The organism is Geovibrio sp. ADMFC3, assembly GCF_054687035.1.
In genome coordinates, this window is the sequence record NZ_BAAFZG010000002.1 from 2875236 (window position 1) to 2931215 (window position 55980).

The window sequence follows — 55980 nt, forward strand, 5'->3', positions numbered from 1 at the left end:
ATATTATTATCAGTATTGATTTTTATCTGAAAAAACACTTGCGTAAAAACAAGAGCAGTGGTATTGTCTCCATAGAATATGTCTAAGAGCATATGCGATGTTTCACAATTGAATATATCTCATCATGTAGCGGTTTAACAGTCTCGCCGTTTAATGGTCACGGTCGGCAGAGTGCTTATTTCTCCTTGTTGCGAGAAGTGGAGGCTTGAGCGAAGGTAGACTTAGCTAGATAAGATGCAGTAAGCTGTAATGCTGTGGAGGCTACACTTTATTATGTGAACCTTGGTAGTCAAAGCGCATTCAAATAAATGACCATCCCCCCTTTTTTTTAAAAAAAGCGGGTCAGATAAGTTTAAATAGTTTTAAAACAAAGAACAAAGAACGCTTAAACGCGGTCTAGTATTACACCCACTGTTTCTTTAGGCAGTGTATAAAAATATATGATGGGGGTATCCTTCCCTCGAGAATAAAGGCTATGTATAATAGCGTCCTAAAACATCTCTTCTCCCTTTCTATGCAAGTTTCTTGCACAAACAATCAAATCTATGAGTTGAAGTCAAAGATAAGCATCAGTCATTATTAATGTTTGATTAAATATTTTGCAGGATATTTGCATATAAAGGTTTTTGGCATGTATCCACTTTTGGGTATTTGTCAGGTGTTGCATCAGGAACTCGAAAGGGTGAACTTGATGATAATACCAAAGTCTCACAAGAACTTGTTAGCGCAGGTGAACTTCGTGAGACAGGGGGTTCTTTTAGAACTGAAAGAGATAAGAAAAACACACCCATGAGGGTAGATTTATCCTCATGGAGGGTGGTCTGCCTTCTGGGAAAGAAATAGGAGGCAGAAATGTTTGAATTTCTCAAAAAACTTGCTGGTGTAAAAAACGACACCAAAGAAGATGATCGTGTTCTTTACGTAAAGCTGCTTCAAGCTTTCCGTAAAAGATATTCGCCTGACACTGGCTGGGATATCTCTTTCTCGTCGAAAGACAGGAAGGACGAATTTGGCAGCGATGTGATTACGGCAACGATCAGTAAAGGCGGCAAACCTCTCGCTACAGCTTCGGTCGAAAAAGGCAACAGAAGCCTTGTCGATGTTGAGCGGGAGGCGGCAATTGAAGTATTGCTGCGTTTCGGGATTTTTCTCGAAGCGGAAGAAGAGCCGAAAAAAGTTGAACTAAAAGAAGCTGCATAAAGCAGTTTCGCAGTACACACCCGGGTGGGGATGCGTTGTTCCCCTCCCGGGGAGCATTGTGTCTTCACCTGAAGGAGAGGACGCAATGAGTAAAGGTCTTGTTATGGGCAAAGAGACGACTCACTTCTGTGAGCGTCTTGCTCAGAGATTTGAGAAAGCGGATTATCCGCTTCTCAAGAAAACAGTCAAGAAGGCACTGGAAAAGTGCCGTATTGGTCAGACAATACGCTACACTCACCCTGTTTATGGGGTAACAGTGGTTGTTGAGAAGCTCAACAACTTGGGCGGTCACGAACTTGTGACTGCATGGAAAAACTGATGAAATATCTTATTATTGCTGTCGTTATGTATCTCTTAACGGCAGTCGTACTGACAATCTTCTCCGTAAAGAAATCGGAGACTTTCAAAAGCATGCCGACAGTAGCTAAGGGACTATTTATAGTCTTACTGCCGGTTTTGGCTATAAGGGAGTATATAAACTCTCTTAGTAACCGATAGCGATAAAGTATCGCTATGTACCCTTGCGGGGCGATTTCCCCGCAAGGGGAGAACTGCCTCCGCTTAACATCTCATAGGAGGCGGTCATGAAACACATATTAATTGCGTTTCTTGAGACTGTACGCAAAACTCTTGAGAACCTTACTTTTGCCGGAGCAATAGCAATATTGCTAGACGGCGAATTTACGTTCTTTAAAGTGGGGATAACCTTCACTCTCTTCCTCTTGACAATTCTCGTCAGGGTTATTATCTTGAAAAAAGAGAAGAAAGTTGAGAAATCAACTGAAAACAAGGAAGGAGGAGAATGATGTCCGCAGGTTTTGCATTTATAGGCATATTCGGGGTGGCGATTACCATCTTGGCACTCCTTGCCTCTTACGGTCTCGACAGAATTGAAAGGAACGAAAAGAGCCGTAGTTCTTAATCTACGGCTCTACGATAAGCGAAGCGATTCGCGCTGTATCCCGTCAGTTGGAAAAACGGGCGATCTGCAAGCATAAAGCTTGGCAGATTTTTTTTTTCAAAAATAACCCACCCAGTCGGGGGCAGTTCCCCTCGCTGGGGTTCTGTCCCCGGTTTTATCCGGAGGCAGTCATGGGCTTTGTCATCAAAACAGCGGTGTATGCCGCTCCTGTCATAGTCCCCCTTATGGGACTTTTCTACGCGGCCTCAACCTTTATCAAGTAGGCCGTTTTTCCCCAACGGGGGGCAGCTCCCGTGAGGGGTAGCCTGTCTCCTGTTCTTTTTTTGTCAGGGTGAGTCCGCACCCAAGAAAGAAATCAAAATAATCTCAAAGAGCTTTTGAAAGCTATCCCATATCGGGCTGTAATGGGTCGGTGAGAATCCGAATACGAGTATATAAGGAGACAGACATGGAAATAAATAAGGTAATCCTTTCAGGGTATCTCACAAGAAACCCTGAAGTAAAAACAGTCGAGAACGAAAGTAAAGAATTTGCCGTTGCATCTTTTGGTATGGCGGTAAATGAAAAAAGAGGGAACAAAGATGTTGTTTCTTTCTTTGAAGTTAAAACATTTGGCCGCTCTGCTGAAATATGCGGAGAGTTTCTGTCCAAGGGTTCTCCGGCCATCATAGAAGGTCGGCTCAAACAGGACCGCTTCGAGATCGAGGGTCAGAAAAGGCAACGTGTTTTTATCGTTGCAGAGAAAGTTAAGTTTATAGGCGGTATCAATAACGAAAAAGGTTTTGATGCTGAAAACGGCGACTCATCATTTAATGATGCCGATATCCCGTTTTAAAAGAACCCAAGAAAAAAGCCGTGATATTTAATCACGGCTTTTTCCAGATTCAGTAAGTTGGCACATTTCATCTGTCCAATAAGGAGGTGATGCCACTTGATGTTCAAGATTATTGTAGCAGTTGTTCTGGTCTTAGTGTTTTGCGGTAACGCATACTAAGCTAGAACGACAGGGCGTGTGACAGCACGCCCGCTACAATTAATCTAACATTTTTACTGGATTTGTCAATAAGTCTACCCGCTAAAGAAAGCGGGGCAAATATGTTATCCCGCTGCGGGGTTGCTCAGTCTTCCCCGTAGGGGATAACTGCCTCTTTTTGGAGAGTACCCTCGTGTCGGGTAAGCAAACCTTCCCGGTGGGGCGAAATTAAGGAGGCGTTTATGGCCGATGTAATTCAGATTGCTGACGTAAAATCTATGTCAGTTAACGATGTCAAAGCAAGAATTGACATCGTAAAAAAACTCAAAACTATAATGGAAGACGGTGTCCATTATGGAAGCATTGCCGGTTCCAAGCCTTGCTTATTCAAGGCGGGTGCAGAATATTTGCTCGTATTGTTCAGGCTTTGCCCTTTATACGAGCTGGTCGATGTCAAGAAAGACATTGAAAATAATTTCATTTCTTATGTGACAAGATGCTCTCTTGTTTATATGGGAGATGAAAAAAAGGTTGCAACGGGCATGGGCTCTTGCAACAACTTTGAAAAGAAATACCGGTATAAATGGATTAAGGATGATAAGCCATCTGAAAAAGATTTGCTTCGGATGAAAGCTGAAGGAACCGGAAAGTTTCTTGAAGTATGGGAAAACAACAAAAAGGTAAAAAGATGGCATAAAAGAGTTGTCAGTAACGAAAGTTGTTTCGAGCTTGACAATACGTTGCTTAAAATGAGCAACAAAAGGGCCCTGGTTGCAGCTGTATTGAATGCAACAGGTGCCAGTGCTGTCTTCACGCAGGATCTAGAAGATATGGAAGATCCTGTTGTCTTCGATACTAGAGAGACTGAGAAGTCTACTCCGAGTGGACAAGAACCGGCTACACCCACCAGCGATATTACTCCAGAAGCGTTAAGAAAGACCTTGGGGTCTCTGGAAGGCATAGACGTTGAAGAAAGGGACGGCTATATGCGCGTCTCAGGAAAGACGTGGCCAAGCAAAAGTATTCTTCTCGGACTGGGATTTAAGTACCGGGCAGACAAAAAAGACTATCTGAAGAAGATAGCATAACAACCCTTGTGGGGGTGGACAACTCCCACAAGGGGGATAAGTCCGCCTCCGCTTAATCAACTCTTAATGAGGCGGTTATGAGACTAATCGCAGATAAATTGTTGGATCTTGCCAACTTGCTAGTGACAGGTTATCTTGTTGCACGCCTTTTCAAGCCTGATTTTCAAGTTTTTTGGATGGTAGTAATGCCTATAAGTTTGATGCTGTACCTTATGGTAATCGGTTATCTTTTACTTGAAAAAAAATCCAAAAAGACTAAGTTAAAAGGAGAAAAGGACGATGGAGAATAGCATGATACCTCTTGTTGTTACTGTAGGCTTAATTATGATTGCATTTGTTTTTGGAGTCATTATTGAGCGTAAGATTGAAAATCATAAATAACTTGCTTTAGTCTTAAAGTAAGTTCAACTATCTCACCCTGCGGGGGACACTGTTCCCTCGCACAGGAGCAGTCCGTCCTCCGCTATTAATTGGAGGATTTCATGGACAAAGAATCAATCGAAAAATCATACGATGTGTCAGAAAGGAAGCTTTCTTTTAAAGAGGAAGTTCTGAGGACGGCTCGTGACCCCAAAAGGAGCATTTTCCCTAAATTCGTCGGCGAGCTTGAACGTTTGATCGACGCCATGGGGGAAAAGCAAATAAAAAACATGCCCCTTCTTTTTGGAGTGGCACTTGAAAATCTTGCAGAGTCTTTTATCTCTGAAAAGGGAAAAGACTACAGACTGCTGAAACACTTATAATTTCACCCCACGGGGGATAGCTCCTCCGTTAGGGGAAGTCTATCCTCCATTATTCAGGAGGAAACATGAAAAAAATTGAAGAAATTTTATCTTTGTGTAAAGCAAAGGGAGTTGAACTCTTAGCATTTCATCATGACTTAGAGTCTGGAGTAATAATCGTGCTTTGCCGTAGAATATCCGATTCGACATACATATCATGGAATGTCTTTGAGACTGCTCAGACTCCACAGGGAGTCTGCTTTGAGCATGGTCACTACCTTACGGATATGAAGCGTGCGTTCTCTGACTTCTACAAACGCGTGGAAGAGCAGTCAAACGGCATCTTATCTCACTATGAGACATCTGTTCTTGCAGAAAACCTTGAAAAAAGGGTTTCATCACTTAAACACGACAATGTGAGGTTCTTCTCTGCTTTTCAGTCATATGGCTGGACAGAAGAGGAACTGGAAGAGCTTGATGAGAAGATGATCGGAGAAACAGTAAGCTACGATGGCTTCATACAATGTGTTGTTGTTAATGTTTCTTTTCTTGAGGAGACTGATGAACAGCTTCTTGATGATGACATCCGCTCAAAAGTGGATGAAACGCTGAAATTGGCCAAGGAAATAGGCTTCCCACGTGTGGAACTTATACTTGGCTAAATAAAACCACCCTTGCGGGGGTAGACGCCCCTGCAAGGGGGAGAGGTCTGCCTCCGCTTAAAAATTACCCGCGAAAGAAAGCGGGGCGGAGGACAAAATGGTAGTTAAAGAAAAAAAAGATTTCATGGAGTATTTCTCTGAAAAACTCTCAGAAGTAGCAAAGCAGCAGACATTCGAAACACTCGGCGACAGGCGCACATATATTGGCGCTTCTGACATCGCAGGGTGTTTAAGGAAAGCTTATCTCGATAAGTTTTCCGATGTTGAGTACCCCGTTAAGAAGTTGATCCAGTTTTCTCGAGGCCATATGGCTGAGAGGATCGTCGAATCAACTCTCATCTCATTAAAGTACGAAAGTCAGTGCGAGATAGAGTCAACAACCGAGACAGGTTTTCCTGTCAAGGCACACCTCGACTTTCTGGTGTTCGGAAAAGATGAACTTGTTGTTCTTGAAACGAAAACAACGAGTACAGACGTAACCGAACCCTATGAAAGCTGGGTCAATCAGATTCAGTACCAGATGGGGAAAGTAAAAGAAAAATACCCTGATAAAACAGTCAGGGGATATGTAATTGCTATCAATTTAAATAGCGGTTACGTGAAAACATTTAAATTCGAGTTCGAAGAAGCTCGTTACTTTGTGTCAGCTAAGCGGGCAGACAAACTTGCGCTCGCTATTCAGAATAACGAAGAGCCCGAAGGCGAAGAAGAGTTTTATTGCTCTTCATGCCCTCATAAAGAAGGCTGCCCTGCTCTACAGAAAGGAGAGGTCATAGAACTCCCTCGGTCTTTGACAGAGAAGGTTATTCTGCTGGCAAAATTTAAGGACGCAGAACAAAAGGCCAAGCGCGTAAAGACAGAGCTTCAGGAATTCATGCAGTCTGCAAACGCCAGAACCGGCATTGCCGGTGAACACACTTTGAAGTATGTGAAGAAAAAAGGTGTAAAGAAGCTTAATATCTCTGCGCTGGCAAATTATATCAAGAGAGAAAATATAGACATCTCCCTTGATGACTTCAAGGATATAGGGGACTCGTACTCTTATGTGCAGGTGATATGATGCAAACATATACACTCTGCGACTCAACGGGTAAACCTCTGGTTGTAATTCAGTGTGAACCCGAGAAAAAGAAAGATGTTGTTAAAGGATTCCGCGCATTTTACGGCGCGGCGTTAGTTGTAAAGCCGGGGAACCATCTGCCGGAAAGCTGCAACTAAATAGACCCTGCGGGGGTGGACGCTCCCGCAGGGGGAGAAGTCTGCCTCCGTTTAAAAAATTACCCGCAAAAGAAAGCGGGACGGAGGATAAGATGAAATCAACAAAAGAAAAAGAACCGAAAAAGAATACCAATGAAATCATAAGAGAGATTGCTTATGATTTCATAAGTTCGGTGGCAAAGGGAGAACCTCAATTCCTGAAAGGACACCAGAACGCCTCTACTGGCGGGGTATACCAAGGTTATAACCAATTATCCTTGGCTATGGCAGCTAAGGATCGTTATTTAAATAACCGATGGTTGACCTACAAACAGGCTGAGGCGCTTAATGGCTTCGTTAATGAAGGGGAGACCGGCACACATTGCTTTAAATTCAGCGTTTCTTATAAGTACAAAGGGAATGGCGGAGAATTCAAAGTATATTGCGACTCTCGTAAGGAAGCGGATCTGAAAGCCAAAGAGAAAGACCCTACTGCGATTTTTCTCAAAAAAGATACACCTATCACGAGATTTGTCTGCTTTAATGTTGAGCAGACATCTTTTGCCGATACCGGTGAATTTCCGCCAATAATCAAAAACATGATCGATCTCCCCGCTGTTGAGGTCAGGAGACTGATTGAAAAAGATCTCTCAAGCGAACGAGATTATTTCGACAGAAAATTAATCTCACTTCTGGGAGCATCTTTTTTGACTCAGACAATTCCGGCCAAGGAGGATATTGAGCTCACTGAAAAGTGGCTTGAACGGCTCGAGGAAAAACCAACGTATCTTTATGCGTTGGCAAATGAAGCCGGCAAACTCTCGCGGGGTTTTGCTGAAAAGGCAAAATTACTGGCGGCAGCATAATGAGTGAAGAAATAACTCAAACAATTTCATACTGGGTTCAGAAAAAAGAAGAGATCATTAAACGTGCAGGTTTCCCTGTTGATGATGGGGAAATCGTAAAAGCTGTCCTTGAACTTCTAGGTGATGGCTATCAGGTTGATGAACTCACTTTAGAGCTTGTGTCTATTTATACCCAAGCGTAGTTAAAAAAAAAACATAACCCTGTGGGGCACTTCTCCCACAGGGAGATAAGTGTCCCCATGAATAATTTATGGAGGCTAAAATGGCTATTAACACAACAACCATTTTTTCCTGTGACATTTGCGGGAAAAACATAACAGGAGCTAATAGAGAAAATATGTTCTCAAAAATAACAGTGGAGATTCCGTTTCAGATGCTTGATAAACCGTCCAATTTCGGAGAACAGTATCCTGAACTTCTCGCTGGCAGAGAGCTAACATTAGGTATCGGTGAAGATGAATTCTTTAATGAATTTATGGTTTGCAAAGATTGCCTGACTAAAATAACCGGACTTCCTATTCCACTTCTCATAGAAGCCAGAAGAGATGAATCTCTTGTGGAAGGTTTCTGGGGGTGCTCATGCGCAGATGTCTATGTGCATTCGCATTATGAGGACGAGTGCCATGAATGCGGAACCATGAAAAATGACACCGCTGAATTCGGCACCAACGAAACGGAAGTTGTGAAGGGAGAATTACTCCTCAACGATAAGTTAGAAGAAGAAACTTACGGCTGGGTTAACTTTAATGATCTGACCAATATCGCAAGAAGCTTAAGGCAGCCCTATGACAAAGTGGCACTTTTTGCTTATGCGTGGGCTGTCCTCGAAGGACAGGTTGAGTATCAGAAAACCAACCCTGATGATGATTGGTCACTGATGGTCCAATATTTCATCAATAAGGTTGCTGACACAGAGATCTGCTCTACTGAAAAACAGTTATTTGAGAAAACTCAGCTCAAACTGGGGGATCTTAAAAAAGTAATTAAAGCACTAGGAAAAGAAAACTCAACTGAGTTTCTTTTGACTGTTGCCAAGCATGTCATAGCTGGTTTTGATGGCTATTACAGTAACTATCCGGATGATGATTGGACGGCAATGGTAGAAAACATGATCGATGAGATCGCAAATTAAATAACTAAGATATCCCGGAAGGGGGCTTTCACCCCTTTCCGGGGGATGAGTCCGTTTTCCGGTAAGGAGCAATAATGGACTCAAAGAAAAATAGAACCCCTCACGACATCAATGTTGCTGAGATGGTCGAATCACTTGAACGTCTCGGGGTTAAACTCAAAATCAGCCATCAGGCGCATGCGCTGCACACCACCTACCTGCTTGCAAGAGCAGGGGAGAGGGTCTTCGTAGGTAACTATGAGAATTTTCTCAAGTTCATCGCAGGCTTTTCTATCATCTGGGAAGCAATCGTATCGCTTAACAGGAAAGAGCTTGTAACGAAAGAGAACGAAGTCGGTGGTGCGGCATGATAAAAATCATAGGAGAATTTTCCGGTTCTCATGACGAAGCAGCGGAGTTTATTTTAACCCTTTCTGATGAGGCATGCTCACATATTGCAGCAGTTCGTGATTTTGTTGCAAAGAATAAATACGCAGTCTCTGCTGAAACAGTTATTCCTGTTTCTGATGTCGTATTTAATACGGAGTATGTGTATGCCAGCGAGATAGGCGAAGTCATCCTTAACGTGGATGATGCCAGTATAGAGATGACTGCTGTCATTCATGACGACGGTCACTATGTGAGTGTAGACACTCTGCCTTTTTTCTTCAAGGAGGCTTTTGATGAGTGAGGCAGAAATAAGAAATCGTATTGCAGAACTGGAACAAGAGCTTGAAAGCGTTAAAGGCACAACTTGCGATGTTTACAGCAGGGTTGTCGGCTATCACAGCCCAGTAAGCCATTGGAATGAGGGTAAAAAGGAAGAATTTGATAACAGAAATGTTTACGAATTTCATCCAGGCCGTTAACAGCCGTTAATACATGACCCACCCGGCAGGGGGAACCTATCCCTGTCGGGGGATAATTGTTCCTCCTGTCTGTTTTTGGTGGGCAAGCCAAAAAAAAGAACAGAAAAAAGCCATTCGTGGCACAGGAGGAATAAAATGAGTAGAATAATGGTTATGACCGTGACAGGTAAGGCATTTGTTTACCCTTCAATGGACGTTGCAAAACAGCTTCTGAAAAAAGTGGCTGAAAACTTCGGCCCAATCAAAGAAATCAAAAAAATAACCGTAACACATGGAGCACAGGGCGCTTGCCCCGAATGCGGCGCATCCCTTGCAATAGAAGAGGGGTGCCGCAAGTGCCACAGTTGTGGTTATGCAGCTTGCGGCTAGGCGGTGTTTTATGACTCGTCATAGCCGTACAGAGACGGCTATAAGGCATTTGATTAATGCCAAAAAAAGAGGTAAACCCCTGGATTTAGATTTGGTTATTAAAGTAGCCGAATCTAAGCGTGCTTCAGAGGCTCTTATTAAAGAGCTTGTTGATGAGGCGTGTGAACAACTTGAAATCAGAGAGTTTATCACACAGGGCAGGTACGTGGGTAACTCTTTATACCAGGTGGAGTGTGTGAGTTTTCGAACGCAAGTCTTTCAGGACTGCGGCTCACATACTGAAATTAAACAATGCTTCTGTGATGAATGCCCAATCGCAGAAAGCGGAATGAAAGGGCTTAAAAAGTGTTTCGGCATCGTGACCCAGAAAGATTTAATTGCTTACTGGGAAATAGGAAAAACTCCTGAAGGAGTGGCACTGAAACATAAATCTCCTGTATCTCAATACCTCTCAAAAGAAGAAGAGGCCAATAAGCTCTATGGGTTTATTGGAGATGAGAAAGAGAGAAAAGCCTTTTTGAAAACTCAGAAAACGCTGAAAAAAACAGCGTAAAGAACCCGGAAGGGAGACTATCTCCCTTCCGGGGAGAAGTCTGCCCTTCGTTAAGAATTCCTGCAAAAAAAAACAGGACGGAGGACATGATGAAAATAACAGATGTGATGCTCAAAACTCTTTGGGCAAAAACAAAAAATAAAGAAAACCGTAAAGAAGAGTTTGTAAAGCTCTTTAAAGTGGAAATTGCCACGATCAGCGGCAAGGAGGCGGCATGAATTCACCGCTGACTGAAGAAAAATTATTCGAATTATGGAAAGAGGCAAAGTCCAGAATGGCGTCTGCTCGCAGGTATAGGTATTGCCCAGCAGATTGCAGGGAAGCAGAGATCCTACCCCTGGAAAACGGTGGATTTGGTCTCGCTTATGTGCGACGCTTCGCTAGGAATAATTGTTGGTATTTCACAGCAATTGTTTTTGATGGAAGCCTTTTTTGGCTTATATCGGATCATGAAATGCTGAAGCTGAATAAAAAGCAAATTCAGCACTACGCCGAAAGCAAAGCGATTGAATGGCCCTCAAAAGGGTCCGCCTCCGATTTTGAAAATCTGCTTATCCGCACTGGAGAGTGGCTGAATGACTCTGAATATCCTACTCTTCCTGGGAAGAGTACGGATAGGCTAAGGACAATAGCGAGTTTGTTTATGGAGGATATAGTCCGTCTCAAGGAACAGTATTTTTGTCTAATCGCCACCAAGAATGTGGAAAGCGATACCGAATCACCCTTCCTGCTTAAAATCAAGAAATATGCTTTCCGTAAGCATGTGCTTGTTGAGGGCGAGAAGGGGAGCGGTAAAACCTATGAGATTGACAAATATGTCAAATCACAAGGGATTGCTTGCGAATTCATCGGTGGTCATGAAGGGGTCGAAAGCATTGACCTCCTCGGACACCTCGTAAAGTTTCAGGATAACTTAATTTGGAAAGATGGTCCTCTGGCGTCAGCTTTTCGTAAAGCAACCGCTGGAACAAAAACCGCTCTCTTTATTGATGAGATGCTTCGCATTCCTTCAAGAGAGCTGAACATCCTTGTTGCTGCTCTCACGCCAAATTCCGAAAATCAGTACGTTCTACGTACTGGTAACATTGTCGGGATCGAAAATGGCGTGGCTGTTGAGGAAACTCTTACAGTGAGTTGCGAAAACCTGTGGGCTGTCGGCACGACTAATGTCGGCGTCGGTTACCAAGTCGACGAGCTTGATGAGGCTCTTGCAGATCGTTTCAGGATTATCCGTAAGGATAATAACAGAGATGAAATCAAGAAAATCCTTATCAATGCTGCCGGAAAGACCAAAAAGGAATTAGTAAAGGGGCTGATGTCCTTTTACGATGTTTTCCAGAGGTTGCGTAAACAAGGACAGATATCCAAGGTGCTCAATCTTAGGCATCTGAAAGAAGTTCTTGAACTGTCCATGAACGAAGAAGAGTTGGTCGAAAACCTGTTTGATATGGCTCTTGTTTGGGTCGAGAGAACTCCCGAAGGGTATCCCGAACCCGAACAGATGCACATTATTGAAAAGGCGATCGGAGACACATTCCCATCTTTTGTATCCTGAGGCGCTTCGATGATTAATATTGTCAAAAGTATATGGCGTGAGATCCTCTTCGAGGACATGCTCGCCTTAGAGAAGTATAGTGTGGGAGTGCATCCCAGCCACAAAACAGCTTTCTGGAGCTGGGCTTTCAAGCCCGCTCCTGGGGAGCATAAAATATTCGTTGGAGCCAATGTTTCTCGGTTAGCCCTTTTTGCAAAGCAGGAACAGCTTGTCAGAGCCATGTTGTATCACGAAATATCTCACAGTCTTTGGACAGAGAAGGATATCGAAGGTACAGATAAATGGTGCAAGACAAATGATGTTCCCTTCCGGCTTTACAATCTTTTTGAGGACGTACGGATAGAAGAAAAGTTTCGCCGTATTTTCAACAAGGATTTTGAGTGGGAGTGTTGTTTGCAAAAGGGTGATCTGCATGTTTCTCCAGAAAACATTCTTTATCTCCTCAAATATTATGGTGGAGACAGGGGAAAGTTAGTAGAGCTCCGAAAAGGAACACTGGTAGAACTGGATCTGGAGGAAGATGTTTCGGGTTATTTCGCGCGCATAATAGCGTGTAAGACATCCGAGGAACTCAGACCCGTCCTCTTGGACTGGTGTAAAGAGTTTCCGGATTCCAGAGACCATTTTCAGCCGGACGAGCAACAGTCAGAAGATATCCTCTCTTCGAAAGAAGCAGAAAGGATGGAGCAGGAATCTCAAAACATATTCGAGGCTCCTGAATCGGATGACATAGGAGATGATATTGCTCTAACGTCATTCTCCGTTGGTAAAATCATGAGTGACAGAAACAGGGGCGGTGCAGCAGACGGTTATGAAAAGTATGTGCCACTTATTGCAAAACTTTTTCAGGAACGTAAAGGCTATCTGTCAACTGAATCGTCACAAAAACGATTAAGTCTGCGGGGATTAAACGGAACATCCGATAAACTCTACCGTAAGAAAATTATCAAGAAACCAGACAAAAAAACAATCAATCTGATTGTTGATACTTCTGGTTCAATGGGAGGTACGCCTATTGCGAATGCACGCGCATTTGCTCTCATTTTGAATGCCTTGGCAAACTCTGGAAAGATCGAAGGTCAATTGATCCTTACTCAGGTGCAGGGCACAAAAGGGGTAACGGAAACAGTTAAGTTTCCTGTCTCTGAAGAAAAAATCCTTTCTATTCCTGCAAACGGCAGCGCCGAGAACATTGCCGGAACAATCAATCTAACTAAACCATTGTTAAAGCGTGCCGATTACAATTTCTTTTTCACCGATGGGGATATCTGTGATGAACCAGTGGATAAGAAACGTCTGGCAAGCGAAGGGATCTATACGTTCGGACTCTATGTCGGAACAAAAAATGTCAATCTGGAACGATGGTTTGATAGAACGATTATTAAGAGCTCTCTCAAAGAACTTATTGATGAGCTTTTAAGAAGGATTAGATAGAGGCAGAAATGAAAACATTAATTTTCCCAACTCTTTTGGTCATTCTGATGGCTCTCTCGGCTATTATGTGTGGCATAGAGGGTAACATAAAGCAATGCCTATATTGGGCATTTGCTTGTGCCCTCAACGCTGTTGTAACTTATATGTAATACACACCCTTGCGGGGGTAGACGCCCCTGCAAGGGGGAGAGGTCTGCCTCCGCTTAAAAATTACCCGCCAAAGAAAGCGGGGCGGAGGATAAGATGGAAACAGTAAAATATACATACGATGTTAACTCCATTGTGGACGCAGAAGTTGAGTACCGCATTTCTGAAGGAGAAGAGGTGGAGCGAGATTCTCTATATGAGGATTTTTACCTCTTTGAACTCGCTATTGATGACTTAGAGGACTCAATTGCTTATGAGCTCAACCAGCGATTCCCTGGCTGGAGATACGGGATGTTTGTATCTCTTGCCAGTAATACCGACTGGCGCGGAAGAAGCGGCTTTAAATTAGTCGATCTTCGTGACAGCAGTGTCAGAGAGCTTCTTGAAAAGGCATCTGGTGGTTTGATCCACCATGCTGACCTTCACTGGTCTGTTGAATTTCATGAAGAAGGCTATTTTGACCTTCATGTGCCTCATCACGATGCAGATACTTGGTGTGAGGTGTGGTTCCTGCCGAAATGGATTGAGTGCGAATCATATTCTAAGCTCTTGTTCTACAGACGGGAGCTGAAAAAAGAAGGGTATGAGGTCGGCAGCAAGAGAGACAAAGCCTCTCTTGCGGAAATGCTCACCAAGGCCATTGAGGACGACTTCGCTTACGTCGGGTACGATAAGTACGGGAATGTTTCGTATCATGTTTATTGATGAAATCTAAATAACCCCTTCCGATGGAGGACGCTCAGTTCTCCGTCAGGAGGTAGTTGCGTCTTCTGTGGAATAGATTATCTAAGGAGATATTATGTATGACGCTATAGAACACAACTGCAACTCTTACGATGAATTTAAGACAGTAAATAAATTTCTTGACCATGAAATAGGCACGGAATACGAGACAGATTTAGAAAATCTTACAATAGTAGTATTCGATCTAACTCCCAAAGAGCTTCAGCAGTTTAATGACTTTTTGAAAAAGCAGGGTTATTTACCTTCAGGGAGAAGATTTCATGCCTAAATTTATTGTAAAGTTAATCCTAGAAGTTAGTGAAGGAGACCTTGAAGCAAAACAAGAACTTCCACCATTTTGGGAATACTGCTCTAATTGTAGTTCAGAAGTTGAAATGAACAGTACGCATGCAGTATGTCCTCATTGTCAAAGCGAACTAATAGGTTGCGCCATTTGTACAAAGGAAAATTGTGGAAAGTGTAGTGACAAAGGAAGTGGTCTTCGCATCGATATTGAAAATTTCGTTTGCTATCACATAATGAGGATCAGAGATTCATTTAAGAAACTAGAAATTGATGAAATAGAAACAACTATATAACCATACCCATCTGCGGGGAAGCAAAAAGCCCCGCATGCGGGCTTATGGTTCCTCCTGAATCAAACGGAGGATAATAATATGTCAATGTCATGGGAAGAAATAGCTGAAGAACGCATGAAAGAGATCCGGAGGCTAAGAGGTGTTGTAAGAGAACTTGAGGAAGAGATTAATAATCTCAAAGTTTCCACTTCTTCTCTTGAAAGCTCCTTCACCCTAATGGATATTGCCGATCGTTTAAACGTCCTGGGGTACGAGCCTTCTGATGGAAAATGCCGCATTGTGGATAAGTATATTACTGAAAACTTTGATGCAGACATAGGCGTTAACTGGAGCGCGATAGACAAGGCTATCATTCAATGTAAAGACAAACTTTAAAATAACCCTGCTGGGGATATTTCCCCGGCAGGGGCGATATCTCCGGTTATGGAAAGGAGGTATCTGTAATGGCTAGACTTCGGTCAGAATTAAAAATGGGGCACTACCCTACGCCCCTAAACATAATAAAACACTTGAAGGCTTTTCGATTTGAACCCACTGCAAAAATTTATGACCCATGCTGCGGTGACGGAAGCGCACTGGCAGCGCTCGCTCCTTCAACGACCATCACATACGGTGTTGAACTGGACTATGAGCGCTTTAGCTCAGCTTCAAAAAAACTTGATGTTGTGTTGAATTGCGACTCTGTCAATGAGGTTCACCTCAAAGGTAATTTCGATTTGCTTTTTCTCAATCCCCCTTACGATTATGATATAAGGGAGAGTGATGAGAGAGTAACACGCACTGAAACAAGATTTTTAAAAAAGAATCTGTCTGCGGTGAGGAAAAACGGGTGGTTGGTTCTGATCATCCCCATATATTCCTTGCAGTGGATGTACAAGCTCCTCTCTCAAAGGATCGAGGAACCTAGGGTTTTCCTTTTCCCTGAAGAAGACTTTCTGTATAAGCAGATAGTTGTTATCGGAAAGGTAGTCTCTGGAGAGGGAAATAATAAGCATTTTGATAGACTCAGAAAAAATATGAGTTTTCTTGAGTCTATAATAAAAAGGGCCAGAGATGATTACGGTTCTTTAAAAAACTTTATCCCTACAACAGAAGAGATAAACGAAATCTTTACTGTTGAAGCAAAAGCGGCTGTAAGTATTTTTGAATCGTTACACATAGATCCTGAAGAGGCTCTTGTGAGCGTTAAAAAATCAAGCTTGTATAACCTTCTTGACAAAATTGACAGTCAGTTCAATCCCCATTCTCGGGGCGCTATAACCCCTTTATCTAACCTTTCTGAAGGTCATCTTGCTATGCTGCTTGCAAGCGGTGTCATGAATGACCGGATTGAGAATCTTGTTCTGAAGGGCAGGGTAAACTCATATCAAAAAACAACGGATGAAGGGGACAAGAGAAGAAGCATTAAGCAATATCAAGTCATTATCAATGCTTTTGATCTTGAAACAGGTGAACTTGTCAAAATTGCTTAGGAGGCAGGGATGAAAAATTATAAGAACGTTAAGTTTGGTGGCACAAACTGCTTTTGCGATGCCTTTATTATGGATGAGCACACCCATTTTATCTCTCTTTACGGCTCGCAAGAGTCTGTAAAAGCCATTACAGCAGGCTTTCTCATCGAAAAAAATGTTATTACATGCGATGAGATACCGTTGAAAAGAGATGATGGAGCAAGCTATTTCCGTAGGCAAGTGCAGTTATCAAGGGCATTGTCGCACACTATCATCTTCAGTTCAGAGATTATCAGTTCAGCTGCAAAGTACCCTATTATTATGGGTTCTTACGATGAGGCTGTACAGAAGTCGTTCACTGTGCTCGACAGGATAACAGATATACCGTTGTTGCCCGGATGGATCAATGACCTCTCGACACTTTTTACAGTCAAAGAGTGTCAGGTTTTTGGTATTGAGAAGGCATTCAGGTTTGTTTTTCCTGAAGATGATGAACTGGTCGCTTTTTTAAAAGAAAACAGACATAGGCTCGCTTTAGCAGCGTAGTTTATGAAGATAACCCTTGCGGGGGTAGACGCCCCCGCAAGGGGAGAAGTCTGCCTCCGTTTAAGATTACCTGCGAAAAAAAGCGGGGCGGAGGATACAATGGCTCTTGTTTTCGACAAAGAAATCAAAATAAGTAATTTTCTCTCTCAGCATGGAGAGAAAATTAAAGCGACTGCATTAAGCAAAATGAAGCCGCTTTATGATAACAGCAATGAAGACCCTCAGGACTTTATGGCTAGAGACAGTCTCAAGAGGCTTAATAGGCTCTCTTATGAACCTCAAAACAAGGCCTCACTGGCTATGCTTAAAGGTTTTAAGCATCATAAAGCTCTTTTTATGGTGGGAGAAATGGGAACAGGTAAAACCCAGATCTCTGCGGCCGTAATTTATGGGCTCATTCAAAAAAATAAGCACAAAAAAGGGTTCAGGACGCTGGTAATGTGCCCCTCTCATCTTGTTGAAAAATGGAAAAGAGAGGTCATGCAGGTCGTACCAGGCGTAAAAGCAAAAATCCTCTCTTCTGTAAATGATATCGCAACAGGAAAGCCAAAAGGTAATGAAGTATGGATACTGTCTAAGGAGACAGCCAAACTTCATTATACTCAGAAGCTGTCCCTTGCAGAGTATGTTACCAACTCCGGTAGATATACAGGTTGCCCGCATTGCGGAGAACCTGTCTCGCTGGATGATGCGAAGGAGGAGCCTTTTTGCAAAGGAAAAATAAAAGTCTCTTCAGGTAAGCATAGAACATGCGGAACCACCTTTTATGCTCCGGCGGACTACCGCAGGTATGCTATAGCGAAGTTCCTTAATAAGAAGAAGGTCAAGCTCGACTTGGCCATATTCGATGAGGTGCATGAGCTGAAGGGGGGTGACACGGCTCAGGGAGAAGCGATGGCTCTGATTACAGGCCTTTCAAGAAAGGTACTGTGCCTAACCGGTACATTAAGTGGCGGTTATGCGAGTAATCTCTTTTACCTTTTATATCGTCTATTCCCTGAAAAAATGGAAAAGAAAGGATATAGAAGGAACTCCGTTTCTGAATTTATTAAGGACTACGGAGTTCTTGAGACGATTGAGACTTTTGTTGATGCGGGACCTGTTGCATCCATAAGAAAACGTAAAGGGGTGCGAACAGAAGAGAGACCGGGGATATCTCCTTCTCTCATTCCGGATTTTCTTCTTGAGGTAACATATTTTTTGAAACTTGAGGAGATGTCAGAGGAATTGCCACCGTTTACTGAAATGGTAAATATCGTGAACATGGATGCGGAGCAGGCTGGCATCTATAGAAAATTTGAAGACCAAATGCTATCACTTGTCAATGGTGGTTTTGGGCGCTCAAGATTTCTTGGTTCTATGATTAACTCACTCCTCTCACTTCCCGACAGAATGAGAGAGGGCGAAAAAATTACAGATCCAGATGATAGAGGCTATGTCGCCGCATCAACCGAAGAATATCATCCTGGAGGTGATGGACTTTTGCCCAAAGAGCGGGAGCTGCTAAACATCATCAATGCTGAAAAAGCAGAAGGACGAAAGGTCTTGATATACCTTGAGAACACAGGGAAACGAGATATACAGCCCTTGCTGTCTGGTATCTTATCATCTCACGGTATAGAAAACATCATACTTAAATCATCTGTTCCTGCGAGAAAAAGAGAAGGGTGGGTGAAGTCACAATTAAGGACTAATCCGAAAATTGATGCAATGATTTGTAACCCAAATCTCGTTAAAACTGGTCTGGATTTGCTGGAATTTCCAACAATTATATATTACCAGACTGGTTATTCGATTTACACTCTTCGCCAGTCGTCTCGCAGATCCTGGAGACTGGGACAAACAAGAGAAGTTCGAGTTATTTATATGGCATATAAAGACACGATGCAGGAAAGAGCATTGAGTCTGACTGCACAAAAGCTTGAAACTTCTCTTGTGTTGGAAGGAGATTTGTCCGATGACGGATTAGTCTCATTGAGCTCAAATAATCAGTCCATGGCCATTTCTCTTGCGAGAGAGCTCCTTGAGCATAGCGATACAGACCTTAGCCAGTATCGCAAATACAAGTATGCCGAGAACAAGAAGCAACCAGTTCCGCTTGAGGACGTTTCGTCGAAAATACCTATGACGGAAGTCAAATCAAAAGGTCAGGTTGTGTCATTCTATAGTGTATTTGATCTTCTGGAGGCCGCAGTATGAGACTCGATGTAATTAAAGAGCTTAAAGTGGAGAAAGAGTATGTGGAAAGTTGAGTTGTTTTATAGAAGCGGTAAGCATATCGTCAAATATTTCGAAAGTATGGAAAGGGCGCAAGCTTATTTCGATATGAAAGAAAAATGCTTAATCGTTTCAACCATAACGATTAATAGACTCTAAAAAACTGGTCAGCACTCATCTGGGTGCTGACCTTTAAACCTCCTATTTGTCGTGGGTACCCCATAGAGGGCGTGAACTTGAAAAGGTGATGGTCTGCCTCCAGCCTTTTCTCATGCCTTCTATGGGTTGCCCACCAAAAACAGATAGGAGGAATATATGGGACACGCAATCATTTCTGAAATGATGAAAAAAATATGGGCTGAGACGGCCGGCATTAAAAACCAAGAACAACGCAAACAAATTTATGCCAGAAAACTGTTTCAGTCTGTTGTCCGGACAAAATCCGGACTTTCGGTGTGAAAGTGGAATCTATGTATAAATACATGGACACAATCCATTTGAACGCCTTTCTTCTGAAAGACCCCGAACCCCTCTTACTGCTTTGCGGTAGGAGGGGTTTTTTTATTGATACCGCAGTATTTCCGTAGTATCTGTTTAACCGTATAATATTGAAACTTCTTGCCTGTAATGGTTTTATAGCCATCATTATTAATCGTTTTCGCTATTTCGGTCAATGAGCTGCCATTTTCATACATCTTACGAATTTGATATATAAGCGGTTTAGGATACTCTCTGCGCTTTTTGCCCAGTATGCGGTAAACGGTGGACGACTGGAATTCAGAGCCCAGTACAGTTTTATGCCCGGTATCATTGAGGAACAATGCAATTTCTTTGTAAGTCATTCCATTCTGCCTGAATTTCGAAGCCAGTTTTTTTATATTCTGGTAATATTCAACACTTTTTTTCTTCATTGCCTCATTTCCGCTTTTTCTGACAGGTTCAGGGACAGGAATTGAAGCACCTATCTTCTTTCCTTTAGCTCTGGCCACAGCGAGTCCTTCTTTGGTTCTTTTACTGATGAGTTCTCGTTCATGCTGCGCCATAGTTGCAAAGATACCAAGTGTTAGTGTATTGAGATCCGGCAGATCGCAACAGACGATACCAACACCAGCTCTATCGAGTTCTGCTTTTAAGTTAAATAGAAACGCTACTTCACGGCTAAGCCTGTCGAGTTTGGCGATAATCAAGTTTGCGCCAGTCTTTTTGCATTGTTCTATCGCTTTTTTAAGCTCAGGACGTTCCGCATTTTTACCTGACTCTTTCTCAGAAAAGACAGATACAATTTCACCACCTTTGGATTGAATAAAATTTTCAACGGCGGCTCTCTGAGCGTCAAGTCCATAATCCTGTTTTTTAGTTGAGACTCGGAAATATCCGACATATTTATTCATTTTTCACCATGAACGAGTCCGCAATTAACATATATTCACAGTCGTCAAAATCTGACCTGAAAGTTTTTAGATTGTAGTTTTTATTCTTTTCTACTACAGCTTTATAAAAGCATTTAATATCTTCGGTTTGTATATCCTCATCCCCGCTGTCTTTGCTCTCGACTTCTGATTCCGTGAGTGGACAGGGTTTTAAAATTATCTGAGGATTATCTTCAAGAATACGCTCCATCAGTAGAGTAGCTACTCCCTCTTTACGATATTTTTTGGACACTTCTAAGCGAGTTAAAAGGAATATTTCTCTATGTCTATTAATTAAATCAAGTGGAATAGCTACAGCTAATTCGTATTCAGACTGTCCAGTTTCCCCGTCTTCCCCGTCAAAGAAATATACAACTTGTTTTTTTAAGACTTCATCAAACATATAATCTGTAGCGACCTTGTATCCAGTCGCCTTTGCAACTATTCCAAGTTTTGCATTAAAGAGCGTGAATTTCTTTCTCAAAACAAAAAAGTAATCTTTTTCGAAAGTTTCGTTAACTGTTTTTAACCATAATACGTTATGGCTAAATTTATTTCTTTTTGCTCCTAACTGATAATCAGGGATACTATCAATGGTGATATTGACAGGATTGCCTGGAGACATTTCATCATCAATATTTAAAATATCTAAAATATCCTCGTTACGCTCTATTGAACCCGAAAGAAAAAAGTTCTTAGCTTCTCTTCTTAATTTTCTAAATTTCATATTAGCCTCCGTCTAACCATAAAATAATCTATAAATATAATATTTCAATACAAAAACGACCATTTCTGAATTGAAATATTACTTGGAAAATGATTACGATCTGACATTGTTAACCTATATTTTGCGTTCTAAGAGGATATGTTATGATTTAAAGGGGTAGAGTTGCGAGATGCGTTTCCCTTCGCTCTCAAGTATAATAAAAAGCCCATCTAAGATGACAGGCTATAGAGGGATATTTTTTATTTAATCAGAGAAATTGCGTATATCTTTATTCATCTTCTCTCTACCCAGAAGGATAACTTAATTATTGCAAACGCTGCAGCCAATGCAATGATTATCAGGCCATTAAAGAATAAGAAAATAGGTGCACTCCTCAGCACTGCTTCTTTAAATGAATTCGAGGCTGCGTATGTTCCTACAAATCTCATGAGAGTAGTGCCAAGGCAGGCACCCCATAGAATTAATGCCACATTAGTCAATAATGTTTTGATTAATTCCTTATTTGCAACAACCTCTCCTGACTCAAGTTCGATTGAATCAGTATCTCCATTGAGAGTGACAGATATTTTACCAATAACAGAATCTTGCTTAATACCATCAATAATAACTTCTCCGTCACCAGAGATAGATACACTATTTCCTCTGTACGATTTACCATTAATAACGATCGTGTTATTAGAGCCTTTCATATTACTCGTTAAAACATTAGAATTAATATTAAATTGTTTGCCTATCATCAGTTCAACTCCTGCAATTCAATTATGTGTTAATTGTTCAAATTTGCTCATTCATTCTCATTAATACTGTAGTTTTCTGAGTCTTTAGGAAACGGTGTCCAACGTACTACAGGATTATTCTCTGGGTGGTCAAAGAAAATCCACTGTTCTACCTCTTTGCAGTATCGTCTTTTGACTATATCTCCATTCTTATGTTCGACAATAACCTGTTCCCTTTCTGTCGGAATTCTTTCTGGATATTTGTGCCAACAAACAGCTTCTTGCAGAGCAATCTTCAGTTCTTCCACTTGTTTTTCAAGTAGGGTGTTTTTTAGACAAAGAGCATCATATGAGCAAGGATCAAGAAACCGCAGATTGATAGAAAAAGCCCAATATCCGAAATCCTCAGAGTCGTCTATCTCACCAATGCATGCAACATCGGGGTCATTGCCAATACGAATACTCATTCCATCGTCTTCATTGTGATTAACAATTATGCCGCCCAAATGGTTCTTATCTGACCACGTCATATCACACAGAGCAAGGATGTTGATATCTTCCCATAGGACTTGTCCGTCATGTTCTTTTATAAACTCCCCGATCATCTCCCATAATCTCTTATAATCCGTACTCCACGGATAATGGCCAAAATCTTTCATTATTTCTCTCCTTTATAGTCCGCAATTTGCCTTACCAAACGTTTTATGCGGGGTTCAAAGCTTACGGCTCCGGAATTCATTTCCTGCTGAAGCTCCTGCAAAACGCTGAGTTTGATTTTCAGAGCACTGATTTCGTCTTCTCTGAGATTACGCCCTTTTCGCTCCGTATCTCCGGTTCCCCAGCACTCATCGCAAACATCTGTGGTCATGGCACAACCGGCAATCGTTCCCGGGCGGCTTCTCCATGTAGACGTATTTGAATAAAGAAAAACGCCTGAGCCGCTGCACTTAGAGCATAAGGTATGCTTTGTGACAGCCTTGAAATGCTCTTCCAATCTTTTAAGATTCTCTATACCACCGGCATCAAGAAAAGCCTTGATATCCGGACGAAACTCCAATGTGTATGCTTCGGGATCACAAGCGTTTTGATGCAGAGTCACATATCCGAGGAACAAGAGATCAAATGTCCGCTCATGCTTCGACCAGTTTTTTCTGAACCACTTTATGAACCCTTTTACCCTTTCTTCATAGTCATAAGATTTGTTTTCAAAGGCATTTACCCATTTTGCAAACTTACGGATAAAATTATCAGCAGCAGTCAGTTTTTCATAATTCTTAATTGCAGGCATTTTCATGTCAATCCTCCAATGTCTCAAAGTGTAGCTACTCCCGTCTTTTTTGAGCTTCTTTATTAAGCTCTTCCAGCCGTCTATTGTATTTTTCTTCAATCATTTTGAACAAATCATCAGCCCCGTGCTTGTGTAAATGGTCTTTGAGCCAAAGCAAGCTTTCAACCGTATCGTGAGCGTTAACATCAAGGATATTTCTTATTTTCCATGTAATTCTCGCTGCTTTGAACAGAAGAATTGTGTCTTTAAATATATTAAACTGGAATCTATAAAAAAAATAGACTATGGATAAGGCTGCTACGCTTGAAAAAACAAACATAATACCTGTGCTTGTAAACATGAAATAAAGATCAAAAACAAACATGATTAACGGAAAATAACCCAACAAAATAGTTAACAAAAGTGTATTAAAAAAGCGCTTCGTTTCAGGTAGTCTAAAAAAAACGATCACTTTATTCTCTTTTAAACGCATTCTTCATTCTCCAGTTCATTGATAAAGTCTTCGATTGTAAGCCCTTTAGGACGTAAGTGTGGCTTTTCGCCTTTGAGACTCGCAACAATTTTTTCGCACTGCTCTGTGCTTTTCTCCACTATGACGGCTTTTCTGCCTGTATTACGGGCGGCCTTAGCCACATTACCTGAGCCGGCATATCCATCATAAACAGTGTCGCCTAATTTGGTGTGTGTGAGTATTAGATACTCGTACAACTCTATCGGTTTCTGGTTTGTGTGTATCCTATCTGAGCTGTCGTTGTTAACGACGGGGCAACTAATAAGGAGCTCCGGAAAGTCCTCAATAACATTGAAGGGGAAACGATCTTTAGCTCCAGTCCTGCTTTCTACCGGAACTGTTCTGTTGAAGATGTTACTTTCCCTTGAAACAGCAAAATTCTGAGGGAGACCCTCTGACATTTGAGGATAGTAGGGGGGCGTTGTGTTGCAAAAAACAGGAAAATGCTCTATCACCCTGAGAGGTTGGTTCTTTTTGTTCAGGTGGTTTGTTCCTTTGTTTTTCCGCCAATGCCACGCAAAACGGAAAGGCACTGTTGATGTAGCCATAGCTTCAGCGCAGCCGACAAGGTTTATACTGAATGTGATAACGGCTGTCTTTTTTGAACAATTGCGAATCATTTGCCAAAATTCATGCCAGCTTATCCCAATATCCCATTTTTGCTCAGTACACCCATACGGAGGATCAGTGAGAACCATATTGGCCTGCAAACCAAGCTCTTTAGCAATCTCAAAACAGTCGGCATTGTAGAGCGTAACGAAATCGTCTTGATAGAAGGGAACCGGCTGCCTCATGCTTTTACCCTGCAATCGAGAGTACGAAACGAATTCGTTTCAGGGCACCAATATTCACTACGGCCGGAAACAAGGTCTTCACCGCTTAAAAGAATAGGAGCCCATTCGAGATATTTCTCTCTCGTCCTGGGATCTCTGAAGAATTTCAGGAAGTCGCCTTTTTTATAGTTGGACAGGTTGTAAATTCTGTACGGCTCTGATTCATTTAAAGGGATTTCTATAGTCGCTCTTTTATCCGGTTCGCTCGTGTCCCACCAGCCACGGCAGTTCAACTTTCTCAGCCATGAAAAAACAATGGTCCTCCCGTTTTTACCGTTCCGCACTTTTTCGCAGGCTGACAGTACAGAAGGGCCGGGATTTCCCCTGTTTTTAAGCATACTGACGACCCACCTGTCTGTTCTTCTGTTATTAAAGTCCCATGCGCTTCCGGTCCTGTTAAGATATTTCTCGTATTCCTTCTCGACCCACATTTCGTACTGGCCGTAAAAAACATCTCCTGCCTTGACTGTGGAGTTGAGCCCTCTCAGATACTCTTTGATTGAAGGCGGCTCTGCACCGTTGTAAATAGCTCCGTGAGAGGTTATAAGATTGATATGCTCAAAGGCCTTAAGGCGTTTGAGGGAAATGCGGGGAATAGGCTGGAGCACTGCGGAGCGGTCAAGCAAACCCTGAAGGATTACAAAAAATGTATTTTCCTTTGAGAGTTCGTTAAACACGTAATCTGAAACCTCGTCGAAGTACAGATAGTCCGCATCGAACCTCTCATAAGTATCAGGACTGTAGTGGCCTTCTTCATAAAGACTTACCGTCCTCAGGTTTCCTCCATAATCATAAAAGAACTCAATTACTGCCTCTTCGTTCCAGCTTCTGTTCATCGCCGGACCTTCAGGCTCGTAACTGCCAAAAAGCTCTTTCTGGCGGTATACGGTCTTTTTACCTTCCCATGTTTCCCAAAGGTTACGGAGAGTTGTTTCATCTTTGAATTCAGCCTTCTTGACACTGCGCATCCACAACTCTGCCTTTACAAAAAGCTGAGAGTTTACATCCCAAGGGATCGTTCTCTTTTCATAGAGGAATTCACCGAATTCGAAATCAGTGCTCAACAGCCAGAGATTCTCACCGTTTCGGACATAAAGGAAGGTCAACTTATCCTGCTCTTCAAGTTCGATGCGCACCCAGAGGTCTAATTTGTATTTTCTTTCTTTAGTTTTTCTTCTTACCTGAAACGCAACTATAGTTTTCGGAAACGGTAGAATTCTTTCAAAGTTTTCCGGTTTGCAGAGCCACTTATTAAAAGCATGTATGTCTTTGAATTCCATGCCGCCGTCGCTGTAACTAAGCAGGGATTCCTCATCCATGTAAAGGAGCTGCTGAAAGATGTTGATTTTTTCGTCTATGTTGGCAGGCTTTCCTTTTCTGACATGGAGAAGCTCTTCTGTAAGCCCCGCATAAAGAGAGATTGTCTCCAGCTTGCCCTGTATTTTCTTTATCGACTCTCCCACAGGTTCTAACGATGCTTCAAGACCTATCATATTCGCAGACATCCATGCCGAAAGAATGGATATTTCTTTATGAATCAGTTCTTTCGTTGCAGGATATGTTTTATCCCTGAACTCAAGAAGTCCTTCTTTATACTCTTCAAGAACGGTATCAGTGGAATGTATGGCCAGCTCAGTTGATGCAGAATCGGACTGTTCCTGTTGACTGTCGAGCTTCATAAGCCCGAGCCCGGCACTTTTAAGCTGGAGCTTGCCTAAAGCTGTCTGTATCATTTCCTGCTTCCTTCCTACAAACTTCTGAATTATCTTTGCGCTATCTAGCTCTATGAAGCACCGCATATCAACTTCGGCAGTCATAAGGCGAAGGCTTGATCTTGAAGAAGTTGTGCGTGGGGCCTCAAAGTCCACCGCATTGCTGTTGATGTTCGTCACGGTGAACAGGGAATATATCTTTCCATCGATTACCTTGGTTACATGAGCATTGTATTTCGAGAGTTCTTTGGCGTTGCCTTCTGTGGGCAACCAGTACCAGTCGCCTACTTTGAACGGCGCCGGCTCTTCTGTGCCTATATCGAACTTTTCATCATGGGAAACTGTAATGTTTTGCTTTTCCATAACATACTCCTTACTGAGCAGTGTTTATAAAATCTTCCACAGTTAAGCTGTGAGAAGGCTGGTAATTCATTATTAAAAGCTCCGTCTGGCAGGGTGCTCATTAAATGGATATTTTCAAATTCCACGCTCTGCCTCCAATTTTATTTATAAGCTCATTAATTGCCCTTCTGAGGGCATCTTAATTCGCCACTGTCTGCCAGTAAGTCTGGTTAACCCGTTTGCTGTTTCTGTGAGAAACCTATGGTATTCAGTCGATTGAGGGATGCTTCCTTTAACCACAACACAAACAGTATTGTTTTCGTTATCTAGAATGATCGATACTTCACTCATGCGTATTTCCCTCCTTTGACTTTTCAGGCTTAAAATTCTCACAAGGCTTTTCATCATACCTAACCAAGAAGCCCTTATTGACTCCACTCCAACACTCTCCGCAAGATGATAAACGCTGCCCACGGAAGAGCATTGGATAGTAGTTTTCACAGTCGCAGCATGTCTCATTCATTGGCTTCTGTCGCAACTTCTGATATGTGGCCATAGTCGCCGGATTCCCCTACTTTAAAACCTTTTCCGCATCCAAAACACTCAACGAAATACGTTATGCTTGAATCTTCTATTGAATATGTATTAAAATCACCGTTATCGTCTAAGTCTCCGAAGGCTGAAATTATCTGCGGAGAGGAAATTTCACCGCCGCATTTTTTACATTTAAAACGACTCATGAGTGCTGCTCCTTGACGTTGTTTTTAAGCCATTCATTAAACTTAGCTTTATCAAGGTATCCTTTGTCGATATACCATTGACGGGCTTTGGGAATATTTCTTATAAGCCATCTCGCAACTGCGAGGTGAACTGTCGCTTTATTGCCATGTTTTCTGTATGCAACGCTCAAAACACGGTGACACTGAAAAAGATTGTATACTCCAATCCCTTGACCATCTTCGTATAATGAAATTTTTTTACCTTCCAGTACCTCTCCAAACGGTAGCGGTACTTCTTCAACTGTTGGAGCAGGGATAAGAGACTTTTCATTACCGAACAGATTTTTCCCACGCTCAATAATTTTCGGAGTTTCCTCTTTTTCAAAAGTGTCGGCGTTATTCCACTCCTGTGCCCAGTTGAATACACTCTCTATTCTCAACCCTATATCGTAGGCTTTCTTTGAGATTTCGTTGTTTGCAACTATCCTTTCAATCAACTCCACAGTGACCTCCGCTTATGTTTCTTAATTTCGTTTGATGTTCATTAAGAGTCCTAAGGCGGTCATCACAAACTCTGAACTCGTCCTTGAGTTCAAGGATTCTTCTTTCAGTGGACGTTATTCCTATTTCCACATCCTCTTGAGCCCACTTGATGACCAAATCCCTGTTTGTTGAATACATATTGTCGTACATCAAACAACCGTCGTGAGTTATGTTCGGCCAGCCGAGCGTTTCACACCTTTTTTCGATAATCTCACTCCCCTTATATGTGAAAACGGTAATAGAGTCCTCAAAGCTGTCGGAAACCTTAATAAGATCAAAAATTTCATCTTTGCTAGTGAGAAGCAGCGCAGGATAAAACCTCTCTAAAAACTCAGGAAAAGTTTTATGCACTACTATATTACCGATTTCCACATTGATGACTGCAAGTTCATGTACATATGGAGAACCGATACATATGCCTTTTGATGTTACCTGAACGATATGTTCTATTTTGAATTTCTCTTTTAATGCTTTCCACCCCATCATGTACCGTCCTGTGTTCACGAGGCTCATTGAACCAGAGCCCCGTTTTGCTTATCAACTTTACACTTGATTTTACTAGGTCAAACTTTTTGATTCTTCATCAGTTTTTACATTCTTATCCTCTGTTATCGCTTGTCCAATCCATTCGGGAAGACCCATTCCGGCAGACTTAAAAACTTCGTTCAGAGGGGGAACGCTCTTCATTAGACCACTGAGAAAATCAGGAACCGCGCCGTTTCCATTTGCTCCAGTACCGCCGTCCCACACGACAACTTTGTCGATTTTGATACCTTTTATAGCTTCAACCTGTATCTTTGTGAGTTCAGGCAGCTTATCGACCATCATAAGCATAAATGCCGCTTTAGGATCTCCGCCTGCCGCTTCAACTATCTTCTTCAACCCTTCAGCCTGTTTTTCAAGCATGGCTTTTACGCCATCAGCTTTTAATTCCAGTTCTTTCTTTGCAGCTTCTCCTTTACCTTGTCCGTCCAGAGCCATAGCTTCCGCCGCCGCTGTTGCATCAATGACTGTTTTTTGTTTGTCTGTCTCTGCCGGAATAATAGTTTCTGCTTTCAGACGAGCTTCTTCTTTGAGCGCACGTGCTTCTTCCGCTTGCTGTTCAGCTGCATATGCTTCTTCAAGAGCTTTCGCTGCTTGAACTTTTTCAGAGGCTTCTGAAGCTCTGAGTGCTACAGCTTCGGCTATTTTTCTTTCTGAATCGGAATTAGCAATCGTGATTTTTGCGGCGTTCTCTCCCTTTATTGCTTCTGACTCAGCTTCGGCTACGCTTACTCTTTCTTCACGTTTAGCTTCTGCCTGACCAATGGCACCGGTTTTTTCCTGATTTGCAACATCAACTCTGGCTTTATTGATAGCTTCTGCGGTGGCTTTCTTGCCTAAAGCATCAATGTAACCGTTGGCGCCGTCTGTGATATCCTTGATGTTGACATTGATCAGCATCAAGCCGATCTTATTGAGCTCCTTTTCAACGTTTTCAATAACAGCTTGTTCAAACTTTTCCCTGTCTTCGTTGATCTCCTCAATCCCCAGAGTGGCTATAGTTGCTCTGAGCTGCCCGAAAATAATTTCCTCAGCATTTTCTTTGATCTGTGCCTCGTTCATAGAAAGCAGCCTTTCTGCGGCCGCTTTCATTATCTTGGGTATATTGGAAATACCTATTGTGAAGCGGGAAGGCACGCTCACGCGGATATTCTGTTTAGACAGAGCTCCATCCAGGTTGATGTCTATCTGAATGGGTTTCATATCCAAGAAAGAATATTTCTGGATGACCGGAACGATGAATCTTGCGCCGGAGTGCTGGCATACTACAGTTTCACTGCCGCCGACTTTACCGTAGACAACAAGAATCTTATCGGATGGTACGGTTACGTAGTATTTGAGGAACGTGATTACGCCCACAAAAAATACAGTTGCGATAATTCCTATGATTATCGCTGCATAAGACAACATTTCAAAGCTCATAACTTAATCTCTCCTCTCTCTCTTTATTAAAACCGTTACGCCGTCTTCCAAAACTTTGGTAATAGTGATAGGCGTGTTGACTGCCAAGTCTTCACCGTTGGAGAGCGCAAAGTATTCTCTTATGATGTCGCCAACGGTTATTTTCACTTTGCCTATGGCGTTTTTCGATGTTGAAACAGTTACTATTCCGCTCAGTCCGACGATATCTTTATTGTGAAACTCATTCTTCTGCTGGAGTTTCAAGAGCGCCTTCATGGGAAGCATATTGATGAAAATTAAAACGATACCTACGAATATGCTTAAAATAACGATGACTGCACCCATGATGTCGGGAACGATTTTTATCAGCGCATAACTGCTCCAGCCGTAACCCATCATAAATACCACCAAGTTTTTGAAAGAAATGAATTCAAAAATACTTGAAGATTCCGTATCTTCTATGTCGGCGTCCAATCCGTCCACGTCGATACCGTAACCCAAAAGCATAGGGATAAGCTGCGTCAGCACATAAACTCCCGAAGCAATGATAGCTATCCAGAAATGGATATTTTCAAATTCCACGCTCAACCTCCAATTTTTATTTATTCGCGATTTTCATGCTGTTTCAAATAATCTCGTGATGACTGAACTCGTTCCATTTGTATATTTGATATATAAGACGTGTCTCGTAGGTTATTAATGAAAGCTAAGATTTCTTGTCTTTCATCGATATATTTACCTGTGATTTCTTGTCTTTCATCAACATACCCCCCTGTGTAGTACAAAATAGCTTCATGTATCTCAGGTTTCTCACTTATTTTGCCAGTCAGGATACTTTCACATGTCCAGTGAATCCCGGCATTCATACTCTGAAGCTCTTTGGTCAATTTTGCGCTCGTAAACCCCTTCTTTTTGCTCAATAGATAGTTTCCGACACACAGAGCTTCGCATTCTTCGATATTGCCCCTAACACAACGCTCTTTGCTGTCATTTAGGTTTTTAATAATGACAGGTTCGCTGTAAGCCTTTTCTGAACTGCCGTTTAGGAGCATATAGATCACAGCTGCTTTAAGGAGATGGTTTGTTTTAATACCGCTTCCTGTATGGGATTTTCCTGAACTAATTCTCGTGGTAAAAGACATTGTTCGGACTGAAGAACCAGATGATTTATATGAGCTGCTCTTTGAACTGGAGCCGCCTCTTGAACCGCCACGACTGCCACCACCTCTGGCATATGATTCAATAGCAATGAGGGTAACAAACATGGCTATAAAAACGATGACGGATATTTTCAAAGACATCTTCACTTCACACCTCCTGATTTCTCTTATCTGGATCATGATCTCAATACAGAATTTCTCTTTTATTGCTTTCCAGCCCATCATTCCCCGTCCTTTTCGAGATCCACAATCTCTTGTTTAGGTATTTCAACGTTGCTTCCAAAATTTAATTCAATGAAATCACACTCCCTGCCTTTGAACCAACTTCCAAATAATATTTCAGCAGGGTCGAGAAAACGAATATTGATAGACTTTGCCCACGCTTCGAATTCTTCATATCCAGATATATCACCTGAACATTGGCTTACAGGGTCGAATCCTATATGCAAAGACAACGGTTTTTCAGTAAACGGTTCCCACGGTGAATATAGGTAGGTTATATCAGAGAGATACTTTTCATCATAAACACAGACTAACCCTATATCAGGGAATAATTGACTCGGATTCTTTTGTTCAAATTCAATTTTATGTTGTATATATTTCCACAGTTTTTTATAGTCCGTGCTCCACGGATAGTTTTCAAAGGTCATGGCTTTACTCCAAGCAATTCAGGGTTTTCGTAAATATTCCCGACGACTGTAACGTCAATCTTCTGAAAAAGCCGATTATCAGCAAAATATGCGTCTTTATCGTGTTCTCTGTATAATATAAGCGGACTTGCTAGATAGTTTCTTGGTAAGACCGCCCCTTTTTCAGAACTTAAATATGAGGCAATCCATTGGCCGTTTCTGTAAACGACTTCATAGTCTGCCCACTTCCCGTGTAATTCTTGGTTTATTTCAACGGGAATACGAACAATATCAGAACCCCATATTTCCTTTTCATTTTGGTCGAACATGCCGGTAGATTTCATATACACAGGCTTTTCAGTATCAAAATGGTCGAACCGGAAACCAAGCATATCGTCAAACTGCTCTGTTTCTCCGTATGACATTTTTTCATGAAATCCGTCCCATGCTCTGAGTTTCATTTCTCCGCACATATTATTTCACCTGCTCATTACCTTGACTCAAGGTTCCTATTTCATCACCATGCTATTATTTGCATTTTCAATATTGACTTTTTTTTTATTTTCAGCCATTTATCAAAACCATACCTGCACCACGCCCACGCAAAATTAGCCCAACTCTGGAACTGACGCTGTAGCTGTGTAGACTGCTCTTTATCGTAGAGCATTACAAACGTGCCAATATCGTGTGCGTGCAGATATTTAACCATGTAAAAATCTTCCGCCATTAAAATAAACGGCCCTAGTAGGACTCGAACCTACACATCACGGAACCAAAATCCGTTGCCTTACCTCTTCGGCCATAGGGCTATTTAAATACCCGTAGTCGGACTTGCACCGAACCGAAAACAAATATGCGGGTAACAGGATTCGAACCTGCAACAACATGCTCCCAAAGCACGTACTCTACCACTTGAGCTATACCCACCTTAATAAGACGCTGGGGCCAAACAGAACCAGCGCTTTATTAAGGGCGGGGGCCCGCCCTGATTTTAACCGTACAGGTCTTGCAAGGCTTCGATGTGGCTCCCGATATCATCGAGTGCTTCAGCCATCTCGTCGTCAGATGCAATGTCCTGTAAATCATCGATAAGGGATTTGATTGCTAATATTTTTACGTCAAGCTCAGTCACCGTGTACCTCCTTAGCTGATGTATATTCTTACTTGGATTCCCGGGTCATTTTTGTGTCTTTTTTATCCAAAACTATATTTTCATAAAAAGATAATCGGTATTTTACTTTTGTCAATGTAAAATGTAGTTTATAAACTTTAAAAGGTATTCTGTGTTGCAGCGAGTTATTTTGTATTGTATTTAAGATGTACAGAGATAATTGCTCTGTTGTGTTTTGAAGGAGTTATGATGAAAGGTAAGAATACTCAATTTGATATAGAGGGAATTATAACAAGGCTGAAAGGGTCCCTGTCTGTTCAAAGGGATAATGAATTAGCAGAAAAGATCGGAACACACCCAAGAAGTATTTCTCAGTGGCGCATGAAAAACACGATCAGCATGGATCTGTTGGTTGGGGTATGCTTGCAGTGCGAACTTAGTATTGATTATATCGTGAATGGCAAAAGGGTGCCCGGACAGGATTCAAATATCTTTTCCCAAATATTCAAAACATTATATGGCGAGAAATATGAAAATATTTTTCATGCTCTCTCTGTGGATAAAAAGGTAAAACTAATAACCACCCTTTACGAACAATCCGGCAACGAAATTAGCGAAAAACTGGTTGATGATTTGATCAGACTCGTCTCCTAGATTCTGGAGCTTTTGTTCACATTAAGGGAATCATTAGCATCTATATCATTGTAAATTTGGCACACTATTTGGCACACTTTCAGAGGTATTATGTAATAGATGGTAATATCAACTCTTGAGTTTATAGGGTTTTTTGTATTACATAGAGCCATTTTTTTAGGTTCAAATCCTGTTTCCCCGATTTTTTCTTTTCTACTGCTCCCATGAGAGCAGTGTTCTTTTTCCTTCCAGTTTCCTTACTTCGGTTGCATCCTGCATAACTTCCAGAGTTCCCATATATTTTCCTTCTCCGTTTCTCACTGCGAAGTATTGTATATGCAGAAATCTTTCATTCAGAGTAAGCCAGAACTCAGCTTTGTCCCTTTTTCCGTTTCTGAAAGAGTCAAGGATCTCCATCACGGTTGCAACACTTTTCGGGGGGTGGCAGTATTTTACCTCACGACCTATGACATCCGGACTTCTGGGGAAAATCCTGTTTGGTGCAGCATTATAAAACTTAACCCGGTCATTTTCATCCACAAAAGAAATGTCAAAAGGCAGATGACTGAAAACAGCATTAAGCTGCTCCATAGACAACATACCTTCCCCAAGAACTGCAAATCCTTTGTGATCCGCTTTTGAGGAATCCTGATTACCTTCCCAACCTTCAGGTTGGTCTATGAAGCAGTATTGCAGCTCTTTTTCATTACTGCGTATCTGCCTCCATTCTGCTTCATCCAGCATCATAAGAGCTGTAGGGAAAAGGATTTTTTCTTCTTTAAATACCATTCCCTCAATTTCATCAGGTAAAAAGTCCTGAATTTTAAGAAATTCTTCTGTGCGTCCATGTTCAAGGTTTTCAATGCTGTCTTTGATTCCTTTTCTGACTTTGTCATGGAGTGTCCACATGACAGTGGTGGGTTTATCAAAACCTTTTTTCTCAAGGTAAGGAAAAAGCTGAGTTTCTTTTCGCACATAATGGAGGTTTACGTCTTTAAGAGTTTTGTAGAGAGAAAGCATCCTGTCTAGGTTAGGCTTTATTCTTCCCAGTTCTTCCCTGACTTTGCCTGTTAGGTTGAGGATTTCTGCATTTTCCCTGACGTATGTTGACACCGGATGTCCGGCAGGAAGCTCCGGAAGAGCTGTGTTTTCCAGTGAGGACCGGAAGAGTGATATTATTCCGCTTATTTCATTCTCAAACTTACTGTCCGGTACTCCTGCATCGGATATAAGCTGTTCCGCATAAGCAAACTCCTCCGCTGTCACCGGGGCTATTGACTCATATTCTTTTTGCAGGGAAGCTGTATCTGCCCCTCCGAAAAACTTATGAACAATTGCTGCTATTTTATCTGCCCTTTGTTTATTAACTTGTATATGGCGTTCCATTTCGGATGATTTTTCAAAATTTCCGCTGTCAGCCGAAGCATTATTAAGCTTAATCAGAAACAAAGACAGATCAACATTCTTCATTTTGCATGCGTTTTCAATGGTTATAACTTTTGCGACAGTATTGAACTTGATCGGGTCTGTAATACTTTTGAAGCCTGATTCTATAAAAATATCTTTCAGATGCGGATACTGTGAAACGACCTTATAGACTGTCATGTCTTTACTGATTTTCATACTGCATCCTCCGTAATGTCATAACTGAAAAATAACATTGTTGAGGACATATAAACTTGATCTGGGTTAAGAAAAGCGAATTTTTTTTGATGAGTCTAATATTGAAGGTCTGCGAAGTTGTTTTTTCTCCGCAGACCCGCCAGTGTTTTACTTTTTGCCCAGATCATCAAGCCATTTTTTGAATCTGTTAAATTCTTTTTCCGCAAACTGTTTAAAGAAAGTGGACATGAACTGTGCAGCAATATCCGTTGCCTGCCCTACAAGGGTAGGGTAAATCGCCAGAGCGAGGGTGTTGTTTATCTCAAAAACCACTCTGTCATATGAGATTTTAAGGTCAACTTTTTTGACGCCGCCGCATATAGTTCTTACATCAACTGTTTTCATATCAAGCTGGGCACGGTATATGGTGAGTGTTGATGCTTTGTCGTATGAGCGTATCAGCGTAAGAAACTGAAGGTTGTTCTCTTTTGTGGATGAGTTCAGGGCATCTCCGCCGGAATTTTTCAGTGCCTGAATAAATGCATTTTTTATATCTTCCGGTGCTTTTGCATCAATGCATGTGGAAATGAGATCAGCATTAACTGAGAGAGTGAAGTCATTTTCGGAAAACTTCTTGCTTTCCCTAAGCTGAAAGTTGAAGAGAAGAGGATAGCGGGCAAAAAACTGTATCCACACTTCGCTGTCGTGTGTGAAGTCCTGCCCTGCGGTGACAAGCTGGTTTGTTCCCTGCTGCTGTACCACCTGCATGATAAAGCGAAGCTTTGATTCATCAGACGCAGAAACCTCATTAGGGTTTTTGTTGTAGTCAAACTGAAGCTGGGCGTCATGGGTGGCTGTTGCAAAGTCTGTGTCTGATTTTTCCCATGATTCCACGCCGGTTTTTTCTCTTGCTTTTACCTGAGGTTGTTTTGCCCTTGCTTCGCTGAATGCTGCACTAAGTGTTTTTTCCTGTTCCGCAGTGAGTTTCATCTCTGTCCTCCTTAGACACGCTTTATGAAGGCTGCAACAGTGCCGACCGCCATGAAGTCATGATTATTGACTCCATCGAATCTGACGGCGACCTCGTCACCTGTATCCGCTTTAATGAGCTGCGCTGTGACTGCCGTATCTGGGCTTATATAATCTTCCTCTATCAGTTTTGATGTAAGATAGTGGGTGTAGCCTTTCTGGCTTTTGAGAATAATTGTGGCGTGTCCGACACCGATGATTACTCCCTCATATTCATTAAGCAGATTGTTCGCCTGATCCAGGGTTGCCTGAGAATCATCAGCGGGTCTGAATACTGTCCATGTGAAGCCTTCCATGGGTGTCTTATCGAGAAAAATTTCAATTTCCTCTGTAAGTACACCCATTTCATCAAGTGTTTTGCCTGTTGATTCCTGCTGAAATGTGTTCCACATGGTTTCAAATTCATCTGATGGTGCAAACCTGCTTTTATCCAGATTACGCAGTATCATATGAAGGGAACAAGGGAAGCATGAGTTTTGAAAAATCATATTCTTAACACTTATGCCGTATTGCGGGAAATCCTGCCATGCCATGAGACACCTCTTTAAATTCCGATAATGAAAAATAAAGGGTATACGGAAGGAAAACAATATAATATATATGATATGAAAAATAACTATACGATATGAAAATAAAATCATAAATTGTGATGGATATATCAATATTTGGAATATCAGAACAGTGCTGTATGCCGTCAGGATAAAAGTTTATTGTTTTTTTAGGTTTTAGAACTGGATAGAGATGCTCAGTGCGCCGAAATCCTGCTTATCGGAAGACTGCCTCTTAAATTCTCTGGTACGAAGCACTTTGGTGTATGCGAGGCGTATATTTTTCTTTGAGAGAACAACACCCATCTGGAGATCCCCGACAAATTCTTCCTTGTCCACACTTCTGCTTTCGGTAAAGGTGTTTCCGTCGAGGAATATATTTCGTATTACATATCTTCCTTCCAGACCGGCGAACAGATACCAGCTGAAGTTTTTCTGCTGTATGAAAAACCCTGAACCGGGCAGACTGGGCTGGATTCTGGGAGGACCGTAGTCAACGGGGAGTCCTTTTCCGTAGCGGAGTGTTGCGCCTGTGTTTGCGTAAGTGAACACATTGCCAAGAGCAAATCCGGCGTGGGGGGTGATGTCGTATTCAAATCCGAGGAACGATCTTGAGACGTAACTTCTCCAGCTTCTTTGGTAAGTGAGAACAAATCCCGGTTCATTATCAAGCTGTGTGTCCCAACCTTGTGGAATATCAAGACCTCTGACCTTGTGGACAAATTTCTGTGTTTGTTCTGCCATTGAAGCAGGACCGACAATGCCCAATGTAAATTCAATCTGGTCAAGCTGCTTGCCGTTTTCAGCGATTAATCCCACAGAGCCGTAGAGCCAGCCTGCGTAGGGGTGATCATCGGTGGAGGGGTTTTTAAGCTCGGTTTCTTTAGGCGTGTACATATTCTGCCCGAAAGCATAGTTTGTCCGCACAGAGGCATTGTCAGGGAAAAAAGGGAGCAGCCGGGCGGCTTTGTATGCCCATTCCGGTCTTTTATCGGCTGCTGTGGTCCATGAGGCACGAACTCCGTTGGTGTAGTAACGGTCGCTGTAGAACATGTCATTTTCTATAACGAAGCTCAATGTTCCGTTGGGTCCGTCGTCTGATGCGAATATTTTCAGCGGAATAAACGTAAGAAGCAGCGAGGTCAGACAAACTGCATTAATGAGATTTCTTACTGTTTTTTCCATACTTTGCACCTGATAACCGGATAGTAAAAGTAACTATAACCTTTCGTCTGTCCGGTTATCAAGGAGTAAAATATTTCTATATCTTTTTGATAAGCCTCATTCCGTTTAATGTAACAAGTATTGAAGCGCCGGTGTCGGCAAGTACCGCAAGCCAGAGGTTTACGAATCCGAAGAATGTGCCCGCTATGAACAGTGCTTTGACAGCTATGGAAAATGTTATGTTTTGCTTAATTACGGCAAGTGTCTTGCGGCTGAGTCTTATTACATAGGGCAGTTTACTCAAGTCATCAGCCATGAGAGCTATATCGGCGGTTTCCAGAGCAGTGTCTGAACCTGCGACACCCATAGCAATACCAACATCTGCCAGTGCGAGGGCAGGTGCATCATTAACACCGTCTCCTATCATGGCAACACTCCCGTAGCTGGCTTTGAGTTTCTTAACAGCATCTGCTTTGTCTTCAGGCAGCAGATCACTGTAAACTCCGTCGATGTTTAAGCTGGAAGACACAGCGGAAGCTGCTCTGCCGTTGTCTCCGGTGAGCATTGCGATATGGCTTACCCCTGCTTTTTTCAGTGCTTCAACCGCTTGTTTGCTGTTGTCTCTCAATGTATCCGCAACGGCGACTATACCGTAAATTTCGGTTTCGGTTCCTATGAAGATTACTGTCTTACCCTGCTGCTCAAGGGTGCTGACAGTCTGTTCATATTTTTCTGTATTAATTCCCGCTTCCCTGAACAGGCGTGCATTTCCCACGTAAACGACAGCACCTTCCAGATTTGCCATTGCACCCTTACCGGGTATGGCTTTGAAGCCTGTGACAGCAGGAATACCGTATTTTGATGCCTTTTCTGTAACAGCCTTTGCTATAGGGTGTTCAGACCACTTTTCAACAGCGGCGGCATGTATAAGAAGCTTTTCTTCTGTTACGGAAGCAAAAGGAATAACATCCGTGACATGGGGTTTTCCGTAGGTGAGAGTTCCGGTTTTATCGAAGGCAAATGCCTTTATTCCGCCCAGTTTTTCCATGTAGGCTCCGCCCTTTATAAGCACTCCGTTGCGTGATGAGTTGCCTATGGCTGAAACTATTGATACAGGAGTAGATATAACCAGAGCGCAGGGGCATGAAATAACAAGAAGAACAAGAGCACGGTAAAACCATACACTAAAACCTGCTCCGAAAAACAGGGGAGGGAACACTGCTATTGCTGCTGCTCCGAATATTACAGCCGGAGTATAATATCTGGCAAAAACATCCACAAACTGCTGCATAGGAGCTTTCTGCGCCTGTGCTTCTTCCACTGCGTGCATTATTTTAGCCAGAGTTGAGTCTTCTGCTTTGCGGGTGACAGTTATTTCTAGAGCCCCGTGGGTATTCACAGTTCCTGCGTAAACCTGATCTCCTGTGTTTTTATCCACAGGCATTGACTCACCCGTTATTGCAGACTGATTAACAGAGGATGAGCCGTTTGACACTATTCCGTCAACGGCGATTCTTTCTCCGGGTTTTACTATTACAAGATCTCCAGTGAGAATCTGCTCAACCTTCATGCGGGTTTCCTGACCGTTTCTGCGTACGAGGGCTTCCGGCGGGGCAAGCTCCATGAGTGACCTTATTGAGTTGCGGGTCTTGTCCATTGTGTATGCCTGTAATGCATTGCCGAATGAAAAAAGAAAGACAACTGTTGCTCCTTCGCTCCACTCACCGATGGCCGCCGCACCTGCCGCCGCTGTTATCATAAGGAAGTTCATGTCCAGAGTGAGGCTTCTAAGTGCAAAAAAGCCGCTTTTTGCCACATGAAACCCGCCAAGGAACATCGCCAGAGCATATAAAGGAACTGCGTTCAGACCTGCCTTATCCGCAATCATAGAAACAGTCAGAACAATCCCTGATGCGGCAACGGCAAGCATTCTCGGCTGTTTCCACCATGGAGTGAACACTGCCTTGTCCCCGTGTTTTACAGCCTGATAGCCAGCCTGTTCCACAGCGTTAATTATATCGGTGTCATTCAGGGAGTGGCTTATGGTCATTTTTGATGCTGAGAAGTTGACTTTAGCTGAACTTACACCCTTCATGGATGAAAGACGCTTTTCCAGTTTTGCTGCACAGTCGGCACAGTCCAGACCATTAAGCCTGAATATTGATGTCACTGCGTTTTCCGCTTTTTCAAATGCTCTGTAACCAAAGCCTGCGGCTGTTTTTATGATTTGTTCAATATCTGTGGCAGTCTCGTCGAATACGACCTTAAGCTTTGCCGCAGTGAAATTTATTTTAGCTTCCGCTACCCCCGCCATTTTTTTTACGGCGGATTCCAGCTTTGCTGCGCAGTCGGCACAGTCCAGACCTTCCACATGAAGTGATACTGTCCGGCATTTTTCCTGTTTTGCCTCTTCGGCTTCGTGGATGCTTATTCCTGAGCAGCAAGCGTCAGTGCATTTATTATTCAGATTTTTAAATTTTATCATTTTATTTCTCTTTAAGGTGCGAAATATGTTCTATGCCTTGGCACATAAGGGTTACGACATGATCATCATCCAAAGAGTACCAGGCTTCCTTTCCTTCTTTGCGGAATTTGACAAGTCTTGCACTGCGTAAAACTCTCAGCTGGTGCGACACAGCCGACTGGTTCATTCCCAGCGCTTCCGCAAGGTCGCATACGCAAAGCTCACGCCTTGACAGTGCATGGAGTATCTTTATCCTTGAAGGTTCGCTTATAGCTTTGAACATTTCAGAGAGGTCATACACCATGCTTTCATCAAGCATGTTTTGTTTTATAAAACATATGGATTGTGGGTGTATACACTTCTCATCGCAAAGGTCTTTTTCTATTTCCTTAACCATTTCTGACTCCGAATACGTGATAACATATGCTTATATGTTCATACGTTATGATAACAGCGTAATAGTAAAAGTCAAGAATGAAAAGACAGGTTATGGAAAATTGTTTGATGATCAAAATAGAAAAAGCCCCTGAGCTTGCTGTTTCAGGGGCTTTTATGGCTGATGATTAATTTTTGAGTCTGAATCTGCTCATAAGCTGGCGCAGGTTATCTGAAATATGTTCCAGACCGGATGCGCTTTCCGCCAGATGGTCAGAAGTGGTTTTAACTTCGTTTGATACAGATGAGATGGAGCTTATATCCTGCTGAATCTGTGAGCTTGTGGAAGCCATTTCTTGTGTGGCGCTGGAGATATTTTCAACCATCGACTGAAGCATAGCTACCCCTTGTTGAATCTCTTCAAGGACAGCGCTGATCAGGCGGGATGATTCCACACCCTGATGAACCTGCGATGTAACTCCTTCCATTGAGACAATAACATTGTTCATCTCTGTCTGAGTTCCCTGAACTAATGCCGAGATCTCTGTTGTTGCTTTCTGGGTGCGTTCGGCAAGTTTGCGAACCTCATCAGCAACCACTGCAAAGCCTCTTCCTGCTTCACCGGCTCTTGCTGCCTCGATTGCCGCATTAAGCGCCAGAAGGTTTGTCTGGTCTGCTATATCACTGATTACGTTGACGATATCTTTTATCTCCTGTGATTTCTCACCGAGGGAATGCACAAGCACTGCGGACTGATCCACAGTATCTTTAATTTTTTCCACCGCCCGTAAGGAATTATTAACAACTTTGTCTCCGTTTACGGCTTTTTCAGTTGTCTGCTGTGCGAAGGATGTTATTTCGGTGAGGTCCTGCGCTATGGTTCCCGTGGTCGAGTTCATTTCACTTGAAGCGATGGTGATAAGCCCTGAGCGTTCCGTCTGCTCCGTCATACCACTGGAAAGCTGCTGGGCTCCGGTAGAAAGATTACTGCTCGCCTCACGCAGTCTGTCAGCCGCATCGGTCACATTTTTTATCATTCCGCTTAAGCCTTCAACCATCTCTTTCACAGCGTAAGTAAGGCTTGAATTGTCGTTTTTAGCTGTTTTGATATCAGCAGTAAAGTCGCCGCCTGCTATTCTATGAACAGTCGCCACAACCTCCTGCGGTTCTCCGCCGAGCTGACGTATGAGAAAACCGACAATGACAAGTATTACAGCCATTATCACAATCACAGCGGCGATTGCAGCCACTGCTATTGTTACTGTTATTTCCTTTACAGCCTTCATTATTTCATCAACAGGCACACTTAAGCCTATGAAGTAGCTGTAGTCTGTCCCGTCGATTTCTATTGGAGAGTAAAGCGTGTAGGATGTTTTTCCAGTTTGGGATGAAACAGTCTCAACAAAATATTCTTCACCGTTGTCAAGATAAGGGCTGATGGTATCCGCAAGGCGTGCCCTGCTGCCGACAATTTCCAAAACCGGATGGACAAGAACAGTATAGTTGTGAGAAAGCATAAACGTATAGCCGGATTCATAAACGCTGACTCCGGAAAGCAGCTCATCAAAGAGTTCAACAGATATATCAACGCCTGCAACACCTGCTGTTTTACCGTTTACGGTAAACGGAACTCCTATTGACACAGATGTGACAGTTTCATCACCTATATTACGGGTGATTGGTTCGCCTATATTTGGTTTGCCGCTTTGAAAAGGCTTCTGATACCAGTCCGATGACCAGTCGGACTCATACATGCCGCCTGCTGCTGCAAGTCTCACAACACCGCCAAGCCTCACTGCGAAGGGGGCGAACTGACCGTTTTCGCCCGTGCCTGATGTACCGCTTCCGTCCAGCTCTTCATCCTGTCCGTCAAACATATCAGGTTCCCAGACAATCCATGCGTCAAAAAGCGTTGGGTTGTCCTCAACAGCCTTTTTAAGCATGTCTGCAACTTTTTTGCGCTCGATTGCACCGCCGTTCGCAGACATTGCCTCTGCCGATGCTGACAGAGCAAAAGAAGTGCTTAGTGCCTGTTCCACATAGCTTTTGATCAGATGACCGTATCTGTAAGTCATATTCCGCACATCGTTCTGTGCGATTATGACTGTCTCCCTGTTGACAGCCCGATAGGAGGCTATTCCTGTGAGGAGGAAAGCGATAACAACGCTCACCACCACCGGAAGCAGAATTTTCATTCTGAATGAAATTTTCATGAGCATCCTCTGTAAATAAATATTGAATAATATAACACTATTTGCTCTTTGTGCATATGATTATATTAATACTCATATGAAAATAATAATTCACATATAAGCAGTATGTTTTTATATTTTTATGTTTCACATATAACTAAAATATGTTTAGAAAATTGACAACTTTATTGACGAACTTATTGAAATGACATAACAAAGGTGCGATGATATAAATATTAAACAGGCATATAATCTAATCAGGTATATTAGGAAATGAGGTATATTTATGAAAAAATCATTGACCATTTTAATAATTCTGGCTGTTTTATGGGGATGCGGAAGCAACAAAAAAACCGTTGAAGAAAACTTTATCCCGGTAAAAACCACAGCAGTTAATATGGTTGATGAACATCTCAGAGTCTCGGCCGGGGGCACTGTCACATCACAGGATTCTCCGTCAAAACTGTCTTTCCTTGTTGCGGGCAGAGTGGTTCGCATTGTACCTGATGAGGGCGGCTTTGTGAAAAAAGGCTCTCTCATTGCAGAGCTTGACCCCGCTGATTATATAATAGCCGTCCGCAGATCCAAAGCACAGGCTGATATGGCAAAAGCGGCATTTGAAAAAGCCGACAGACCTGTAAGAAGTGAACAGCTTGAACAGGCTCGAATAGCATACGAACGCTCAAAGGATGAACACTCCCGAATGAAAATGCTTTATGATGCAGGGAGTCTTGCTCCAAATGATTATCTTAAGTTCAAGGCGGCGTATGAATCTGCCGAACGCCAATATGAAATGGCGCAGACAGGCGGACAGAAAGAGGACAAACAACAGGCAGCCGCTGCTTACAGACAGGCGCAGGCTGCACTGGCATATGAACAAAAAAGATTAAACGATACAAAACTTTATGCCGTAAATGACGGTTATGTGTCCAAACGCTTCATAGCAGAAGGTGAAACAGTTTCATCGGGCTATCCCGTTGTGGAGACTGTCTGCCTCGACCCTGTGGACGTGAGTTCAGGCATGCCGGAGAAGGATATACGGTTCATAAAAACCGGGCAGAAGGCTGAAATAAGTATTTCTGCACTCCCTGATAAGGTTTTTGAGGGCAGAGTCCGTGTTGTGAATGTTTCCGCTGACCCAGCCACCAGAACTTATCTTGTAAAAATAGAAGTTTCCAATCCTGACGGGCTTCTGAAAATTGGTATGGCGGCGGATGTAGCTGTCGTGGCAGATGAAAAAACAAAGATGCTCACGGTGCCGCTTAATTCCGTTGTCAGGGATACTCAGGGCGCCCCTGCGGTTTTTGTGCTTAAGGAAAACAGAGCCTACGCACAGAAGGTGGAGACCGGTAGATTGTACAATACTGATATAGAGATAAAAAACGGGCTGAAGGGTGACGAGCTTATAATAACGGCAGGTCAGGAAAGGCTGAGGGATGGAGCGGCGGTTAAGCCTGCTGCGGAGTAATCTCATGAAATTTATCAAAAGTTCCCTCAATCACCCCATAGTTACAGTTGTTATCACCCTTGCTGTGGTGATAGTCGGCATCCACGCTTTTCTTAAAATGCCCCGAACTGAAGACCCTTCCATAACCATACGCACAGGGCTGGTGTTTGCGGTTTACCCCGGTGCTTCCTCAGAAGAGGTTGAACGCCAGCTCACGGTTAAACTTGAAGAACACATATTTAAGTTCCCTGAAATAAGAAAGGAAAAGACCTACTCCACAAGCCGTCCGGGTATTGCCGTGGTGAATGTTGAGCTTGAGGATTATGTCACCGAGGCTGATGTATTCTGGGCGAAGCTCCGCAATGAATTTGCAGAGGCAAAGTCCGAGTTTCCGGAAGGGGTTTACGCAATATCAGTCAACTCTGATTTCGGTGATACTGTAGCCATGCTCATTGCTGTCCACGGAGACAACTACGGTTATCGCGAATTAAGCGATTATGCAGATAAGATACAGGACGGTCTGCGTTCGGTACGTGAGGTCGGCAAGGTTGTTGTCTATGGCAAACAGCAGGAACAGATAAAGGTTACTACTGATTCCGAAAGGCTTGCCGCATATGCAACTGATCCCATGAAGATTGCCCGTATGCTGAAAGAGAGAAATACCGTTGGTTTTTCAGGTAATTTTGAATCGGCAGAAAGCAAAATACCCATAAAAACAGCAGGTCTTTTTAAAGCGGAAGATGATGTGAGGAATACTCTCATTGATGTTTCCCGTACCACAGGTCATCCTGTTTACCTCAAGGATGTGGCTGATATAGAAAGAGTTTATGAAGACCCTTCATTTATGATCCGTTATGACGGCACACCTGCACTCCTTATTTCTGTTGAGATGCAGGAAGGGAAAAACATTGTAGAACTGGGTGAATCGATTGGTAATGTTTTTACAGGGCTGAAGGGGATTCTGCCGCCTGATATCTCACTTGACCTCATTGCTGACCAGCCCACTGTCGTAAAAGAGAGAATGAACACTCTAACCCATGAGTTTATGCTTGCCATTGCCTCCGTTATCCTTGTTACTATTATTCTCCTTCCTTTCCGAGTGGCTGTCATTGCGGCTGTTGCAATTCCGGTAACTCTTTGTGCTACATTGGGTTTGATGAACACTTTCGAGATAGCGCTCCATCAGGTTTCCATAGCATCGCTTATTATGGTGCTGGGCATTGTGGTGGATGATGCTATTGTTATTGCTGACAACTATGTTGAACTTCTGGACAGAAAAGTGCCGAAGGAAGATGTGGCGTGGCGTTCGGCTGGCGATGTATTTGTTCCCGTACTCACAGCGACTCTTACTATCATATTCTCATTTTTGCCGCTTCTCATTCTTTCCGGCTCAGTGGGCGAATTTATTTCCGCACTGCCGAAAACCGTTGCAATTGCTCTTTCGGTTTCGTTTATTGTGGCGGTTATGCTCACTCCGATTCTTTGCAGATTTTTTATCAAAAAGGGTCTGCATTCTGATACACCGGATAAAAAGCAGAGACGTTCTGCTCTGGACAGGGTGCAGGGCGCATACGCTGTTACGATCAATATATTTATGAAACGCAAATATTTAGCTGCTGTTGTGGGAATAGCGGGCATTGTCCTTGGCGGTTTGTATTTTAAATATATTCCACAGCAGTTTTTCCCGTCAGCCGAGCGCAACCAGTTTGTAATTGATGTCTGGATGCCTCAGGGAAGCAGAATCGAGGCAACTGATGCTGTTATGAACCGCATCGAAGGCAGACTTTCTGAGCATTCTGATGTCAGTCATTTTGCCGCATTCGTGGGCAGAAGCGCACCGAGATTCTACTATAATGTCAACCCCCAGCAGCCTGACACCGCTTATGGTCAGTTTATTGTCAACACAGTGTCTGAAAAGGCGACTGTGGGACTGGTTTATGAACTCCGAAAGTCCCTCGCCGAAACCGCACCGGAAGCACTTGTAATAGTTAAGGAACTTCAGCAGGGTAATCTTCTTGAGGCTCCGGTTGAGGTGCGGATAAGCGGATATGATATTCATAAACTTAAACAAATCGGGGCGGAGATAGGGGGAATAATATCCTCTGTGCCGTATTCTGATTTTGTGCATACGGACTATTTTAATGATTCTATGATGATAGATGTGGATGTGGACACTGACGCCGCCGCAAGGCTAGGTATTCCAGCTTCTGCCATAGCAGGATATCTCTATGGCGGATTTGACGGTATAACAGTAACCAGCTACAGAGAAGGGGAAAGAGTCATACCCGTGGTTCTTCGTCTTAATAAGGAAAACCGCAGCAAAATAAGTGATATAGGCGATTATTATATAACTTCTCCCACAACAGGTGCAAAAATTCCGGTACGCTCCGTTGCGGAAGTTAAAACGGAGTTTCAGACAAGCCGTATAGTCCGCAGAAACGGTGTGCCCACCCTCACTGTCAGAGCTTTTGTGAAGGAAGGATACTACGCCTCTGCGCTTCTTGACAGGGTTCGTCCGGAGATTGAGGCAATCAGTCTTCCTGCCGGATACAGCATAAGCTACGGCGGTGAGCTTATGAACAGAGATGAAACATTCCCGCAGATGATGGTTGCTCTCGGAATCAGTCTGATAGCTATATTTTTTGTTCTTCTTGTGCAGTTTAAGAATATCCGTGAACCGCTTATAATTATGGCGTCCATACCTCTTGCACTGCCCGGTGCGATGTTCGGGCTATTCATAACCGGAAACCCGTTTGGCTTTACTGCATTCATGGGGCTTATAAGCCTTTGCGGAATAGTGGTTAGAAACGCTATTATTCTGGTGGATTACATAAAAGAGAAAACGGCGGAGGGGCATAGCCTGGAGCGTGCAGCAACAGAAGCGGGGGAACGTAGACTGCGTCCAATATTTCTTACTACCATGGCGGCAGCTGTGGGTGTTACCCCTATGATCCTCTCCGGTTCAAGCCTTTGGAGTCCGCTTGCCAGTGTTATAGCTGTGGGGCTTATTTTTTCCATGTTTTTTACGCTTCTTGTGGTGCCTGTGCTTTATGTTGTTGTTATGTCAGAAAAAAGCAGTGCAAAAACAGCAGCGGCTGTCATGGCGTTTATGCTTTTTACAGGTACAGTACATGCTGATACGTTTACACTTAAGCAGGCGGAGGAATATGCCCTTAAAAACAGCCGTAATCTGAAGATTACAGAGGCGAGAATTCAGGAGCAGGTATCTGTGAAAAGAACCGCCAAAGCAAACTATTTTCCTATGCTTACTGTGGATTCAATGTACTCCGAAACGACCAATAACGGGCTAGTGACAATCGATAAAGGCGCACTGGGAACTGTTCCGGGGCTTGGAGGTTTTCCAACTGAGGATCTCGAAATAGATCAGGGAAGCGATTCTCTTTTTATTGTGAACACCACAATAAAGCAGCCGCTTACACAGCTTTTTAAGATAAATGAGGGTGTAGGTGCTGCGGATGCTGACTTGAAAACGGCAAAGACAGAACATAAAAAAGCGGTGAACGAAACAGTATTTGCAGTGCGCCGGCTTTTTTACGGTATCCTTCTTGCGGAGAAACAGACAGAAGTTTACGGAACCTACGTTAACGCCTTTGAGGAAACAGTTAAGGAAGCAGAGGATGCCTTCTCCGCCGGCAATGTTCTTGAATCTGCAGTTATGGAGGCAGAAACAGGGCTTTTAAACAGCAGACAGAACCTTAAATCTGCTGAAACAAGGCTTTCAGACCTGAAAGCGCAGTTCAGAGATTTACTTAATTTGCCCTCTGATACAGAAATTACCCTTGACGGTGAATCAATTACAGATGAGCCGGAGAGTATCAGCATTACAAAAACAGAGGCGGAACTCACCTCTCCTGATGTAAAAGCGGCTGAATACATTCTGGAAAAAGCAATGAGAGCCAGAGGGGCGGCGAGGGATGAATATATTCCTGATCTTGGGCTGTTCGCAAGGCATACATACCAGGACGGAGTCCCTTTTGTTGACAGCAGCATAACCACTTTCGGCGTGCAGGCGGAGTGGGATGTATTTGACTGGGGCAAGCGCAGAGGTGTTCTGGGGCAGAGGAACGCGCAGGTTATTCAGGCATCTGAAAATCTGCGGAATGCCAAGGGCAGGCTTGAAGTTGAACTTAACAGGCTGAACGGCAGGCTTGAATATGCTGAAAGTGTACTTAAAACTGCTGAAAAGGCTGCGGAACTGGCAGAAGAAAACAGCCGTCAGATGAACGACAGGCTCAAAGCCGGACTGGTCAGCGAAGCTAAGGTTAAGCGCACCGCAGCGGAGGCGGAAAAATCACAATATGATCTGAGAGCGGCAAAGCTGAATATTCTTCTTACCACAGCAGAAATCAGAAAAGTATCCGGAATCCTTGCTGCTGCGGAAAAAGCTGAATGAGCTTACACACTGGACAAACCAGTCAAAAAGGATAAAATAGATATTATTCATGTTATAAAACAATAAACATGTTTTCATTGAAAATTTAAACATATCGCTATATAGTTTAATACATAGCGATATCGTTCTTATTATGTGACGGATCAGGCTATATTACCCCCGTGCGGCTTTTATGCACGGTTTCAAGGAGGCTATCTTGAAAAATATCAGGCCTGAAATGAGTATTTCAGACATTTTAACCGATTTTCCCGAAACAAAAGAACTGTTCATGATGAACGGTCTCGGGTGTTTTGCGGATAACGGTGCGTTTCTCAAAACCCTTACTCTGTCTTCATTCACGAAGATGAGAGAGCTTAACCCCGAAATTTTCTATTCGCTTCTGGAAAAACGCATAGAGGCAAGCGAAGTTCCTATGCTCTACACGGAAGATGCACCCCCGGTTAAGCCGGATTTCCTCGGCTATATGGTGTGTCCGGTCAAGCACCTTTTTAAAGAGTCATACGAAGAGGCGATGATAAAACACCTTGAAAAAACAGGGGAAAAATTTGTCAGCTTCGTCCCTATGGGCTGCGGAGGGGCTGATCCTTATGAGGATATATGGCAGTCCTACAACATAGATGAACTGCCGGATATTGTCAGCTCCATTGGCTTCGGCTCTTTCTACAGAACCCAGTTTACATCACGATTTCTTGACAGCGGGCATTATGAAGCCTGCCAGATGAAGCCCATGCCCGAACCATTCGCCTCCGCAGGCATAGAAGACCCTCTGGGGGTTTACACTGTCTATGCTGTTTATACATACATAATGCTTGTGGATTATAAACGACTTAAAGATCTTTCCGTTCCCCGCAGGTGGAGCGATTTGATGAAACCGGAATATAAAAACAACATAATTGTCGGCGGAAGTGATGACTACATCAGTGAGGTTCTTCTTGTAAATATCTGGAAAGATTACGGTCAGGAAGGTCTTGATAAACTTCTGCCTAACATTAAGGACGGCTGGCACGCCTCACAGATGGCAAAAGCTGCCGGAAGTTCGATGTCAACCGGAGCTGCAATCTATGTTTTGCCTTGGTTTTTTGCCAAATCATGCCCGAATACCGAACATACGGAAATTATCTGGCCGGAGGACGGAGCAATGGCAAGCCCCATGTATATGCTTGTTAAAAAGAAGGAAAAAGAACGCCTGAAACCCATTATAGACTACATGACAGGAACAGAGCTTGCTGACATTATGGCGTCCTCTTTTTTCCCCTCTGTGCATCCCGAAGCTGACAATAAGCTTCCCGAAGGGGCAAAAATCAAATGGCTCGGCTGGGACTTTATCAGAAGCAGAGACATGAAAGCCTTTTCCGATGAATTAAATGATAACTTCATGGCAAAACTCAGAGAGTACAGAAAAGAGCAGGGTAAAAAACTGCACGTTATAATCCGCTGATATATAAAGGGTAAATATAAATGAAGCTTATTACTGTCGCAGGTCCCCCGTCAGCGGGGAAGACCTCGGTTATTATAAAAACCGCCGAATATTTATCAAAATACAAAGGCAAAATAGGCATTGTTAAGTTTGACTGTCTTTCCGCACTTGATCACAGGCTCTACACTGAAGCTGGACTTACTGTTGTTACCGGACTCTCCGGCAACCTTTGCCCCGACCATTACTTCGTAAGCAACATTGACGACTGTGTTCAGTGGGGCAGGGAAAAGGGATTTGACGTTCTGATAAGCGAAAGCGCAGGGCTATGCAACCGCTGCGCACCTCATATCAAAGGCGTTACTGCCGTGTGCGTTGTGGACTGCCTTTCCGGCGTGGACACACCGCAGAAAATTGGTCCAATGCTCCGTTATGCAGACATAGCCGTTATCACCAAGGGAGACATAGTTTCGCAGGCGGAAAGAGAGGTTTTTGCTTTCCGTGTGCGTCAGGCTAACCCCAAGGCTGCTGTCATGTTCGTAAACGGCATTACAGGTCAGGGAGCTTATGATTTGAGTTTTTCATTTGATGAAGCCTCTGAGGTTTCATCTCTTGAGGGGGCAAGACTGCGTTTTTCAATTCCCGCTGCTATATGCCCCTATTGTGTGGGTGAAACCGATATCGGCGTGGACCACCAGAAAGGAAATGTTAAGAAAATGACATTCAAAGAGGCGGTTCCAAATGGGTAAACATCTTTTAAAAGTGCCTTTCGGCAGGCTTCTTCAGGAACATCCGTACGCAGGAGACTATTTCCGCTCAATCGGCTTATCGTGGAAGGACAGCCTTCAGACTCCGGAACAGCTCATAGAATCTGTTGAAGAAGAAACTATGGAGGATGCGGGACTTTCCCATGAGCAGATGCGTACGCACTTTCTGGAATTTATGGCGCAGGCAGCGGAACTGATGAAAAACTCAAAACGCAGACTTTCATCACTGACCATAATCGGCGGAACAGACAAGAGCGGACGTGAGGAAAATGTTGAGATAGAGCTTAGACCCGGGGACATTATGTGCATTGTGGGTCCCACAGGTTCAGGCAAAAGCCGTCTTCTGGCTGATATTGAATGCTTTGCACAGAAGGACACTCCCACAGGCAGAACAATCCTTATTGATGGCAAAACACCCACGCAGAATGAGCGGTTCCGCTTTGAGAACAAGCTTGTGGCACAGCTTTCCCAGAACATGAATTTTGTGGTGGATTTGAATGTCGAGAGCTTTGTAGCCATGCATGCCTCAAGCCGCATGGTTGTGGATATAGATTCCACAGTTCAATCTGTTATAGAGTGTGCCAACGAGCTTGCCGGAGAAAAATTTGAGCGCAAAACTGCTCTTACCCAGCTTTCCGGCGGTCAGTCACGGGCGCTTATGATAGCAGATACGGCTCTTTTAAGCTCATCACCCATTGTCCTGATAGATGAGATAGAAAACGCCGGAGTAGACAGAAAGAAAGCCTTGGAACTTCTTGTTAGAAAAGAGAAAATTGTCCTGATGTCCACCCATGATCCGATTCTGGCTCTGATGGGTAACAGACGCATAGCGATCAGCAACGGAGGCATTGCCGCTTTGATCGATACAGAAGGGAAGGAAAAAGAAAATCTCGCTGTTCTGGAAGAGTTTGACGCTAAAATACTTGAAATAAGAAATATGCTGAGATCCGGCAAAAAAATAGATTTTGAACTGGGTGAGTTTCTCGGACTCGCAGAGAAAACCGTTTGAGGTGAATCAATATGCCGAACAGGGCGCATGAATTTGATGCCATAGCCGATGAGGTTTTTGCTCCTCTTTATCCTGTTGTTGCGGAACAGATTCTGAAAATCACAGGAAAAGAGAGCGGAACATGCCTTGATATAGGCTGCGGCGGCGGTCATCTGGGGCTTGAGATAGCTCGCATGGCCGACATGCGCCTTATTCTGGCTGATATCTCTGCTGATGCCATAAGCCTCGCACGGAAAAGGGTTGGCAGCTGGGGTTTTTCGTCTATTGCAGAAGCTCTTGTGGCAGGTGTTCACAGTTTGCCTTTTGCTGACGGCTCGTTCGATCTTATCGTGAGCCGCAGTTCTGTGTGGTTCTGGGAGGATCATCTGGGTGCTTTCGGTGAGTTGATGCGTGTTCTTGCTCCGGGCGGGATAATATTCATCGGAAGCGGCTTCGGCAAACAGAGGGTCAAACAGGCTATCATAGAAAAAATGCGGGAAAGAAACCCCGAATGGCCTAAGAAGGTCAAGAAAAGAACAGGCATTGACCACACTCCGCAGACTCTGGCTGACACATTCAACCAGCTCGGCGGTCTGACGGAAATTTTTCAGAATGACTGCGGCGGATGGGTAATCTGCCGTAAGTAGAAACTATTCACGGAACTTCTGTTACTGTGAAAAATGAACCCCTTTTTTCAAAGGGGCTCATGTCGATGAATTTTCTTATTTTACCTTTTTAATGTCGATCTTCATGGCTTCAGCTACGCCTTTTCCGTATGCAGGGTCTGCTTTCATGCAGTTTCCGATATGGCGGATTTTGATTTCTTCCGGTGCGTCTCCCATTGCCCTTGCTGTGTTTTCAAACAGCACTTTCTGCTGAGCGAGGTTCATAAGCCTGAAGAGTATTCCGGGCTGAGTGAAGTAATCGTCATCATCCTCACGGAAGTTCCAGTTCCATGCACCGCCCTGAAGCTCAAGCTCCGGCTCACGGAATTTGGGCTGTTCCTGCCATTCGCCGTAGCTGTTGGGCTCGTAGTGCAGGGTTGAGCCCTGATTGCCGTCAACACGCATCTGTCCGTCTCTGTGGTAGCTGTGGAAGGGGCATCTGGGTGCATTAACAGGGATCTGGTGATGGTTTACACCGAGTCTGTAACGCTGTGTATCTCCATAGGAGAAAAGCCTTCCCTGGAGCATTTTATCGGGTGAAAAGCCGATTCCGGGAACAATGTTTGCGGGGTTAAACGCAGCCTGTTCAACATCCTGAAAGTAGTTTTCAGGGTTTTTATTCAGTTCGAAATAACCTACCTCAATGAGGGGGAACTCCTTTTTGTACCAAACTTTTGTAAGGTCAAACGGATTGTAGGGCATTTTCTTTGCCTGTTCTTCGGTCATGACCTGAATGAACATTGTCCATTTGGGGAAGTCGCCTTTATCAATGCTTTCAAGTAAGTCTCTCTGGTGGCTTTCACGGCATTTGCCGATTACTTTTTCAGCCTCTTCATCTGTGAGATTTTTTATTCCCTGCTGCGACACAAGGTGAAACTTAACCCATACACGTTTGTTTTTGTCATTTATCATACTGAAAGTGTGGCTTCCGAAGCCGTGCATATGGCGGTAGGAAAGGGGGATACCTCTCTCGCTCATTGTAATTGTAACCTGATGGAGCGCTTCAGGGAGGGATGTCCAGAAATCCCAGTTGTTCTTTGCACTTCTCATGTTTGTTCTGGGATCACGCTTAACTGCGTGGTTGAGGTCAGGAAATTTCAGCGGATCACGCAGGAAAAATACCGGAGTATTATTGCCCACAAGATCCCAGTTGCCTTCTTCAGTGTAAAACTTCATGGCAAAACCACGAATATCTCTTTCGGCGTCTGCTGCGCCTCTTTCGCCGGCAACGGTGGAGAACCTGACAAACATATCGGTTTTTTTGCCTATTTTGGAGAATATTTTGGCTTTGGTGTACTTTGTTATATCATGTGTAACGGTAAAAGTGCCGAATGCTCCTGAGCCTTTGGCGTGCATTCTTCTTTCGGGTATCACTTCCCTGTCAAAATGAGCAAGTTTTTCGAGAAACCATACATCCTGAATCAGCATAGGACCACGGGGTCCTGCGGTCTGAACATTCTGGTTGTCCACAACGGGTGCGCCTGCAACGGTTGTCAGCTTCTGTTTTTTCTTTTTGTCCATTACTCTGCCTCCTTAATTTTCTCTTTTTTGCATTTCGGGCATACGCCTTTGAAATAAACATCTCTGTCTTTTATGGTGAATCCGTTGAGGTCATCAGCGGGAAAGTCATCTATATTGATACTGAAGTTGAAAATTTCTCCGCAGGATTCGCATTTGAAATGTCCGTGAGTTTTCATAACTATGTCATACCTTATTTCATTCTCCTCGATATTCAGCATACGTACCAGACCGGCCGCCAGAAAGAGGTTCAGTGTATTGTAAACTGTTGTTTTTGAGAGTGACGGAATTTCAGGATGAAGATCATTATAAATCTTTTCCACCGTAGGGTGGCAGAGGTTCTCTTTCATATAAGCAAGTATCCGCACTCTTTGTATTGAGGGTCTGATGTTTCTTTCCGATAATTCTTTCGCAGTTTCTTCAAGGCTGATTTTCATTATTTCCTTCTCGATTATAATGAAGATAAGTTTGTAATCATTATAAATTAATATTAATTGTTGATTCCTGAGCAGTCAAGCAAATCTGAATAAATTACTAAATTTATTTTACCAGATCAAAACAGATGTAACCCAGATAAAAGATTTATCGTCTAAACGGATATCAGGCAGGATGCCGAATAATACTTCAGGGAGGATGACAATGATAATTTCTGCTTCAAGCGGTCTTTATGAAAGCCTGAAAATCAGCGGACTGACACAGGTTTCTTCCGGTTCAAAAACAGAAGAAAACAGCCAGAACAGCCGTTTTGCTTCGCTTTTATCTGTTGATAAAACAGATATAAGTGTCATGGGAAGCTTTATGGTTAATATGCCCGATGAACTTCAGACCGACATGGAAGACTTCAGAAACTCTGTAAAGGAAGCAGCAGAAAGTGAAGAGGAGTTCGACGCAGAAAGCGTTGCGGAATCAGCCTCTGATGAACTCAAAGCCTATGCCGAGGAGCAGGGGATAAGCCTTGTTGAACTGGCGCAGGAAGGAAAGGAACTGTATGAGAATGCGCCTGCTGAAGGCATGTACGGAATGCAGGGCGGAAAACCTCCTATGGGCGGCGGAATGCCTCCGATGGGTGAGTCTGAGGAAAGTTCTGATGATACTCTTCTAAGCCTTCTGGAAGCTCTCGCCGAAGCCAGCGAAGAATCAGCAGCCAACACAACAGTAAGCATCGCCGGCACTGATGATGCTGAAGAAGCTGAAGAAACGGCTGAAACAGCCGCCGCAGAAAACAGTCAGGATCAAATGACTGAACTGCTTATGAGCGCACTGGAAAAGATGACCTCAACTGATGAGGAGGAAGGTTCTTTTGAATTCAGGTACTCAATGATGATGAATTCGCTTCTTTTCGGCGAGGCGTAAGGATTAATGACAGTTAAAGACACAGATTCGGACAGGACGCACACCAACCCGTAGGGGCGGCAGGAAACAGCAGCAGCCTGCCGCCCTGAAATAAACTTTATATTGACTGATAAGGGCAATAAGCGGAAGAATGATATATTGAATGAACAACAGCACTGTGCGTGATATTTCCGATGAGGAGCTGATAAAAAGGCTTATCTGCGGGGAATACGAATATTTTAAAACCTTTATCAAGAGGTTCGAGTCACTGGTTTTTGAAACAGTGGGAAGACATGTTCCGGAGGATATAACCGAGGATATTGCACAGGAAGTTTTTATAAAGGTTTTTAAGTCTTTGAAAACATTAGATAATCACGAAAAAATCAAGGGCTGGCTAAAAAAAGTGAGCATAAACTGCTGCTGTGATTACTGGCGGCGTGAATACAGAAAAAATGAAATGTCTCTCAGCAGCCTGAACAATGACGGCGGAAATCTTCTGGAAAAGCTTGAATCTGAAAGCGCAGGGGACGAGTTTGAGAGGAAGAGCAGGCAGCTCCACCTTAGGATGATTTTGGACAGG

Annotated in this window: 63 protein-coding genes and 2 tRNA genes (1 of these 65 cut by a window edge); 36 read left to right on the forward strand and 29 right to left on the reverse strand. The window is 43.2% G+C overall.

The features are described 5' to 3' along the window. Positions 1 to 852 precede the first annotated feature (852 nt). From ACYRYY_RS13985 to ACYRYY_RS14115, 27 genes are all read left to right on the forward strand, one after another. The gene (locus ACYRYY_RS13985; RefSeq protein ID WP_460216210.1) at positions 853 to 1200 is read left to right on the forward strand and encodes a hypothetical protein; all 348 of its coding nucleotides are present in this window, start codon (positions 853 to 855) and stop codon (positions 1198 to 1200) included. An 85-nt stretch (positions 1201 to 1285) separates the two neighbouring features. Then, positions 1286 to 1519 carry a hypothetical protein gene (locus ACYRYY_RS13990; RefSeq protein ID WP_460216211.1) on the forward strand — a complete coding sequence of 78 codons (234 nt, stop codon included), beginning with the start codon at positions 1286 to 1288 and terminating at the stop codon, positions 1517 to 1519. 265 nt (positions 1520 to 1784) lie between these two features. After that, entirely contained in the window at positions 1785 to 2006 is a 222-nt protein-coding gene (locus ACYRYY_RS13995) for a hypothetical protein (protein WP_460216212.1), read from the forward strand. Between the two features lie 564 nt (positions 2007 to 2570). Continuing rightward, positions 2571 to 2957: a single-stranded DNA-binding protein gene (locus tag ACYRYY_RS14000; protein WP_460216213.1), complete on the forward strand. Its 387-nt coding sequence runs from the start codon at positions 2571 to 2573 to the stop codon at positions 2955 to 2957. 380 nt (positions 2958 to 3337) lie between these two features. Next, positions 3338 to 4183 carry a hypothetical protein gene (locus ACYRYY_RS14005; RefSeq protein WP_460216214.1) on the forward strand — a complete coding sequence of 282 codons (846 nt, stop codon included), beginning with the start codon at positions 3338 to 3340 and terminating at the stop codon, positions 4181 to 4183. Positions 4184 to 4260: 77 nt separating this feature from the next. Beyond that, positions 4261 to 4473: a hypothetical protein gene (locus ACYRYY_RS14010; RefSeq protein WP_460216215.1), complete on the forward strand. Its 213-nt coding sequence runs from the start codon at positions 4261 to 4263 to the stop codon at positions 4471 to 4473. Between the two features lie 192 nt (positions 4474 to 4665). Continuing rightward, positions 4666 to 4926: a hypothetical protein gene (locus ACYRYY_RS14015; protein WP_460216216.1), complete on the forward strand. Its 261-nt coding sequence runs from the start codon at positions 4666 to 4668 to the stop codon at positions 4924 to 4926. A 65-nt stretch (positions 4927 to 4991) separates the two neighbouring features. After that, entirely contained in the window at positions 4992 to 5567 is a 576-nt protein-coding gene (locus tag ACYRYY_RS14020; protein ID WP_460216217.1) for a hypothetical protein, read from the forward strand. A gap of 97 nt (positions 5568 to 5664) precedes the next feature. Beyond that, positions 5665 to 6627 (forward strand): hypothetical protein, encoded by a 963-nt coding sequence (locus ACYRYY_RS14025; RefSeq protein WP_460216218.1) that lies wholly within the window; start codon positions 5665 to 5667, stop codon positions 6625 to 6627. A 250-nt stretch (positions 6628 to 6877) separates the two neighbouring features. Beyond that, the gene (locus ACYRYY_RS14030) at positions 6878 to 7630 is read left to right on the forward strand and encodes an ArdC-like ssDNA-binding domain-containing protein (protein ID WP_460216219.1); all 753 of its coding nucleotides are present in this window, start codon (positions 6878 to 6880) and stop codon (positions 7628 to 7630) included. Continuing rightward, positions 7630 to 7812 (forward strand): hypothetical protein, encoded by a 183-nt coding sequence (locus tag ACYRYY_RS14035; protein WP_460216220.1) that lies wholly within the window; start codon positions 7630 to 7632, stop codon positions 7810 to 7812. The genes ACYRYY_RS14030 and ACYRYY_RS14035 overlap by 1 nt, the downstream gene beginning before the upstream one ends. Positions 7813 to 7892: 80 nt before the next feature. Continuing rightward, a complete protein-coding gene (locus ACYRYY_RS14040; protein ID WP_460216221.1) occupies positions 7893 to 8762 on the forward strand; it encodes a hypothetical protein in 870 nt (289 codons plus the stop codon). Positions 8763 to 8836: 74 nt separating this feature from the next. Continuing rightward, complete coding sequence (locus tag ACYRYY_RS14045) at positions 8837 to 9112, forward strand: hypothetical protein (protein WP_460216222.1); 276 nt, start codon at positions 8837 to 8839, stop codon at positions 9110 to 9112. Beyond that, positions 9109 to 9432, forward strand: coding sequence for a hypothetical protein (locus tag ACYRYY_RS14050; protein ID WP_460216223.1), 324 nt, complete (start codon positions 9109 to 9111; stop codon positions 9430 to 9432). Before ACYRYY_RS14045 ends, ACYRYY_RS14050 begins: the two co-directional genes overlap by 4 nt. Next, positions 9425 to 9610, forward strand: coding sequence for an anaerobic ribonucleoside-triphosphate reductase (nrdD, locus tag ACYRYY_RS14055; RefSeq protein ID WP_460216224.1), 186 nt, complete (start codon positions 9425 to 9427; stop codon positions 9608 to 9610). The genes ACYRYY_RS14050 and nrdD overlap by 8 nt, the downstream gene beginning before the upstream one ends. 135 nt (positions 9611 to 9745) lie before the next feature. Beyond that, positions 9746 to 9979 carry a hypothetical protein gene (locus ACYRYY_RS14060; RefSeq protein WP_460216225.1) on the forward strand — a complete coding sequence of 78 codons (234 nt, stop codon included), beginning with the start codon at positions 9746 to 9748 and terminating at the stop codon, positions 9977 to 9979. 10 nt (positions 9980 to 9989) lie between these two features. Then, positions 9990 to 10532 carry a hypothetical protein gene (locus tag ACYRYY_RS14065; RefSeq protein ID WP_460216226.1) on the forward strand — a complete coding sequence of 181 codons (543 nt, stop codon included), beginning with the start codon at positions 9990 to 9992 and terminating at the stop codon, positions 10530 to 10532. 86 nt (positions 10533 to 10618) lie between these two features. Continuing rightward, complete coding sequence (locus ACYRYY_RS14070) at positions 10619 to 10750, forward strand: hypothetical protein (RefSeq protein WP_460216227.1); 132 nt, start codon at positions 10619 to 10621, stop codon at positions 10748 to 10750. A gap of 236 nt (positions 10751 to 10986) precedes the next feature. Beyond that, positions 10987 to 12087, forward strand: coding sequence for an AAA family ATPase (locus ACYRYY_RS14075; RefSeq protein WP_460216228.1), 1101 nt, complete (start codon positions 10987 to 10989; stop codon positions 12085 to 12087). A 9-nt stretch (positions 12088 to 12096) separates the two neighbouring features. Then, a complete protein-coding gene (locus ACYRYY_RS14080) occupies positions 12097 to 13521 on the forward strand; it encodes a hypothetical protein (RefSeq protein ID WP_460216229.1) in 1425 nt (474 codons plus the stop codon). Positions 13522 to 13764: 243 nt separating this feature from the next. Next, positions 13765 to 14373 (forward strand): hypothetical protein, encoded by a 609-nt coding sequence (locus ACYRYY_RS14085; RefSeq protein WP_460216230.1) that lies wholly within the window; start codon positions 13765 to 13767, stop codon positions 14371 to 14373. 94 nt (positions 14374 to 14467) lie between these two features. Continuing rightward, on the forward strand, positions 14468 to 14680 hold the full coding sequence (locus ACYRYY_RS14090; protein WP_460216231.1) for a hypothetical protein: 213 nt from the start codon (positions 14468 to 14470) through the stop codon (positions 14678 to 14680). Beyond that, positions 14673 to 14990 carry a hypothetical protein gene (locus ACYRYY_RS14095; RefSeq protein ID WP_460216232.1) on the forward strand — a complete coding sequence of 106 codons (318 nt, stop codon included), beginning with the start codon at positions 14673 to 14675 and terminating at the stop codon, positions 14988 to 14990. Before ACYRYY_RS14090 ends, ACYRYY_RS14095 begins: the two co-directional genes overlap by 8 nt. 78 nt (positions 14991 to 15068) lie before the next feature. After that, the gene (locus ACYRYY_RS14100) at positions 15069 to 15365 is read left to right on the forward strand and encodes a hypothetical protein (RefSeq protein WP_460216233.1); all 297 of its coding nucleotides are present in this window, start codon (positions 15069 to 15071) and stop codon (positions 15363 to 15365) included. 68 nt (positions 15366 to 15433) lie between these two features. Next, positions 15434 to 16462, forward strand: a complete 1029-nt coding sequence (locus tag ACYRYY_RS14105) for a DUF6094 domain-containing protein (RefSeq protein WP_460216234.1) — start codon at positions 15434 to 15436, stop codon at positions 16460 to 16462. 9 nt (positions 16463 to 16471) lie between these two features. Continuing rightward, positions 16472 to 16987 (forward strand): hypothetical protein, encoded by a 516-nt coding sequence (locus tag ACYRYY_RS14110; RefSeq protein WP_460216235.1) that lies wholly within the window; start codon positions 16472 to 16474, stop codon positions 16985 to 16987. A 3-nt stretch (positions 16988 to 16990) separates the two neighbouring features. Beyond that, positions 16991 to 19186, forward strand: coding sequence for an SNF2-related protein (locus ACYRYY_RS14115; protein ID WP_460216236.1), 2196 nt, complete (start codon positions 16991 to 16993; stop codon positions 19184 to 19186). 551 nt (positions 19187 to 19737) lie between these two features. On the opposite strand, the gene ACYRYY_RS14120 is transcribed toward ACYRYY_RS14115, so the two are convergent. The 20 genes from ACYRYY_RS14120 to ACYRYY_RS14215 form a co-directional block, all read right to left on the reverse strand. Continuing rightward, positions 19738 to 20595, reverse strand: a complete 858-nt coding sequence (locus tag ACYRYY_RS14120; RefSeq protein ID WP_460216237.1) for a recombinase family protein — start codon at positions 20593 to 20595, stop codon at positions 19738 to 19740. Further along, positions 20588 to 21340 (reverse strand): hypothetical protein, encoded by a 753-nt coding sequence (locus ACYRYY_RS14125; protein WP_460216238.1) that lies wholly within the window; start codon positions 21338 to 21340, stop codon positions 20588 to 20590. The genes ACYRYY_RS14120 and ACYRYY_RS14125 overlap by 8 nt, the downstream gene beginning before the upstream one ends. A 272-nt stretch (positions 21341 to 21612) precedes the next feature. After that, positions 21613 to 22077 carry a hypothetical protein gene (locus tag ACYRYY_RS14130; RefSeq protein WP_460216239.1) on the reverse strand — a complete coding sequence of 155 codons (465 nt, stop codon included), beginning with the start codon at positions 22075 to 22077 and terminating at the stop codon, positions 21613 to 21615. A 47-nt stretch (positions 22078 to 22124) separates the two neighbouring features. Further along, a complete protein-coding gene (locus ACYRYY_RS14135; protein WP_460216240.1) occupies positions 22125 to 22715 on the reverse strand; it encodes a hypothetical protein in 591 nt (196 codons plus the stop codon). Further along, positions 22715 to 23350 carry a hypothetical protein gene (locus tag ACYRYY_RS14140; RefSeq protein ID WP_460216241.1) on the reverse strand — a complete coding sequence of 212 codons (636 nt, stop codon included), beginning with the start codon at positions 23348 to 23350 and terminating at the stop codon, positions 22715 to 22717. Before ACYRYY_RS14140 ends, ACYRYY_RS14135 begins: the two co-directional genes overlap by 1 nt. A gap of 28 nt (positions 23351 to 23378) precedes the next feature. Further along, a complete protein-coding gene (locus ACYRYY_RS14145; protein ID WP_460216242.1) occupies positions 23379 to 23816 on the reverse strand; it encodes a hypothetical protein in 438 nt (145 codons plus the stop codon). Then, positions 23807 to 24649: a DNA methyltransferase gene (locus ACYRYY_RS14150; RefSeq protein ID WP_460216243.1), complete on the reverse strand. Its 843-nt coding sequence runs from the start codon at positions 24647 to 24649 to the stop codon at positions 23807 to 23809. Before ACYRYY_RS14150 ends, ACYRYY_RS14145 begins: the two co-directional genes overlap by 10 nt. Continuing rightward, positions 24646 to 26763 (reverse strand): hypothetical protein, encoded by a 2118-nt coding sequence (locus ACYRYY_RS14155; protein WP_460216244.1) that lies wholly within the window; start codon positions 26761 to 26763, stop codon positions 24646 to 24648. Before ACYRYY_RS14155 ends, ACYRYY_RS14150 begins: the two co-directional genes overlap by 4 nt. Before the next feature lie 144 nt (positions 26764 to 26907). Further along, positions 26908 to 27261, reverse strand: a complete 354-nt coding sequence (locus ACYRYY_RS14160) for a hypothetical protein (RefSeq protein WP_460216245.1) — start codon at positions 27259 to 27261, stop codon at positions 26908 to 26910. Then, a complete protein-coding gene (locus ACYRYY_RS14165) occupies positions 27258 to 27482 on the reverse strand; it encodes a hypothetical protein (protein WP_460216246.1) in 225 nt (74 codons plus the stop codon). The genes ACYRYY_RS14160 and ACYRYY_RS14165 overlap by 4 nt, the downstream gene beginning before the upstream one ends. Continuing rightward, complete coding sequence (locus ACYRYY_RS14170; protein ID WP_460216247.1) at positions 27479 to 27964, reverse strand: hypothetical protein; 486 nt, start codon at positions 27962 to 27964, stop codon at positions 27479 to 27481. Before ACYRYY_RS14170 ends, ACYRYY_RS14165 begins: the two co-directional genes overlap by 4 nt. Further along, positions 27951 to 28517, reverse strand: a complete 567-nt coding sequence (locus ACYRYY_RS14175) for a hypothetical protein (RefSeq protein ID WP_460216248.1) — start codon at positions 28515 to 28517, stop codon at positions 27951 to 27953. The genes ACYRYY_RS14170 and ACYRYY_RS14175 overlap by 14 nt, the downstream gene beginning before the upstream one ends. Positions 28518 to 28562: 45 nt before the next feature. Then, positions 28563 to 29969: a flotillin family protein gene (locus tag ACYRYY_RS14180; RefSeq protein ID WP_460216249.1), complete on the reverse strand. Its 1407-nt coding sequence runs from the start codon at positions 29967 to 29969 to the stop codon at positions 28563 to 28565. A 3-nt stretch (positions 29970 to 29972) separates the two neighbouring features. Beyond that, positions 29973 to 30530 carry a hypothetical protein gene (locus ACYRYY_RS14185; RefSeq protein WP_460216250.1) on the reverse strand — a complete coding sequence of 186 codons (558 nt, stop codon included), beginning with the start codon at positions 30528 to 30530 and terminating at the stop codon, positions 29973 to 29975. A gap of 20 nt (positions 30531 to 30550) precedes the next feature. After that, a complete protein-coding gene (locus ACYRYY_RS14190; protein ID WP_460216251.1) occupies positions 30551 to 31333 on the reverse strand; it encodes a hypothetical protein in 783 nt (260 codons plus the stop codon). Beyond that, on the reverse strand, positions 31330 to 31758 hold the full coding sequence (locus ACYRYY_RS14195) for a hypothetical protein (protein ID WP_460216252.1): 429 nt from the start codon (positions 31756 to 31758) through the stop codon (positions 31330 to 31332). The genes ACYRYY_RS14190 and ACYRYY_RS14195 overlap by 4 nt, the downstream gene beginning before the upstream one ends. Continuing rightward, positions 31755 to 32210: a YopX family protein gene (locus ACYRYY_RS14200; protein ID WP_460216253.1), complete on the reverse strand. Its 456-nt coding sequence runs from the start codon at positions 32208 to 32210 to the stop codon at positions 31755 to 31757. Before ACYRYY_RS14200 ends, ACYRYY_RS14195 begins: the two co-directional genes overlap by 4 nt. A gap of 263 nt (positions 32211 to 32473) precedes the next feature. Then, positions 32474 to 32545 (reverse strand) — tRNA-Gln (locus ACYRYY_RS14205). Between the two features lie 46 nt (positions 32546 to 32591). Continuing rightward, positions 32592 to 32664 (reverse strand) — tRNA-Pro (locus ACYRYY_RS14210). Positions 32665 to 32728: 64 nt separating this feature from the next. Beyond that, a complete protein-coding gene (locus tag ACYRYY_RS14215; RefSeq protein WP_460216254.1) occupies positions 32729 to 32869 on the reverse strand; it encodes a hypothetical protein in 141 nt (46 codons plus the stop codon). 225 nt (positions 32870 to 33094) lie between these two features. Here ACYRYY_RS14215 and ACYRYY_RS14220 point away from each other — a divergent pair, with 225 nt between their 5' ends. After that, positions 33095 to 33502 carry a helix-turn-helix domain-containing protein gene (locus tag ACYRYY_RS14220; protein WP_460216255.1) on the forward strand — a complete coding sequence of 136 codons (408 nt, stop codon included), beginning with the start codon at positions 33095 to 33097 and terminating at the stop codon, positions 33500 to 33502. A 192-nt stretch (positions 33503 to 33694) separates the two neighbouring features. Here ACYRYY_RS14220 and ACYRYY_RS14225 read toward each other — a convergent pair whose 3' ends face one another. The 7 genes from ACYRYY_RS14225 to ACYRYY_RS14255 all read right to left on the reverse strand — a co-directional run bounded on the left by ACYRYY_RS14225 (position 33695) and on the right by ACYRYY_RS14255 (position 42876). After that, positions 33695 to 35104 carry a PAS domain-containing protein gene (locus ACYRYY_RS14225; protein ID WP_460216256.1) on the reverse strand — a complete coding sequence of 470 codons (1410 nt, stop codon included), beginning with the start codon at positions 35102 to 35104 and terminating at the stop codon, positions 33695 to 33697. 147 nt (positions 35105 to 35251) lie between these two features. After that, entirely contained in the window at positions 35252 to 36073 is an 822-nt protein-coding gene (locus tag ACYRYY_RS14230) for a hypothetical protein (RefSeq protein ID WP_460216257.1), read from the reverse strand. 11 nt (positions 36074 to 36084) lie between these two features. Beyond that, entirely contained in the window at positions 36085 to 36645 is a 561-nt protein-coding gene (locus ACYRYY_RS14235; RefSeq protein ID WP_460216258.1) for a hypothetical protein, read from the reverse strand. Between the two features lie 192 nt (positions 36646 to 36837). Then, complete coding sequence (locus tag ACYRYY_RS14240; protein ID WP_460216259.1) at positions 36838 to 37845, reverse strand: lipid A deacylase LpxR family protein; 1008 nt, start codon at positions 37843 to 37845, stop codon at positions 36838 to 36840. A 76-nt stretch (positions 37846 to 37921) separates the two neighbouring features. Then, positions 37922 to 40309 (reverse strand): heavy metal translocating P-type ATPase, encoded by a 2388-nt coding sequence (locus tag ACYRYY_RS14245; protein WP_460216260.1) that lies wholly within the window; start codon positions 40307 to 40309, stop codon positions 37922 to 37924. 1 nt (position 40310) lies between these two features. Further along, entirely contained in the window at positions 40311 to 40685 is a 375-nt protein-coding gene (locus tag ACYRYY_RS14250) for an ArsR/SmtB family transcription factor (RefSeq protein WP_460216261.1), read from the reverse strand. 166 nt (positions 40686 to 40851) lie between these two features. Continuing rightward, positions 40852 to 42876: a methyl-accepting chemotaxis protein gene (locus ACYRYY_RS14255; RefSeq protein WP_460216262.1), complete on the reverse strand. Its 2025-nt coding sequence runs from the start codon at positions 42874 to 42876 to the stop codon at positions 40852 to 40854. A 265-nt stretch (positions 42877 to 43141) separates the two neighbouring features. Between ACYRYY_RS14255 and ACYRYY_RS14260 the strand changes: the two genes are divergently transcribed. The 6 genes from ACYRYY_RS14260 (at position 43142) to ACYRYY_RS14285 (ending at position 52532) form a co-directional block, all read left to right on the forward strand. After that, positions 43142 to 44323 carry an efflux RND transporter periplasmic adaptor subunit gene (locus ACYRYY_RS14260; protein ID WP_460216263.1) on the forward strand — a complete coding sequence of 394 codons (1182 nt, stop codon included), beginning with the start codon at positions 43142 to 43144 and terminating at the stop codon, positions 44321 to 44323. A 4-nt stretch (positions 44324 to 44327) separates the two neighbouring features. After that, on the forward strand, positions 44328 to 48716 hold the full coding sequence (locus tag ACYRYY_RS14265) for an efflux RND transporter permease subunit (RefSeq protein ID WP_460216264.1): 4389 nt from the start codon (positions 44328 to 44330) through the stop codon (positions 48714 to 48716). A gap of 196 nt (positions 48717 to 48912) precedes the next feature. Then, the gene (locus tag ACYRYY_RS14270) at positions 48913 to 50154 is read left to right on the forward strand and encodes an ABC transporter substrate-binding protein (RefSeq protein ID WP_460216265.1); all 1242 of its coding nucleotides are present in this window, start codon (positions 48913 to 48915) and stop codon (positions 50152 to 50154) included. 20 nt (positions 50155 to 50174) lie between these two features. Continuing rightward, positions 50175 to 50879: a GTP-binding protein gene (locus ACYRYY_RS14275; RefSeq protein WP_460216266.1), complete on the forward strand. Its 705-nt coding sequence runs from the start codon at positions 50175 to 50177 to the stop codon at positions 50877 to 50879. Next, entirely contained in the window at positions 50872 to 51906 is a 1035-nt protein-coding gene (locus ACYRYY_RS14280; RefSeq protein ID WP_460216267.1) for an ATP-binding cassette domain-containing protein, read from the forward strand. Before ACYRYY_RS14275 ends, ACYRYY_RS14280 begins: the two co-directional genes overlap by 8 nt. Before the next feature lie 11 nt (positions 51907 to 51917). After that, a complete protein-coding gene (locus ACYRYY_RS14285; protein ID WP_460216268.1) occupies positions 51918 to 52532 on the forward strand; it encodes a class I SAM-dependent methyltransferase in 615 nt (204 codons plus the stop codon). A 75-nt stretch (positions 52533 to 52607) separates the two neighbouring features. Here ACYRYY_RS14285 and ACYRYY_RS14290 read toward each other — a convergent pair whose 3' ends face one another. Both ACYRYY_RS14290 and ACYRYY_RS14295 read right to left on the reverse strand, forming a co-directional pair. Beyond that, positions 52608 to 54071, reverse strand: coding sequence for a catalase (locus tag ACYRYY_RS14290; RefSeq protein WP_460216269.1), 1464 nt, complete (start codon positions 54069 to 54071; stop codon positions 52608 to 52610). Next, entirely contained in the window at positions 54071 to 54505 is a 435-nt protein-coding gene (locus ACYRYY_RS14295) for a Fur family transcriptional regulator (RefSeq protein ID WP_460216270.1), read from the reverse strand. The genes ACYRYY_RS14290 and ACYRYY_RS14295 overlap by 1 nt, the downstream gene beginning before the upstream one ends. Positions 54506 to 54707: 202 nt before the next feature. Here ACYRYY_RS14295 and ACYRYY_RS14300 point away from each other — a divergent pair, with 202 nt between their 5' ends. Both ACYRYY_RS14300 and ACYRYY_RS14305 read left to right on the forward strand, forming a co-directional pair. Next, positions 54708 to 55421, forward strand: a complete 714-nt coding sequence (locus ACYRYY_RS14300; RefSeq protein WP_460216271.1) for a hypothetical protein — start codon at positions 54708 to 54710, stop codon at positions 55419 to 55421. Between the two features lie 142 nt (positions 55422 to 55563). Beyond that, positions 55564 to 55980 carry the 5' portion of an RNA polymerase sigma factor gene (locus tag ACYRYY_RS14305; RefSeq protein WP_460216272.1) on the forward strand. Its footprint extends 192 nt past the window's final position, so only the first 417 of its 609 coding nucleotides appear in the window; the start codon lies at positions 55564 to 55566; the stop codon falls past the right edge of the window.

Excerpts from the sequence above, each read along its gene's own strand:
- ACYRYY_RS13985 (WP_460216210.1), top strand. The coding sequence starts at position 853 with ATGTTTGAATTTCTCAAAAAACTTGCTGGTGTAAAAAACGACACCAAA.
- ACYRYY_RS13990 (WP_460216211.1), top strand. The coding sequence starts at position 1,286 with ATGAGTAAAGGTCTTGTTATGGGCAAAGAGACGACTCACTTCTGTGAG.
- ACYRYY_RS13995 (WP_460216212.1), top strand. The coding sequence starts at position 1,785 with ATGAAACACATATTAATTGCGTTTCTTGAGACTGTACGCAAAACTCTT.
- ACYRYY_RS14000 (WP_460216213.1), top strand. The coding sequence starts at position 2,571 with ATGGAAATAAATAAGGTAATCCTTTCAGGGTATCTCACAAGAAACCCT.
- ACYRYY_RS14005 (WP_460216214.1), top strand. The coding sequence starts at position 3,338 with ATGGCCGATGTAATTCAGATTGCTGACGTAAAATCTATGTCAGTTAAC.
- ACYRYY_RS14010 (WP_460216215.1), top strand. The coding sequence starts at position 4,261 with ATGAGACTAATCGCAGATAAATTGTTGGATCTTGCCAACTTGCTAGTG.
- ACYRYY_RS14015 (WP_460216216.1), top strand. The coding sequence starts at position 4,666 with ATGGACAAAGAATCAATCGAAAAATCATACGATGTGTCAGAAAGGAAG.
- ACYRYY_RS14020 (WP_460216217.1), top strand. The coding sequence starts at position 4,992 with ATGAAAAAAATTGAAGAAATTTTATCTTTGTGTAAAGCAAAGGGAGTT.
- ACYRYY_RS14025 (WP_460216218.1), top strand. The coding sequence starts at position 5,665 with ATGGTAGTTAAAGAAAAAAAAGATTTCATGGAGTATTTCTCTGAAAAA.
- ACYRYY_RS14030 (WP_460216219.1), top strand. The coding sequence starts at position 6,878 with ATGAAATCAACAAAAGAAAAAGAACCGAAAAAGAATACCAATGAAATC.
- ACYRYY_RS14035 (WP_460216220.1), top strand. The coding sequence starts at position 7,630 with ATGAGTGAAGAAATAACTCAAACAATTTCATACTGGGTTCAGAAAAAA.
- ACYRYY_RS14040 (WP_460216221.1), top strand. The coding sequence starts at position 7,893 with ATGGCTATTAACACAACAACCATTTTTTCCTGTGACATTTGCGGGAAA.
- ACYRYY_RS14045 (WP_460216222.1), top strand. The coding sequence starts at position 8,837 with ATGGACTCAAAGAAAAATAGAACCCCTCACGACATCAATGTTGCTGAG.
- ACYRYY_RS14050 (WP_460216223.1), top strand. The coding sequence starts at position 9,109 with ATGATAAAAATCATAGGAGAATTTTCCGGTTCTCATGACGAAGCAGCG.
- nrdD (WP_460216224.1), top strand. The coding sequence starts at position 9,425 with ATGAGTGAGGCAGAAATAAGAAATCGTATTGCAGAACTGGAACAAGAG.
- ACYRYY_RS14060 (WP_460216225.1), top strand. The coding sequence starts at position 9,746 with ATGAGTAGAATAATGGTTATGACCGTGACAGGTAAGGCATTTGTTTAC.
- ACYRYY_RS14065 (WP_460216226.1), top strand. The coding sequence starts at position 9,990 with ATGACTCGTCATAGCCGTACAGAGACGGCTATAAGGCATTTGATTAAT.
- ACYRYY_RS14070 (WP_460216227.1), top strand. The coding sequence starts at position 10,619 with ATGATGAAAATAACAGATGTGATGCTCAAAACTCTTTGGGCAAAAACA.
- ACYRYY_RS14075 (WP_460216228.1), top strand. The coding sequence starts at position 10,987 with ATGCTGAAGCTGAATAAAAAGCAAATTCAGCACTACGCCGAAAGCAAA.
- ACYRYY_RS14080 (WP_460216229.1), top strand. The coding sequence starts at position 12,097 with ATGATTAATATTGTCAAAAGTATATGGCGTGAGATCCTCTTCGAGGAC.
- ACYRYY_RS14085 (WP_460216230.1), top strand. The coding sequence starts at position 13,765 with ATGGAAACAGTAAAATATACATACGATGTTAACTCCATTGTGGACGCA.
- ACYRYY_RS14090 (WP_460216231.1), top strand. The coding sequence starts at position 14,468 with ATGTATGACGCTATAGAACACAACTGCAACTCTTACGATGAATTTAAG.
- ACYRYY_RS14095 (WP_460216232.1), top strand. The coding sequence starts at position 14,673 with ATGCCTAAATTTATTGTAAAGTTAATCCTAGAAGTTAGTGAAGGAGAC.
- ACYRYY_RS14100 (WP_460216233.1), top strand. The coding sequence starts at position 15,069 with ATGTCAATGTCATGGGAAGAAATAGCTGAAGAACGCATGAAAGAGATC.
- ACYRYY_RS14105 (WP_460216234.1), top strand. The coding sequence starts at position 15,434 with ATGGCTAGACTTCGGTCAGAATTAAAAATGGGGCACTACCCTACGCCC.
- ACYRYY_RS14110 (WP_460216235.1), top strand. The coding sequence starts at position 16,472 with ATGAAAAATTATAAGAACGTTAAGTTTGGTGGCACAAACTGCTTTTGC.
- ACYRYY_RS14115 (WP_460216236.1), top strand. The coding sequence starts at position 16,991 with ATGAAGATAACCCTTGCGGGGGTAGACGCCCCCGCAAGGGGAGAAGTC.
- ACYRYY_RS14120 (WP_460216237.1), bottom strand. The coding sequence starts at position 20,595 with ATGAATAAATATGTCGGATATTTCCGAGTCTCAACTAAAAAACAGGAT.
- ACYRYY_RS14125 (WP_460216238.1), bottom strand. The coding sequence starts at position 21,340 with ATGAAATTTAGAAAATTAAGAAGAGAAGCTAAGAACTTTTTTCTTTCG.
- ACYRYY_RS14130 (WP_460216239.1), bottom strand. The coding sequence starts at position 22,077 with ATGATAGGCAAACAATTTAATATTAATTCTAATGTTTTAACGAGTAAT.
- ACYRYY_RS14135 (WP_460216240.1), bottom strand. The coding sequence starts at position 22,715 with ATGAAAGATTTTGGCCATTATCCGTGGAGTACGGATTATAAGAGATTA.
- ACYRYY_RS14140 (WP_460216241.1), bottom strand. The coding sequence starts at position 23,350 with ATGAAAATGCCTGCAATTAAGAATTATGAAAAACTGACTGCTGCTGAT.
- ACYRYY_RS14145 (WP_460216242.1), bottom strand. The coding sequence starts at position 23,816 with ATGCGTTTAAAAGAGAATAAAGTGATCGTTTTTTTTAGACTACCTGAA.
- ACYRYY_RS14150 (WP_460216243.1), bottom strand. The coding sequence starts at position 24,649 with ATGAGGCAGCCGGTTCCCTTCTATCAAGACGATTTCGTTACGCTCTAC.
- ACYRYY_RS14155 (WP_460216244.1), bottom strand. The coding sequence starts at position 26,763 with ATGGAAAAGCAAAACATTACAGTTTCCCATGATGAAAAGTTCGATATA.
- ACYRYY_RS14160 (WP_460216245.1), bottom strand. The coding sequence starts at position 27,261 with ATGAGACATGCTGCGACTGTGAAAACTACTATCCAATGCTCTTCCGTG.
- ACYRYY_RS14165 (WP_460216246.1), bottom strand. The coding sequence starts at position 27,482 with ATGAGTCGTTTTAAATGTAAAAAATGCGGCGGTGAAATTTCCTCTCCG.
- ACYRYY_RS14175 (WP_460216248.1), bottom strand. The coding sequence starts at position 28,517 with ATGAGCCTCGTGAACACAGGACGGTACATGATGGGGTGGAAAGCATTA.
- ACYRYY_RS14180 (WP_460216249.1), bottom strand. The coding sequence starts at position 29,969 with ATGAGCTTTGAAATGTTGTCTTATGCAGCGATAATCATAGGAATTATC.
- ACYRYY_RS14190 (WP_460216251.1), bottom strand. The coding sequence starts at position 31,333 with ATGATGGGCTGGAAAGCAATAAAAGAGAAATTCTGTATTGAGATCATG.
- ACYRYY_RS14195 (WP_460216252.1), bottom strand. The coding sequence starts at position 31,758 with ATGACCTTTGAAAACTATCCGTGGAGCACGGACTATAAAAAACTGTGG.
- ACYRYY_RS14200 (WP_460216253.1), bottom strand. The coding sequence starts at position 32,210 with ATGTGCGGAGAAATGAAACTCAGAGCATGGGACGGATTTCATGAAAAA.
- ACYRYY_RS14220 (WP_460216255.1), top strand. The coding sequence starts at position 33,095 with ATGATGAAAGGTAAGAATACTCAATTTGATATAGAGGGAATTATAACA.
- ACYRYY_RS14225 (WP_460216256.1), bottom strand. The coding sequence starts at position 35,104 with ATGAAAATCAGTAAAGACATGACAGTCTATAAGGTCGTTTCACAGTAT.
- ACYRYY_RS14230 (WP_460216257.1), bottom strand. The coding sequence starts at position 36,073 with ATGAAACTCACTGCGGAACAGGAAAAAACACTTAGTGCAGCATTCAGC.
- ACYRYY_RS14235 (WP_460216258.1), bottom strand. The coding sequence starts at position 36,645 with ATGGCATGGCAGGATTTCCCGCAATACGGCATAAGTGTTAAGAATATG.
- ACYRYY_RS14240 (WP_460216259.1), bottom strand. The coding sequence starts at position 37,845 with ATGGAAAAAACAGTAAGAAATCTCATTAATGCAGTTTGTCTGACCTCG.
- ACYRYY_RS14245 (WP_460216260.1), bottom strand. The coding sequence starts at position 40,309 with ATGATAAAATTTAAAAATCTGAATAATAAATGCACTGACGCTTGCTGC.
- ACYRYY_RS14250 (WP_460216261.1), bottom strand. The coding sequence starts at position 40,685 with ATGGTTAAGGAAATAGAAAAAGACCTTTGCGATGAGAAGTGTATACAC.
- ACYRYY_RS14255 (WP_460216262.1), bottom strand. The coding sequence starts at position 42,876 with ATGAAAATTTCATTCAGAATGAAAATTCTGCTTCCGGTGGTGGTGAGC.
- ACYRYY_RS14260 (WP_460216263.1), top strand. The coding sequence starts at position 43,142 with ATGAAAAAATCATTGACCATTTTAATAATTCTGGCTGTTTTATGGGGA.
- ACYRYY_RS14265 (WP_460216264.1), top strand. The coding sequence starts at position 44,328 with ATGAAATTTATCAAAAGTTCCCTCAATCACCCCATAGTTACAGTTGTT.
- ACYRYY_RS14275 (WP_460216266.1), top strand. The coding sequence starts at position 50,175 with ATGAAGCTTATTACTGTCGCAGGTCCCCCGTCAGCGGGGAAGACCTCG.
- ACYRYY_RS14280 (WP_460216267.1), top strand. The coding sequence starts at position 50,872 with ATGGGTAAACATCTTTTAAAAGTGCCTTTCGGCAGGCTTCTTCAGGAA.
- ACYRYY_RS14285 (WP_460216268.1), top strand. The coding sequence starts at position 51,918 with ATGCCGAACAGGGCGCATGAATTTGATGCCATAGCCGATGAGGTTTTT.
- ACYRYY_RS14290 (WP_460216269.1), bottom strand. The coding sequence starts at position 54,071 with ATGGACAAAAAGAAAAAACAGAAGCTGACAACCGTTGCAGGCGCACCC.
- ACYRYY_RS14295 (WP_460216270.1), bottom strand. The coding sequence starts at position 54,505 with ATGAAAATCAGCCTTGAAGAAACTGCGAAAGAATTATCGGAAAGAAAC.
- ACYRYY_RS14300 (WP_460216271.1), top strand. The coding sequence starts at position 54,708 with ATGATAATTTCTGCTTCAAGCGGTCTTTATGAAAGCCTGAAAATCAGC.